The organism is Palleniella intestinalis, assembly GCF_013166595.1.
In the GTDB taxonomy this organism is placed as follows: Bacteria; Bacteroidota; Bacteroidia; order Bacteroidales; family Bacteroidaceae; genus Prevotella; species Prevotella intestinalis.
Window position 1 is genome coordinate 1 of the sequence record NZ_JABKKG010000003.1, and the last position, 57,671, is coordinate 57,671.

The following is a 57,671-nucleotide window of genomic DNA, read 5'->3' on the forward strand; positions in this document are numbered from 1 at the left end:
GGATTGACGGTTTCTTTCTTGTACCCTGACTTTCATTGCCCCTTCATCAGGAAGGGTGAAAGTCGCTTCTCTTGTACTACTTGTCTGTATTGCAAATCTTTCAAAGAACCGCTTTCTCAGCTGCCTCGCAGGGAGGCGTTTTTCAAAAGCGAGTGCAAAGGTATAGCTTTTTCACCAATCTCGCAAGAATTCCGAGGGATTTTTTACAGGAAAAGGCATTTTTTGCGCCTTTCGTTGATTTAAATTAACGAATACGGAGGGGCACACATTATAATATATTATAGAGGAAGGGTATATTGATACAGCATGATACAACGGGAGGAAGCATGAAAAGGCATGAGGTGGAGGGGAAAAATGGAGGGGGAAATGGAGGGGAAACATAAAGAAACGGAAGATTCTTTGCCGAAACAGACAATAATGCAATTGAGTTCTACATATCTTTATCACTCAGCCTAACAGTTATAGGGATATGCCTGATAATCAGCAATATATTGAGCTTAACCTCAACACTCGAATACATTCTCTTTGGAGTAAAAAGAAAAAAATAATCTTTTCCTTAACGAAAGGTAACAGTTTAGGCAATAAAAGGTTATGGTTTAAATAATAATAGGTAACCTTTTATATGGCAAAAGGTTACCTATTGCAAAACACTGATAAACAGCAGTTTGGACATCACATTACAAGTAGATGGCTATATTGAGTTCTCGATTTGGTTAAGCATCTTGATTGTTGCGTTTATGGCAGCCTGTGTCTGGTCGGCATCGAGGGCGCGGGTGCGGAAGATGCGGTTCTCATCCTGCCACGTGATGACTGTCTGCACAAGGGCATCGGTACGGCCGCCGGGAGGAATGGTGACGGCATAGTTGAGAAGGTCGGGCAATGAGTGGCCGAGTTTGTCGCGATAGATGCGGCGCAGTGCCTTCACGAAAGCGTCATACTGGCCGTCGCCGGTGGCTTCGCCCGTGAATTCCTGACCATTGATGCTCACCTTTAGCGACGCCAAAGGCTTTATGCCATAAGCCAAACTGACCATATAGCCGAGTAGCTTCACCTTATCCTCTTCCTCGTGGGCAGTGTGTTTCAGCACATCGGAGACGATGAACGGCAGATCTTCTTGAGTGACAACCGCCTTACGGTCACCAAGTTCCGTTATACGTTTCGTTATCTGCCGTATCTGTTCCGGCTCAAGTTCAAGTCCAAGTTCCTGAAGGTTCATCTCGATGTTCGCCTTGCCGGAGGCTTTTCCAAGAGCATATTCGCGCTTTCTTCCGAAGCGTTCCGGTGTCAGGTCATTGCAATAAAGGCGGTCCTTATTGTCACCATCGGCATGGACTCCAGCCACCTGTGTGAAGACATTCTCTCCCACAATAGGCTGGTTTGGTGCGACAGAGATACCGGAATACGACTCCACAAGGCGCGAAATTTCATTGAGCCTGTCCTCGCAAATGCTTGTCTTCACTCCCAGTTGGTCGCGCATAATCACCTGCACCGAACTGAGTGGTGCGTTTCCGCAACGCTCGCCAAGCCCGTTGACCGTGACATGCAGACCGGCTGCTCCTGTCAGCACTGCTGCCAAACTGTTGGCTACGGCGAGGTCATAATCATTATGCGCATGGAAATCGAAATGTGTTTCGGGATAACGTTCAAGCATTGTGCGGAAGAATTCCATCACCTGCATAGGGTTAAGAACTCCCAATGTGTCTGGCAGCATGAAGCGCCTGATGCCGCAGTCCTTCAGCCCTTCCATCATTTGAAACACATAGTCCGGCGAATCTTTCATACCGTTTGACCAATCTTCAAGGTACAGATTGACCTCCAAACCTTTGGAATGGGCATACTCAACCTCACGACGGATGTCAAGAATATGTTCTGCCGCCGTCTTTCCAAGCTGCTGCATGCAATGCTTCAGCGAGCCTTTTGACAGAAGGTTGATGACCTTTCCGCCACAATCAGCTATCCAATCGACAGACCTTCCGCCGTCGACAAAGCCGAGAACCTCCACCCTGCCAAGGGCATTGGTCATCTGCGCATAACGGCATATCATTGCCACAGCAGTCTTTTCGCCGTCGGAAACTCGTGCCGACGCTACTTCAATGCGGTCGACATTGACATCCCTGAGAAGCATCCGTGCCACCATAAGTTTCTCATGTGGCACGAAAGAGACTCCGCTGGTCTGCTCGCCATCGCGGAGCGTAGAGTCCATTATTTCTATGAAATTCCTATTCACAAACCGATGAACAAATATTAGTTAATCCTGACAGACATCATTTCTTCTCAAAGTTCTCTATCTTGTCCGTGTTCGACAGCAGGAAATCGATGTCGTCATAAGCATTCTCAAGACAATATTTCTTATAGGAATTTATCTCGAAATGCTCGGAATTGCCTGTCGTGAGGTTTGTCACCGTCTGATTAGGCACATCGACCTTGACCTCCGCCTGCGGATTTGCGGCGATTGTGTCAAACAGCTCCTGCTGGAACTCCTTTGTGACAATGACCGGAAGGACGAAGCAGTTGAGGAGATTGTTACGGTGGATGTCGGCAAAAGAAGACGAAATCACCACACGGACGCCATAGCCGGCGATTGCCCATGCCGCATGTTCACGGCTTGAACCGGAGCCCCAGTTCTGTCCGCCGACAATGATCTCGTGGCAGCCCTCATGAGGAGCTTCAGAGAATTCCGGCTTGTTCATCACGAAATCCTCAACTACGTTTCCGTCAGCGTCATAGCGCAAGTCGTGCATGAAAGCGTCACCGAAGAACTTCGGGTCACGCGTTGTGCTTGCGAGGTAGCGCGCAGGGATGATAAGGTCTGTATTGCAATTGTCTATTGCGACAGGGATGCAAGTGCTCTGAATTATGTTGAATTTTTGCTTTGCCATAAATGGTTGTTGTTGTGAGTTGGAGAAATTTCGTGATGCAACATGATGAAAAATGTTGCATCATGTTGCATCACAATCCTCTCAAAAACTTTTATTTACAATTTCCGTGGGTCGGTTATCACGCCAGTGATGGCAGATGCTGCGACAACAAGCGGCGATGCAAGCACTGTGCGTGCACCGGGACCCTGACGGCCGACGAAATTTCGGTTGGAAGTTGAGATTGAAAGTTTGCCTGCAGGCACCTTGTCCGGATTCATGGCAAGGCAGCTTGAGCATGAAGGCAGACGCAGTTCAAAGCCCGCTTCCTCAAGGATTTTATCAATACCCTCATCGATTATCTGCCGGCGAACAAGCCATGAGCCAGGCACAAGCCATGCCACGACATTCTCAGCCTTCTTCTTTCCTTTCACCACAGAGGCAAAAGCGCGGAAATCCTCTATACGACCGTTGGTGCAAGCGCCGAGGAAACAATAGTCGACAGGTGTGCCCTCCAGCTTCTGTCCCGGTTGGAACTGCATGTAGTCGAGCATGCCAAGGAACTGTTCGCGCTCCTCTTCGGCTATCATTTCAAGCGAAGGAATGCACTCGTCTATGGCGATTCCCGCACCAGGATTTGTGCCGTAAGTTATGCGCGGAGCGATGTCCTCCGCCTTATATGTAACCTCTTTGTCGAACACTGCGTCATCGTCCGAGTACAACTCTTTCCATTTGCTTACGGCACTCTCCCACTCTTCGCCCTTCGGAGCGTACTCGCGCCCTTTCAGATAAGCAAATGTTGTCTCGTCAGGAGCTATGAGTCCGGCGCGCGAACCCATTTCTATGGAGAGGTTGGACAAGGTCAGGCGACCTTCCATGGACATGTTGCGGATTGTCGAACCGGCATATTCCACGGCATAACCTGTCGCTCCGGAGGTTGTCATCTGTGCCATGATGTACAGTGCCACATCCTTTGCCGTTGTGCCTTCCGGCAGTTCTCCCTCCACATTGATGCGCATTGTTTTAGGCTTTGACTGCAGGATGCACTGTGAGGCAAGCACTTGCGCCACCTCACTTGTGCCGATGCCCATGGCAATAGCTCCCACTGCGCCGTGGGTGGAAGTGTGGGAGTCACCGCAGACGATTGTCATTCCCGGAAGTGAGAGAGCCTTCTCCGGACCGACAACGTGGATGATGCCATTATCCTTTGTGCCCATTGCGAAGTGTCTGATGCCGAACTCCGCACAGTTTGCGGCAAGTGCCTCCACCTGTTTCCTGCCCACCGGGTCGTCGATGCGCTCCTGTTGGTCGGAAGGAGTGTTATGGTCAGGCATTGCCACGACATGGTCGGGACGAAAAACCTTTATGCCTTTGTCGCGCAGAGTGTCAAAAGCCTGTGGCGATGTCACCTCATGAGCGTAGAGGCGGTCTATATAAAGCTGTGTAGGGCCGTCTTCCACGTTCTGTACGACGTGTGCGTCCCAAATCTTGTCAAATAATGTTTTTCCCATATAATGATATATTTATTTCATGAGAGCATATCCCTTGTATGTCTTTTATGAAGCTGATTTTATCCTTAGGCGATATGACCACCGAACCATTGCGAAACTTCAGCTCAAGCCTGTCCAATGAGGCAGCAGGGGAAGACAGCATGGTATGCGTTAATGTTATAGACAGAATGTAATCGATATGGAATCTTTCCGAAAAGAGAAATCCACATTGGACAACCAAATCCTTTCCGTCAATTATATATCTTATGCCAAACAACATTGTCATTATACAGACTAATATGGCAATGACTATGCAAAAGAGAACAACTGAGAAACCGGAATACAGCATCGATGCCATAGGAATCAAAGTGAGTCCTGATATGATAATGACAAGCCATGCATCGACCTTGGATTTATAGACCTTCTTCATTTCGCTTGATTTTCTTGTCCTGCAGGCAGAGTGGCACGCATACTGCCTGTTTGTTTTGGTTAATGTTGTCGGTTCTGTCAATATTGATAATACTGACAATATTTTTACTTGAACTTATTCACACAATCGATGTAAGCCTCAACGGAAGCCTTCACGACATCAGTGTCCGCACCGAATCCGTAGTAGACATGGCCGTCGTATTCCACCTGCATGTGTACCTTGCCGACATCATCAGAGCCTTTCGAGATTGCCTGTATGGTGAACTCCTTCAGCACCATCTCCTTCATGATAATCTTCTTCATCGCCCTAATCGCGGCATCGACAGGGCCGTTGCCCGTAGAACAAGCCTCAAACTTCTGTCCGCTGATGTCAAGTCCGATGGAAGCAACACACTTTGATTTTGCATCCATTCCCGTCGTAACCTGAAGGAAATCAAGCCTTACAGCATGGGCATTGGCACGGTCAGCACCTGCAAGGACAAGGATGTCATCATCGTTCACCTCCTTCTTCTTGTCGGCAAGTTTCAGGAATTCGGCATAGACCTTGTCCAATCGCTCGCCGTCAAGCTCCACACCGTTGACCTGAAGACGGTGCTTCAAGGCGGCACGGCCGGAACGCGCGGTAAGGACAATGGCATTGTCATCGATGCCCACATCCTTCGGGTCCATAATCTCATACGTGGAGACATTCTTCAAAACACCGTCCTGATGTATGCCCGAAGAATGGGCGAAAGCGTTTCTTCCCACCACCGCCTTGTTAGGCTGCACCGGCATGTTCATCAGAGAGGAGACCATGCGCGATGTCGGATAAATCTTTGTCGTGTTGATGTTGGTCTCTATGCCAAGCTCCGGATGAGTCTTGAACGTCATGGCAACCTCCTCAAGCGATGTGTTGCCGGCCCGCTCACCTATGCCGTTGATTGTCACCTCCACTTGTCGCGCGCCTCCAAGCACACCTGCAACAGTGTTTGCGGTGGCCATTCCGAGGTCGTTATGGCAATGGGTGGAAAGGATTGCCTTGCCTGCAGAGAAAGCATCAACGTGCTCATAGAGATACTTTATCTTCTCCTGATATTCTCCTGGCAGTCGGAATCCCGTCGTATCAGGGATGTTGCAGACTGTCGCGCCTGCCTTTGTCACAGCGTCGATGACACGCGCAAGATACTCATTGTCAGTGCGTCCCGCGTCCTCCGCATAGAATTCCACATCCTCCACATACCTCTTCGCATACTTCACGGCAGCGACAGCCCTCTCGATGATTTCCTCCGGAGTGCTGTTAAACTTATATTTAATATGTGAAGGCGATGTGCCGATACCGGTATGTATGCGCTTGCGCTTGGCATACTGCAAAGCCTCGGCAGCGACATCGATGTCCTTCTGCACAGCACGTGTCAGCGCACATATCGTAGGCCATGTGACAGCCTTACTGATTTCTATAACACTGTTGAAATCACCCGGACTGGAAACCGGGAATCCCGCCTCAATGACATCAACTCCCAATGTCTCAAGCTGCCTTGCCACTTGGATTTTCTCAACGGTGTTGAGTTGGCAGCCCGGCACCTGCTCGCCGTCACGCAAAGTAGTATCAAATATGTAAAGTCTATCGCTCATTTATCTTTCAAAGTTTCAATTTTACACCTTTTTACCTAATTCTGTTGCAAATTTACAATTATTTTCTCACATACACAAGCGATTTGTAATTTTTATTATTAAGACAACGAATTTTAGTAATAACGGCAAAAGAACTTGACAAATTAATACGCATCTGAGGATAAGTAAGGTGTTTCAAAACTCTCCAACCGCCCTTAACTGTCATAAGCCATAAGGAAATTTACCGACATAAAAGCATTTAACACGGTAAATGACATAATGGAAGGTAACATTTTGCAAGCAGGCAATCCGCTTTGGCAACATTTTGACCAACCTCGCATTTACAGCCACGACACTACAACCTATCCAAAATACAAGCCCAAACGTTCATTTAACAATGTTTTCTTGCATAATTCAAGGAAAGTATGTATCTTTGTGGCGGATTTTGCAATGGAATCAGGTGAAAGTCCTGAACAGTCCCGCTGCTGTAATCTCTGTTATTGCCGCTTTCCATAAACCACTGGCAACCACTCTTTGTGCAGATGCCGGGAAGGGGAATGCGGAGGAGAAAGTCAGAAGACATGCCATTTCCATCAGGGGCTGCAGCCCGCTCGTGGGTTAGGGGCTATGGCCGAAACCAATGTTCAACAATACGAGGAAAGGGATGAAACCACTAAAACCGCTGGCATCACTGCTGGCAGGCATAACGGTCTGCGGCAATGCTGCAGCGCAACAGGATACAGGAATTGCAAAGGAAGACACGTTGGGCACTGTCAATGTCGTGTCAACATACCGTGGGCGCGATGTGCGCAGCACAGCTCCGGAATATTCCATTGCAACTGCCGATTTCAGCAAACTCGGCGTGACAGACATCAGCAGTGCGCTGAACAAAATGCCCGGAGTCACCCTCCGTGACTATGGTGGTGCAGGAGGAATGAAGACTGTAAGCGTCAGGGGATTCGGAGCGCAGCATACAGCGGTCGTCTATGACGGCATATCGCTGAGCGACTGCCAAAGCGGGGAGATTGATGTCTCACGCTATTCCATTGACAATGTCTCGGGACTGTCGCTGACAGTGGGAGACAATGAGGACATTTTCCAGCCTGTGAGGAACGTTGCGTCACCTGCCGTGCTGAACATCAGGACGCACCGCATGCCGTCGGAAGACCTCAACACTCACCTGACAGCGCAACTGCGCACCGGTTCGTGGGGCTATGTGAGCCCTTTCCTGCGCATAGAGAAGAATCTGACAAGGAAATTCGGGATAAGTGCTGCCGGAGAATACATATATACGGACAACGATTATCCATACACTCTTGTTAACGGCATAGAGACAACGCATGGCAGAAGGCAGAACAGCCGCATGAAATCCGGACATGGAGAGCTAAACCTCGCTTACCGTCCTGACAGCAGGAACCAACTGACAATGAAGCTGTACTACTATGACAACAGCCGTCAGTTGCCGGGAGTCGTCCACTATTATGTGAACGACAACAAGGAAACTCTGCGTGAGCAGAACGCCATAGCACAGATGGGTTGGAGGACCTCCTTCACAGAGAAACTGCGTCTGGCTTATGCAGCAAGGTTCAGTTATGCGATGAGCGACTACAAAGACCCCGGGTATCTTGACAACATCATGGACCATAAGTACCGGCAGCGTGAGGCGTACACATCGGTCTGCCTGCTCTACACTCCTACCGAGAGATGGGCATTCGACTACTCTGCCGACTATTCCTTCAACAATTTCACGGGCAGTGATGTTGAGACCTACCGCGACCCGTTGCGCCACACCATCCTGCAGAGTGCCACCGGGAAATATTCCTACGGCAGATTTTCTGCCATGGCAAGGCTGATTTACTCCTTATATTATAATGGAGCGTCAGAGGGGGCAAGCGCTCCGGACATCAAACATCTGTCGCCGTCCGTGTCACTCAACCTGCAACTCCTCCCCGAAGAGGAACTTTTCCTGCGTGCTTCGTATAAGGACATATTCCGTGCTCCTTCGTTCAACGAGCTTTATTACAAGCATTATGGCAGCACAACCTTGCAACCGGAAAGGACGAACCAGTTCAATCTCGGCATAACATGGCGGCACAAATACGGCAGAGGAAGTGAGTTCAGCGTCACCGCCGACGGCTATTTCAACCATGTCAAGGACAAAATCGTGGCAATACCGTTCAACATGTTCATCTGGACAAACATCAATATGGGGCGTGTGCGGACACTCGGACTTGACCTTACGGCAAACATCACGCAGCGACTGGGAAGGCTTCACACACTTACCTTTGCGGGAAACTACACAGCACAGTCTATCAGAGACCGCACCGACAAGGAGTCGCCATACTACAATCTGCAGATAGCCTACACTCCAGAACATATGGGCAGTGTCTCCATTGCATGGGAAAATCCTTGGACAAACCTGTCCTTTAACGGAACAATGGTCACCGAACGCTGGGCGACAAACAATCACCTGCCGACAACAATGCTTGACGCATACAGCGATTGGGGCATCACCGCATGGCGTGACATACGCCTGCCAAAAGGTTCCCTGCAACTGCAACTGGACGTGAAGAACATCTTCGGCAAGCAGTACGAGATAGTGCGGAACTATCCCATGCCGCAACGCAGCTGGCAGTTCACTGTGAAATATACGTTGTAAACATAATTAATAAAAACAAATAAACAAACATGAAGAAATTTTTCTATCTTTTGACAGCTGTCTTCGCACTGACAGCCTGCAACACAGGCTCGGACTATGATTACGAGCCTGGTCCTTACTACCTCACTGAAGGAGTATTTATTGTCCAAGAAGGCAATTTTGGCAACGTTAATGGTTCTATCGGCTATCTCACCTACAACTACGCCGACATAAACCAATGGACAATGAACCAGGACATTTACTATTCTGCTAATGGCACCGGTCTCAAAGGCACCATCAACGATGCAGCCATCTGCGGGAACAGAATCTACATCGTAGGAACAGACGAAAAGACAATCTTTGTCGCAGACAAGACTTCAATGGTGGAAGTCGACAGAATAAGGCTTGAACATGACGGAGAAACATTCAAGCCACGGCATATCGTTGTAAGCAACAACGAACTGTTCGTCTCAACTTTCGAAAAGAAAATCTTTGTCATCAATTCCACCAACAACACCATCACCAAGACCTATGACTGCGGAAGCTATTCTGAAGGTTTGGCAATAGCCGATGGCTACCTCTATGTTGCAAACTCTAATTATGCACAGGGCAACTCTTCTATCTCAAAGATAAACCTTGCTACCGGCACTCATGAGGAAATCAAGACCCCAGAGATGAAAAATGTTGTGGACGTGCAGACTACTATGGGACGAATCTTCTATCTTGACTCTGGAACTTATGATGACAAGGAACCACATACACAGAAAGATTACGGCATCTATGAGCTGAAAGGAAAGAATTCCATTTTGGTTCTTGCTGCAACAGAGATGTGTATCAGTGGAAATGTTATTTTGGGCATAAACAACCCACATTCATACCCTTCCACAGGGACAGCGGAATTTTTCGCATATAACATCTCAAGCGGAAGAAAGAACATGCTAACAGACGGCAGAGACATCAGCCATTTGGAGCCAAACAAAATCTCCCTTGACCCTGTTTCCGGATTGGTGTACATCACTTGCCTCTCTAAAAATGCAGGAATACCGCAGTATCAAGACTATGGATTCTGTGCTGTATATGGACTTAACGCGGATGCTTTTGCAAACACCTTGACAGGAAACCATCTCAAAACATTCCAGTGCGGTGTCGGTCCTACTTATGTTATTCCAAACATCAAATATGTCCAGAACTAAACATCTTATCGCAATCATAGCAGCGGTGCTTGCCTGCCTCACTTCTTGTGGGGGAGGAGGCACCGCTGACTCTCTTGAAGGAGCAGAGGTCATCAGCATGAAATATGCCCGTCTGCTCACTCTTCATGAGGGGGAAGGCTTCGTCCTTGCGGAAATAAAGAACCCATGGGACACGACAAAGATTCTCCACCGCTACCTTCTCGTGCCTAAAGGCCGCGAAAAGGAACTGCCGGAGCATCTGCCTACCGGAGACATCGTTGGCATTCCGCTGACACACAGCGTATTCTCAGGCTCCGTACATGTCAGCCTTATCGACAAACTTGGCGCATATAAGAGTGTCTGCGGCGTCTGCGACCTAAACTTCATGAACTTGGCAAAGATTCATGCTGACGCGGAGAAAGGCTGCATCAAGGACTGTGGTTCGAGCTTGTCACCAAACATTGAGAAAATAATCGACACCGCACCGGACGCCATCCTCCTCTCCCCTTATGAGGACAGCGGCTCTTACGGCAAGCTGGGCAAACTCGGCATTCCTCTTATCGAATGCGCCGACTACATGGAAAACCACCCTCTCGGCAGCGCGGAGTGGATGCGATTCTATGGAATGCTCTTTGGCAAGCAGGCGGAGGCGGACAGCTTGTTTGCAGAAATAGAGAAAGACTACAACCAACTGAAAAGTCTTGTGAAAGGAAAGAAACGCCCTACCGTGGTCACTGAGAAGAAATACGGCTCTGCATGGTATGTGGCTGGAGGAAACAGCACCGTAGGCCGGATGCTTGCAGATGCAGGTGCGGACTACATTTTCAAAGGAGAAGAGGCGTCTGGAGCACTTCCTTATTCACCCGAAGTCGTTTTTGACAAGGCACAGCAGGCACAAATATGGCTCATAAAGTACAACCAGGCGGAAACCTTGTCCTACCCTCTGCTGGCTAAAGAATGGACTAACTATGCAAGGATGAGTGCGTTCAAGAACAAGAACATCTACACTTGCGAACTCGGAAAGACCATGTACTACGAGGAAACGCCATTCCAGCCAAACCTTCTGCTTAGAGACTACATCAAAATTTTCCACCCTGAGGTGCTCAAAGATTACTCAATGAGATATTACAAATGCTTAGAATAACCCTTTGCATCGCATTGCTTGCTGCCCTTTCCTTGGCAAGCCTGCTCTTCGGCTCTGTCGAAATTCCTGCCGGACAAGTGATCGATGTGCTCACCGGAGGACAGGCAGAAAAAGACAGCTGGACATACATCATACTCGAATCACGCATCCCCCAGACCATAACAGCACTGCTTTGCGGAGCGTCATTGGCAACCTCCGGACTGCTCCTGCAGACAACTTTCAGGAATCCTCTTGCCGGTCCGTCAATCCTCGGCATATCGAGCGGAGCGTCATTGGGCGTCGCTATTGTCACCCTCCTTGGCGGCGGTGTCCTCTCCGTAGTGACAGCGGCATTCGGAGGAGCTATGGTCATAATCGCATTACTCATTGCGATAGCTGCCGTTGTCAGAAGCAACATGACACTACTCATTGTGGGAATAATGGTAAGCTACCTCACCTCTTCTGTTGTCTCACTATGCAATTTCTTCGCAAGTGCCGACAATGTCCAGGCCTTCGTGTTTTGGGGCATGGGCAGTTTCAGTGATGTCAGTCTGCAACAACTGCCCACCTTCGCACTGTGTTGCGGCATCGGAATCCTGATTTCCATAACACTCGTGAAGCAACTCAATGCTATTCTTATCGGTGAGGACTATGCGCAAAGCCTCGGAATCAATGTCCGCAGGACACGCTGGGTGACATTCCTCGCCACAGGCATCCTTACTGCTGCAAGCACTGCATTCTGCGGCCCGATAGCATTCGTAGGACTTGCCGTGCCGCACATCGCACGATTCATCACCGGAACATCCAACCATAAGGCACTGCTCCCAGCCACCATGCTCTGCGGAGCAGCCATAAGCGTGGCGTGCAACATGGTCTGCGTACTGCCCGAAAACCTCATCATACCGGTCAATGCCATTACTCCTATCTTCGGAGCACCGGTAATTATCTATACATTATTTATAAAAAAAGCAAAAAGGTAACGCTATTCGGGAAAAAAGCATTAACTTTGCATTCGGATTGTATTATCTTCGCAACAGATTGTAAATTAAAACTAAAGCATAAATATGGCACAGGAAGATGTTTTCAAAAAAATAGTAAGCCACTGTAAAGAATATGGCTTTGTATTCCCATCATCAGAGATTTATGACGGACTCGGCGCTGTCTACGACTACGGTCAGAACGGTGTGGAGCTGAAAAACAATATCAAGCAGTACTGGTGGCAGTACATGGTGCTCCTGCATGAGAACATTGTGGGCATCGACTCCGCTATCTTCATGCACCCTACAATATGGAAGGCGTCAGGACACGTTGACGCTTTCAACGATCCTCTCATAGACAACAAGGACTCAAAGAAGCGCTATCGCGCCGATGTCCTTATCGAAGACCAGATTGCAAAGTATGAGGAGAAGGTGGAGAAAGAGGTAGAGAAAGCCCGCAAGCGCTTCAAGGAGAATTTCGACGAGGAGCAGTACCGCGCCACATCACCAAAGGTTGCCGAGCTTCTCGCAAAGCGTGACGCACTGCACGAGCGCTACCAGACAGTCATGAATGCCGAAGGAGGCATTGACCTCGAAGGCATGAAGCAGATAATCATCGATGAGGAGATTGCATGCCCTATCTCCGGCACACGCAACTGGACAGACGTTCGCCAGTTCAACCTCATGTTCAAGACAGAAATGGGTGCCGCTGCGGAAGGTGCATCAACCATCTATCTCCGTCCGGAGACAGCACAGGGCATCTTCGTGAACTACCTCAACGTGCAGAAGACAGGGCGCATGAAGCTGCCATTCGGTATCGCACAGATAGGCAAGGCGTTCCGTAACGAGATTGTCGCACGCCAGTTTGTCTTCCGTATGCGCGAGTTCGAGCAGATGGAGATGCAGTTCTTCGTTAAGCCGGGCACAGAACTTGACTGGTTCAAGGAGTGGAAAGAGCGCCGCATGGCATGGCATCAGGCTCTAGGATTCGGCGCAGAGAACTACCGTTTCCACGACCATGACAAGCTCGCCCACTACGCCAACGCAGCGACAGACGTAGAGTTCCACATGCCATTCGGCTTCAAGGAGGTTGAGGGCATCCACTCACGCACAAACTTCGACCTCTCACAGCATGCGAAATTCTCAGGCAAGAAGATTGAATACTTCGACCCGGAGACAAACGAGAGATTCACTCCGTATGTCATCGAGACATCTATCGGTGTTGACCGTATGTTCCTTTCAGTGATGTGCCACTCTTATGAGGAGGAGAAACTCGAGAACGGTGAGACACGTACAGTACTCCACCTCCCGGCAGCTCTCGCACCTGTGAAGCTCGCTGTGTTCCCTCTCACAAAGAAGGACGGCCTTCCTGACAAGGCGCGCGAGATTATCAACGACCTCAAGTTCCACTTCAACTGCCAGTACGAGGAGAAGGACCAGATTGGCAAGCGCTACCGCCGTCAGGACGCTATCGGCACTCCTTACTGCGTGACCGTTGACCACCAGACCCTTGAGGACAACACTGTGACACTCCGCCACCGTGACTCCATGGAGCAGGAGCGTGTCAACATTGCAGACCTCCGCAGCATCATCGAGGACAAGGTAAGCATCTCAAGCCTTCTCAAAAACCTGAAATAAGCAAACGCTTAATGAAAAAAACATTATATTTCATGCTGTTCATCGCAGTCTCACTGCTGTCATCATGCAGTGAGACTGACGATGAGAACACAGAGTTCGCTGACTGGCAGAACCGCAACGAAGCATATTTCATGGACAAATATGCCGACATTCTGGCAAAGAAAGCTGCCGGAGTGACCAATGTCGACACAGTGCGCTGCTACTCAAAAATACCCGGAACAAAAGTCCCGACTGACTTTATCGCCGTGGAAAAGCTCACAAACGGCACTGGAACAGGAAGTCCTATCCAGACAGACTCTGTAAGAATCCACTACCGTGGCTACCTCATGCCATCCGACTCCTACCAGACAACGATGGACGACGGCACAATCCTCGGCTACCAGTTTGACTCCTCATGGGCCGGAGACTATGACCTTGCACTCATGAATCCATACAAAGGAGTCACAGGATCGTTCATTGACGGGTTCACAACAGCACTGCTCAACATGCGCGACGGTGACCGTTGGAGGGTGTACATCCCACAACAACTGGGTTACGGCTCAGGAACATCGGGAAGCATCCCTGCATTCAGCACCCTTGTGTTTGACATCACTCTCGTGAAACATTGGCCCAAAAAGTTGAAATAAAGCATACAGCAAATGCCATTATTAGAAGATATTTCTTGTAATGGCATTTTTGTTTTTACCAATGCCATACGAAACTACCATCAAAGCACCAAATTACGAAACACCATATATAATAATATGTAAGCATGTTAAAGAACACTGCGAATTGCAATACAGCCTTTTGCCATATCGAAATTCACGGTGCAAAGATAATAAATTTGACATCGAAATCCAAACATCATTGGAGTATAAACAGGGATATGTAATGGAAAACAGAGTCACACGCCACCCCTTTTGTTTTCCAACACATTCAGAATCGTTTTTGACGAATATTCAAAACAAAAAGCAAAAAAGAAACAATAACTTTAATGTGAGTTCGACGAATTTGCAACCATCCGGCAAAATGAAGAAAAACGCTATCAAAACACCGTGAAACGGTGGCTCTTTGTTAACTCGGTATGCTGCCCCAAGCAGCATGCCGGGTAATATAGGCACTCCGACAGCACCGTAAGACGGTGCCTCACAGTATCTAAACAGGCAAAATAGCGGCTCTTCAGGGTGAGGCACCGTTTTACGGTGCAGAATCACTTGTGAGTGACAACCGCGCATGTAGGCTACGCCTCCATACGCGGTTACCGAAGAGCCACCGTTTCACGGTGCTTTGATGACATCTTCTTGTTTCAACAGGTAGCTGCAAATTCGTCGAACTCACGTTAACTTTATAGTCTTCTTTTTCAATTAATAACTTTTAGTTTACCAGTAAATCTACCTATAATACGGTATGTCTCACCAGCAGTATTATCATCATTTTTAAGATTGTATGAAATTGTATATTCCCCAACCTTTGAATCTCCTTTCAGAAATTGCAATGATCCATCTAATGGTATAAATTCATCATGTGAAGGAGGTATGCTTAAGCCAGCGATGCCATAAGACTCAAATTCGGAGTTTTCCAAATAAAAATCTCTAAGTTCTCCACTCCAATAGAAAGAGTTATATATATTGCCCAAATCAACTTGATTCAAGACAACAATCTTATATTCCTTGCCAATGACAGGAAAATTCTCATCAGTATGGCATCCTATCAGGATCAGCCAAAAATTCTCAGAATCCTTTTCTTCACTATCCCGTAGAAACATTTGAAAGTAGCATACGCCCTCTTTAACTATAAAATTGTTATCAAGCCCTAATGGAAGAAACCAGTATTTATTAGAAACACCTTCACCAATTGTTGTGTATTGTAATAAACCTTTATTATTTATAACCGCTTCTCCATAGACAGCTTTATGATTTAGAATTTCTTTTTTTTCACAACTTGATAATGCTGTCATGAAAAGCATTGTTAATAATAAAATACTTAAGCTATGTTTCATTCAACAATCTCCTTCATTAGTAAAAAACACATGTTGCCCAAACTTTCCATATTTATGGATTAATCAATTTACTGCAAAGATAATGCTTTATTTTGATTTTCCAACAGATTCCGGAACTTTTTTTTGACGAATCTTAAAGATAAAAGCAACAGGTTATATTTTCACATATTATACTTCGCAAAACAAAAGGTAACCTTTCACAATGCGAAAGGTTACCTTTTACCATATAAAGTGTTACGCTTTACACTGTAAAAGGTAACACTTTGCCACGCCCATCGTTATTCACTGTTTTCCAGGCGATTACGTAAGGGGATTTCGTTCAAACACCTCTTCAAACTGTCGGATTATCTGTTGGAATACAGGAGAGCCAATATAGCCCGTATTCTTCTTAAGCATGGAAGAGATGTTCTCAAGCGAATTTGTATAGCACGACATCTCGTTGTTCATCTGAGTATGGTGCTGCGCCTGGTTGTGAATCTCACGCTCACGCTCCCTTATAAGGCTGTCGCACACATTCTTGACAAGAGGTTCCACAACCTTGTCCAAAAGGTGGTGGCCGTGGATGTACAGATAAACTGTGCCGGGAGTGACACCGAGCCGCTTCAAGTCCTCCCTCACGCGTGGCACTTCCTTAGCCAAGTCCGGATAGGAGTTGCGCAAAATGTTAACACGCTGCTGGCATCTTGCACGCAATCTGCCGACAAGATAAGAGGCATTGCCCATTTTCAGTGTCCCGGTCGCTATGACATTGTTCATGTCCGTTATTGTCATCACATCGAAACGGCTCTTCCTGTACAAGGTCACAGACCAGGAGAACAAGGGCCATATCGCCTCGGAGTATTCGCGCAGGAAAGCCTCGAAATCAAAAATCCTATGGTCGTTGAGCGTTGCCATGACGCAGACATTATGCAATCCGCCGGCATAGCACAGAAGATTCTCTATGGCGTATGCCATGGTGTGGAACACATAAGGCGTGCCGAGCATCATCTGCGAGCTCTCCGTCATACCCTGCATCAAGTAGTCATAATCGGCATCGACACAGGCAATCATGTCCTTCCCCGTGTTCTGCAGTATGCTTTGGAGAGCCGTCCTCTTGCCTCTGCCAAGGACATCCTTGCCGTTGCGCGCCTTTGTAGGCAACATGATTTCAAAGTAACGCTTGCCGTTCTCAAACCGGCTGAGGACGGTACGCCAGAAAAGTATGTCGTCATAGCTCTCGACATAGGCAACAATCCTATGCCTGGCATCCTTGGACCGCAACGCATTGGTGGCGGTCATGTATTTGGATGATATGTGTTGGGTTATTCTCACAAGTCTCGTGTAAAGATTCTCCTAAACAAGCAACATTGCAACAGACTGTCTCACGCATTGCCGGAAGCACTGCCACAGACGGTGATGTCGCTCACTTCTGTCACTTTGTCAAGCCACCCGTTCATGATTATTGCAGGCGAATGGGTGCTCATGATTATCTGAGCATTGGGATTCAGGCGGCGTATTGTCTCTATCAGCACCTGCTGCCATTCGACATGCAGCGAGACTTCCGGCTCGTCCATGCAAAGGATTGTATGGTCGCCGTCCTCCAGGAGCACTGTCATGAGTATGATGAGCATCTGCTTTTCCCCACTGCTGAGCAGGCAGAGATCCAGAGCCTCCCCCCATTGTATCAGCTCTACCCTGTCCGCACTGCGGTTGATTGTCTTCCCTGTCGCTGCGAAAAGTTCATCGACAATGTCACAGAAAAGAGCCCAACGGCTGTTATGCGGATAATGGACTATGCGTTCCTGCAATTCATTAAGATTAATGTCGAACTCACTGCGCACGTCAGGCGTAGAGATAATGTCGAACTTCAGCAGTGTGGCGTCCTCAGGATATGTCTTCAGGATGACACCACCTGCCGAATCCTTTGTAAGAGTCTTCACCCCACTGATGACATGCCGCAGGATTGTGCTCTTGCCTATGCCGTTGGCACCACTAAGGACATTGACCTCGGGGTCAAGAGTCCACAGGATATGCTTGCGTCCTCCCCAAAGTCGGGGAATCTCCACTTGGCAAATGTATTCAACGTATTTTTCCATAGATTTCAGATTTTTTATGTGGCAAATATACAACTTTTTCCTGAATCTTTTGTAATTTTGCACAGAAATTAAACTTTATTGCATATTTTATTGTGACAAAAGACACTCGCACACACATAATTGCCCATTTGTCCATGTTCATGGCATGTGCTTTCTGGGGGCTTATGGCTCCGTTGGGCAAAGACGCCATGACCCACGGCATCGACGGCATTGACATGGTCTCTTTCCGTGTCGCAGGAGGTGCACTGCTGTTCTGGCTGACATCGCTTTTTGTCAAGCATGAGCATGTTCCGGTGAAGGACAAGCTGATGTTCGCAGGCGCAGGCCTCTTCGGCATCGTCACCAATCAGTGCTTGTACACACTCGGACTGTCCATCACGTCGCCTATCAACGCAAGTATCGTGACGACCTCGATGCCGATTTTCGCCATGATTCTTTCCGCTCTGATACTCAAAGAGCCGATAACCGGCAAGAAGGCATTGGGCGTGCTTATGGGATGTTCCGGCGCACTGATACTTATCCTCACCTCGGCAAGCGCGGTAAGCGACAAGGTCGGTGACATACGTGGAGACCTTCTCGCACTCGGAGCACAGTTCTCCTTCGCGCTTTACCTCTCGCTTTTCAATCCATTGATAAAGCGATACAGTGTTTTCACTACAAACAAGTGGATGTTTCTCTATGCCACACTGTTCATCCTGCCGTTCTCTTTCCCTCATGTCGCTGCGATAGATTGGGCGAATGTGCCGACAAAAACATGGCTGGAGACCGGGTATGTTGTGCTCTTCGGAACATATTTGGGATATATCTGCACCATGATAGGACAGCGGACGCTGCGCCCTACGGTGGTTTCTGTGTATAATTACGTGCAGCCTATAGTCTCGGTAGTTTTTTCATTGATACTCGGACTTGCCGTGATGCAATGGTCTCACGTGCTTGCCATAACGCTCGTGTTCTCAGGTGTATGGCTTGTGACGAAATCAAGGGCACGCGCCGACAATGACAAGAAAAAGCAGTAATGACTGCAACAACCTGATAATACAGACACTTATGGGAAGCGGAGGAAACGGCAGAGACAAGAATTTCTCCTCTACAGGCTTTCCCGATTGATAATCTCACGAATGCCAATGCCTTACCTGACACAATATTTTCCGATAACAGACCCCACGATGATATTCCTCACCGTGATGCTTATAATCCTCCTTGCGCCGATTATCATGGGAAAGTTGCGCGTGCCGCACATCATCGGTATGGTGCTTGCAGGTGTCGCTATCGGCAAATATGGCCTGAACATCATCGTGCGGGGCGAGTCGTTCGAGATATTCGGCAATATCGGACTATATTATATAATGTTCCTTGCAGGTCTCGAAATGGACACGGAAGGACTGAAGAAGAATGCGCGCCGTGTGCTCATCTTCGGCTTACTGTCCTTCATAATCCCGTTTGTGCTGACCTATTTCACCTCGGTGGCGTATCTTGATTACAGCCCGATGTCCGCACTCCTGTTAGGATGCATAATGTCATCGTGCACCCTGATAGCTTACCCTATCGTAGGACGATACGGCATACAGAGACGCAAGGTCGTGACACTCTCCGTAGGTGCTTCCATGCTCTCACTTCTGCTGTCGCTCATTGTCCTTGCTGCGTTGACAAGCGCATACCAAGGTAACGCCGGTGACCCTCTGTTTTGGATTCTCTTCCTTGCTAAATTCGTAGCATACTGTGCTGCAGCTTATTATGCAATCCGTTGGATTACTGTCTATTTTCTGCGCCGTTACTCAGACGCTGTGATGCAGTTCATATTTGTGATTGCTGTACTTAGCTCTTCTGCTGTAATGGCAAGTCTCGTAGGGTTGGAGGGGATTTTCGGAGCGTTCTATTCCGGGTTGGTGCTTAACCGCTTCATTCCGAATGTCTCTCCTCTCATGAACCGCATCGAGTTTATCGGCAATGCCCTATTCATTCCGTATTTCCTCATCGGCGTGGGAATGCTGATTGATGTCAGTGTGATGTTTGAAGGCGGCAACATTCTGTTGGTAATTTTCATTATGGTTGTCTTCGGCACCCTCGGAAAAGCCATTGCGGCTTATGCATCCTGCCTTGCATTCCGCATGCCATGGTCGGCCGGCAACATGATGTTCGGACTGACTTCTGCCCATGCAGCCGGAGCAATAGCTATGGTTATGGTGGGAATGAAGATGGAGGTTGGCACGGGAGAATATCTCATGGACAACACATCCCTGAACGGTGTGGTGATGATGATTCTTTTTACTTGTGTCATAAGCACCATTGTAACAGAGCAGGCATCAAAGCAGATTGTCATACAGGACAAGCGACACCGCATAGTGGAACGACAGGAGGGTGATGACGAGAAGATTCTGATTCCTGTGAAATATCCTGAGACATGCGACACACTCCTAAGCCTTGCCATGCTCATGCGCAATAGGAAACTCAACCGTGGCATCATCGCCCTTAACGTTGTCTATGACGATGACCGTGCCGCATATAACCAAAAGCAGGGACAGGAACTGCTGGCGCATATCACAAAGACAGCTGCTGCCGCAGATGTGAGAGTGCAGACGCAAGTGAGGCTTGCGACAAACATAGCCAACGGCATCAAGCATGCTTTCCGTGAGTTTGACGCTTCAGAGATTATCATGGGACTGCATATCCACCAAGAAATCACAACACGTTTCTGGGGTGAGTTCGCACAAAGCCTTTTCAACGGACTGAACCGACAGATTATAATCACCAGATGCGTACAACCGCTGTCGACATTGCACCGCCTGCAGGTAGCTGTGCCGTCACGTGCAGAGTTCGAGCCCGGCTTCCACCGCTGGGTGGAGCGTCTTGCAAGAATGGCCGGAAACCTTAACTGCAGGATTGTGTTCCATGGACGACATGACACATTGCAGCATATAACGGAATATATCAACACTTACCACACCAGTGTGAGAGCACAGTACTCCGAAATGGAGCATTGGAACCATCTGCCGACTCTTGCCTCACAAATCACCGATGAGGACATGTTCGTCATCATAACAGCACGACAAGGAACAATTTCCTATAAGAATGCGATGGACAGGCTGCCGGATGAGCTGTCCTCTCATTTCAAGGGACACAACACAATGATTATATTCCCTGATCAATATGGCAAATCTGACCTTATGACATTTACAAATGCACAGCATACAGAGCAGAGCTCGGCTTATGACATGCTACGCAAACTGCTGACAAGAAAATAGTCCTCGGACTTACCTATAACAAAAAACGGACACATTATGATAACAATCTCAAACATAAAAAAGAGCTTTGGCTCTCTCGAAGTGCTCAAAGGCATCAGCCTCACCATAAACAAAGGTGAAGTGGTAAGCATAGTCGGACCATCGGGAGCGGGAAAGACAACACTGCTGCAGATTATCGGAACGCTCGACAAGCCTGGCAATGGCTCGATAACCATTGACGGACAGGAGATAACAAACCTGTCAAGCGGCAAACTGGCAGACTTCCGCAACAAGCATATTGGCTTCGTTTTCCAGTTCCACCAGTTGCTGCCGGAGTTCTCGGCTATGGAGAATGTTATGATTCCGGCTCTTATTTCCGGAGCATCACGACGCCAGGCAAAGGAGAAGGCGCTGTCGCTGCTTGACATGTTGGGGCTGTCTGACCGTGTGAACCATAAGCCGGCGGAACTGTCAGGAGGCGAGAAACAGCGTGTGGCTGTGGCTCGCGCACTTGTCAATGACCCGTCTGTTGTGCTTGCTGACGAACCTTCCGGCTCTCTGGACTCCAAAAACAAGTCCGAACTTCATCAGCTGTTCTTTGAACTGCGTGACCGTCTCGGACAGACTTTCGTCATCGTCACTCACGATGAATCGCTCGCCGAACTGACCGACCGCACTATACACATGCGCGACGGAATGATAGTCGACGATACGAGAAAAGGAGAGGAACAGACCGTAGAGCCGTAATACACACATTCTTTCATTAGTAAAAAACTCACACTTAAAACTAAAAATACATACGCACATGGCACTTTATCTTGGCAAAATGAACCGAATGACAGTAAGCCGCAAGGTTGATTTCGGACTATATCTTGACGGCGGACCAACCGGCGATATACTGCTCCCTACACGTTACGTGCCGAAAGGCACAAAGGTGGGTGACGAACTGGAGGTCTTTATCTATCTTGACCAAGACGAACGCCCTATCGCCACAACGCAGAAACCACGTGCCATGGTGGGGGATTTCGCATTCCTCAACGTGGCATGGACCAACGAACATGGCGCATTCCTCGACTGGGGACTGATGAAAGATGTGTTCTGCCCTTTCCGTGAACAGAAAAAGAGAATGGAAAAGGACAAGTCTTATATCGTGCATATCCATGTTGACGAGGACTCTTACCGCATCATGGCATCGGCAAAGATTGAGAAATTCCTGTCAAAGGATTTCCCGGAATATAAGCAGAATGACGAAGTGAAAATCCTTGTGTGGCAGAAGACAGACCTTGGCTTCAAAGTTATTGTGGACAACAAATTCCAGGGACTTGTCTATGACAACCAAATCTTCCGCGAACTGCATACGGGTGACCGCCTGAAAGGCTTTGTTGCGACAGTACGCCCTGACGGAAAACTTGACATTATGCTGCAAAAGCAGGGACGGGAGCAGACACTTGATTTCTCGGAACGCCTTCATGAGTACCTCTTCTATCACGACGGCTACTGCCCTTTCACAGACAAATCTCCGGCAGAGGACATCTACAATGAGTTTCATGTAAGTAAAAAGGTGTTCAAACGCGCTGTCGGTGACCTCTACAAACAGCACATCATCTCACTCGCACCAGACGGTATAGAACTAAAAGGAGGGCATAGACCATAGCGTATAACGCCAAAACCTGAACCACATTGATATGGACGCCCTCTATACTTGCGCCCGGCAGACGCGCAATAAAGCCCAGTGTCTCATTCTGAGTTGTGACAATAGCCGACAATACCGCAGCGACAATCCTTGCCATTAACGTCAAACCGCCGCCGACAGCCATATTCACAATGATAACCGCCGTAAGCATAAACGCCCCGCAGATTATCACTGTCGCACATGGTATGACAATAAAATTAGTAAGAAGGAAGTATATTGACACCCTGCTGAAATAGTAAGCGGACAACGGAACTGTGCCTAATTGTGCGGAAACACTGACACATGCCGTAAACCACAAACTCCTCAACGACCTGTATCGCACACGCTTCCACAACGGCAGATCGAGCAAGTCAACAGGTTTTATTTTCATCAAACTCACAGGAATCAACTTGCCCGCCAATGGCTGGCAAACAATTATCCCGAAAACTGCCATAAACGACATCTGAAAGCCTACATCCCAAAGGCTTTCAGGGTTCGCCATAATCATAACTACCAATGTCAGACCAAAGACATTTAAATGCTTCTGGTCTCTGCCCATAAGCCAAACCATTTCCCATATCGTCAGCATTGAAGCTGCCCTGACTACTGATATGGGCATCCCGACAAAAACAACATAGCCCCAAAGCACTCCCAACACGCATAGTTTGTTCCATATATTCCTGCGCGGAAAGAAATATATCAGCAGCATATATATTATTGACAAATGCATGCCGGACAACGCTAATATATGCGATGCGCCGGACATGCTGTATTCTTCCCTTAGCTCCGGCGTAAGCCCACTCTTGTTTCCCAACGCCATCGCTGTAAGCACAGCATACGCATCACCGCTTATTCCTGCCTCGTTTATCTTTTCCAAAAGTTCCTGACGCCATACCAACGCCTTTAGCTTTATCCTGTCCCAAAAGCCTAAAGCTGACAAACAATCCTCTGAAAACTCCCACTTTCCTATACCTACAAAACCTCTGCCGACAATGCCACGCATAGTCTGCCAACGTATATAGTCGAAATTGCCGTTCATTCTATGCCAATCCTGCAACGGAGTTACGTCCACATCGGCAAGAACCGACCGCCCTATATGCAATCCCTCATATCGCTTTGTTATCGTGTCACGCAACAAAGAGACACGCAACTTCCTACTCTCCAAATTCCATCGTGCCCCACACGCATTCCCCACTTCCACAGTTCCTGCCACAATTCCATCAAATTGCACAACCTTTCCCCTCCTTATCGGCTCACTTGCCACAACCAACTCTATCTCACAACGGATGTCTTCCTCCACAACCCAAGCATTTTTTGCATGAAAACTGTAACGCAAACCGCCAAGCATCACAATCGCAAGCAATATCAACACACTGCTTGCCATCTCATGACGCTTATTGACAACCAACGCCAAACCTACCAAACAGCACAGCAAAACCAGCCACTCCCGCACTCCAAGCGCAGAAAGACAACTCTCCGCAAGAACCACGCCAAATAATAACAGCAACGCATACCTGAACATCGGTATCGCATGTATGAAATGCCTCGGATTAATCTTTCGCGCCATCTTCCATTGTATTTTGACCTAACATTGACTAACAATTCTAAAATGCAAATATACCTAAAATCTAACACTCCACCAAGAAATTCTTGACTAAAAACAAGAATATATCAAAAAACAATTGAATTCTCACATAAAAACTTGCACATATTCAAAAAACTATGTACCTTTGCACTCGCAATTCAGAAATGACTTGCCTGACACCGTCACAGTAACGACGGGCGCTTAGCTCAGTTGGTTCAGAGCGTCTGCCTTACAAGCAGAGGGTCGGGGGTTCGAATCCCTCAGCGCCCACTAGGGGTGTTCCTCGTAATTTCAATAAAACTTATCATAAGTTTTTGCGGAATTGCGAGGATTTTTTTTATATATACATTTATCAATATATAAGACTGCATTCTGTATTTTTTGTTCAATAATGGAATATTTTGGAGCATAAAACGACTGCCATTCCCAAATTCACCATTTATTTTCCCGAATTGCCTTGGGATATAGGAAATAAAGTTATAATTTTGCATACAACAAAAATAATAAACAGAAAAACATTATTAACCAACTTAAAAACTCAAATGTCATGACAAAGAAATTCATTTGCTCAGTTTGCGGATACATCCACGAAGGTACAGAGGCTCCGGAGCAGTGCCCATTGTGCAAAGCACCTGCATCAAAGTTCACAGAAGTGAACGAGAGCACCGAGGCTGATTTCGCTACAGTTCACAAAATCGGCGAGGCAAAGACATCCGGTGCTGACGAGGAGATGATCAAGGACCTCAACGCACACTTTAACGGTGAGTGCACAGAGGTTGGCATGTACCTTGCAATGTCACGCCAGGCTGACCGCGAGGGCTACCCTGAGATTGCTGAGGCTTTCAAGCGCTACGCATTCGAAGAGGCTGAGCACGCTGCCAAGTTCGCAGAGCTCCTCGGCGACGTTGTGTGGGACACAAAGACAAACCTTGAGAAGCGCATGCTCGCAGAGGCCGGCGCTTGNCTTGACGCTATCCACGACACAGTACACGAAATGGCAAAGGACGAGGCGCGCCACGGCTCAGGCTTCCGCGGTCTCTTCAACCGTTATTTCAAGTAAGGCATAACAATCTCGGCGCACAAACAACGCTGAGAGACAATAATCAAGGGCGGCATCCTTCACAGAGGATACCGCCCTTCTTAATTATACCCACATTTCAGATTTATGCCTCATCGGCAACAGAACAACAGTGGAGACATAAAAAAGATGACCTGCACTTCCCGAAGGAATTACAGGTCAGGTGAAAGGAGGAGTGGTGCCAACGGGATTCGAACCAGTGACACACGGATTTTCAGTCCGATGCTCTACCAACTGAGCTATGGCACCTTGTCTTTCAGTGCTAGGATTGTTATTTCCTAATTGCGAGTGCAAAGGTACTGCTTTTTTTTGAACTGTGCAAGCTTTTTCGTGTTTTTTTTCAAAAAAGTGTATTTTTTCCTATTTTTATTGCATATTTCCAAAATAAGTTGTAATTTTGCAGACGCAATTCGGGATGTAGCGCAGTTGGTAGCGTACTGCGTTCGGGACGCAGGGGTCGCCAGTTCGAGTCTGGTCATCCCGACAAGCAAGAAGCCGGCATCGTTTTTCTGATGCCGGCTCTTTTTTATCCGCATCCTGCCCGGTATCACTGCTGAGAGAACTAATGCATTCAACTTGCATTATACTCACACATATATTGTCATAACAAAATACCTGATGAGCATGAAGCATCTTTTTGTTTTACCAAGAATCTCTTTACTTTCGTTTGCCATGCTGCCAATACCATTCGACAATGATTTGTGGCGGCAGCCGTCTGTGTGTCCATAATTCTCCCCTTGTTGGTTCTGTCCATGGCTGCCATTATCAACTCACGCAAGACAGGAACAAGGTTCATCGCAAACCTCTTTGGTTACAGACAGAATGGTGTTGACATTCTGATTGGATGCACCGGCATGTTCAACAGCTTGTTCTTCGGTTGGGAAAAACTCGCAATCTTTTGGGCGATTATGACAATATTCGCTATTCTTGAAATTGTCATATCCAAGCCGAAACTCTCATAACGTCTCACCAACTTTTCATTCTACCATACGCAATTACCGCCGACAACTCTTGCAAAAAGAGCTATCGGCGGTAATCGTTTGTATGCCTGAAAGGGATTTATTTGTTCTGTTCGTTGAAACGTTTCTGCTGCTCTGCGACAAGTTCCTTGTCGTCAAAGTAGTCGATGCGCATGGCATGGCGCACCTCGGCAAGGGTCTTTGCACCAACTTTGCGTGCCTCCTCCGTTCCGCGACGCAGCACTTCGTAGACCTCAGCGATGTTGCTTTCCAATTCCTTGCGGCGTGTGCGGATGGGTTCAAGACGGTCATTGAGGACATTGTAGAGGAACTTCTTGCATGTGCCGTCACCAAGACCGCCACGTGTGTAGTGGGCCTTCATCTCGTCAAGGTTCTTGTAGTCCGGGAGGAAACGCTCGAAATCCTCGTCTTTGCAGAACGCGTCAAGGTATGTAAATACAGTGTTTCCCTCGATGTGTCCCGGGTCTTCGATGTTCAGGTGCTGTGGGTCGGTGAACATGGAGTTGACCTTTTTCTTCAGTTCCTTTGCTGTGTCGGAGAGGTAGATGCAGTTGCCGAGTGACTTTGACATCTTTGCCTTGCCGTCCGTTCCCGGCAGACGCATGCACGCCTTGTTCTCAGGGAGCAGCACCTGGCATTCGTTAAGCACCTCGCCATAGATATGGTTGAAACGGCGCACAATCTCGTTTGTCAACTCAATCATCGGCTTCTGGTCCTCGCCAACAGGGATTGTTGTGCCGTGGAAGAGCGTGATGTCCGCAGCCTGTGAGATAGGATAGCAGAAGAATCCGGTAGGAATGGATCCGCCTTCAAAGTTTCGCATCTCGATTTCTGTCTTCACTGTAGGGTTTCGCTGCACACGTGCCACAGAGACAAGGTTCATGTAGTAGAAAGCCAACTCTGTCAGTTCAGGCACGGCAGACTGCACAAAGATATTGCACTTTGACGGGTCAAGACCTGCGGAGAGATAGTCAAGAGCCACCTCTATGACGTTCTGGCGTATCTTCTCCGGATTGTCGGCATTGTCGGTAAGTGCCTGTGCGTCGGCAATCATGATGAAAATCTTGTCGTATTCTCCGGAGTTCTGGAGCTCCACACGACGGCGGAGAGAGCCTACATAATGGCCGATATGAAGTTTTCCGGTAGGACGGTCACCGGTAAGTATCACTTTTTCCATTGCTTTGTTTATTATAATATATGTATAAAAAATGGTTATTCCAGTGCAAAGGTAACACTTTTTGCCGGAATAACCAAATATTTCAGGATTTCCATACAAAGGAAATCAGAGTGTCTGCTCTATATTCCAAACGAATGCACGCAGACCAAGGAGAGGATTATCCACATCAAGTTTGTGCAGACGCGCCAATAGAGGCTCCACACGGTCGTCATCACAGATAGTGATAATAGCCTCGTTCATTGCCGGCCATGCATGGGAGCCGAGATGAGGTTCGCCGGTCTTTGTGCCGCAGCCTCCCACGGTAGGGAAGAGCGTATAGCCACGGCAGAGTGATGATTTGAGAGCCTCAGCCACTCCTTCGTGGTGAGCCTGGTCGTATGTTATAAAGATACTTTTCATAATGTTGTTGCGTATTGTGGTGGGGCAGTGACGCCCCACCGTTGTTGTTCTACAGACTATTTTGCCTTATTAAGCTGTTCTTCCGCCTTATGCTCTGCCCAGTAAGCGTCAAGCTCACGCTCCTCACGCATCTGACGGCGCTTGTTCTTTATGCCGACACCGCCGAAGATACAGAACATTGCTGGCACATAAATCAGCGTAAGCACAGTGGAGACACAGAGACCGCCGATGATGCTGACACCCATCGGACGCCACATCTCAGCACCGACACCCTGTCCCACAGCCATAGGCACCATACCGAGGATAGTGGTGAGCGTGGTCATAAGGATTGGGCGCAGACGGCTTCGTGCCGCAATCGTAGCGGAACGGATAAGTCCGTTACCACGTTCACGCATGAGGTTGGTGTAGTCGATGAGCACAATACCGTTCTTCACCACAATACCGATAAGCATGATGCCACCGAGCATAGACATGACACTGAGCGTTGTCTGTGTTATCACAAGTGCAAGAATGATGCCCGAGAGGGCGAAAGGCACTGAGAGCATGATGATGAACGGATAGGTCATTGATTCGAACTGTGCCGCCATGACGATGAACACAAGGATGATGATGAGGATGCCAAGTGTGCCAAGATCGCGGTTTGAGTCCTGTTGGTCCTCGTAAGAGCCGGCAACCTGGACAGTAACACCTGCAGGAAGGTCCATCTTCTTATAGATTGACTGACCGAGTTCTACACCTTCCGACAAGGCATGGCCGTCGGCAAGCACCGCACTGACTGTGACATAGCGCTGGCGGTCCTTACGCTCGATGGTCGGAGGGATGGCGCTTTCCTCCACGGTTGCCACATCGCAGATACGGATGTTCTGGCCATAGCCGTTAGGAATAACCATGTTTTCCAAATCATTGACAGAGATACGGGCAGAAGGCTCGTAGCGCACCTTGATGTCATATTCCTCACCGTCCTCACGGAAATAAGAGAGTCGTGAACCGCTGATGATGTTGCGCACGGCACTGGCTGCCGTCTGCATGCCGATATTCTGCTGTGCCAGTTTCTCACGGTCGAAGTTAACCACCACTTCAGGCTGATAGTCGGAACGTGAGATGAACACCTGAGTCACAATGTTTTCCTTGCGGAGCTTGTCGGCAAGAGTGTGCGCAATGTCACTTGTCGCATTCATATCATAGCCATAAATCTCGAAAGTGGCAGTAGCCTGTCCACCCATGGATGAGCCCTTGCTGCCACCAAGGTTCACCTGGTACTTTGCCAGCTCAGGAATAGCCTTCAAGTCTGCACGCATCTCATCACAGATTGCTGCCAAACCCTTCTCACGCTCATTGGACGGAACCATCATTATGTTGAATTCTATGATATGGGAACCGTTGTCGGACAATGATGCCCATGTGTTGTCGTCTCCTGCCTGACCTACCGTGAAGTTACATGACTGCAAGTCATCGCCATAGCGCTGCTGCCATTTCTTCACAAGATTTTTCGCAAGATCCTCGGAAATCTCCACACGTGTACCGACAGGCAGCTGCAGAGTGATGCCTACACGACCGGAGTCGTTGGCAGGGAAGAACTCCGACTGTATGCCGAAGATTCCGGCAAGGGCTATCGTTCCGGCAAACAGGGCGAAACATCCTGCGATGACAGTCTTGCGGTGACGCACTGACCAGTTGATGCGTTTCTCATACCAAGCATCAAGTCCGTCAAGACTCTTGCTGACAGGCGAATAGAGTTTCTTGAACAACGGACTTTGCTTTTTCTTCAGCTTAAGCATCAAGGAACAGAGCATCGGCGTGAACGAGAGTGCCGAAAGAGTGGATATTGTCATGATGATACACATCATCCAACCCAACTGCTTGAAGAGCACACCTGCCATACCGGTCACCATGGTAAGAGGGAAGAACACGGCAATCATGGTCAATGTGGAAGCCACAACAGAGATTGCCACCTCCTGAGTGGCATGGATGGCAGCCTGTTTTGGCGAAGAGCCGCGCTCGATGTGTGTCGTAACGTTCTCCAATACCACAATGGCGTCGTCCACAACATTACCGATGGCAATGGAAAGACATGAAAGTGAGATCATGTTCAATGAGCCGCCGGTGGCATACAGGTAGATGAACGATGCAATGAGCGACATCGGGATGGTGATGACAATAATCATCGTGGCACGCCAGCGTCCAAGGAACACGAACACAACCAATGCCACAAAGAGCATGGCATAAGCGATTGTCTCCTCAAGAGAGCCTATGGTGTTGAGGATGTTGTCCGAAGTATTGACGATGACTCCCAGCTTCACATCGGAAGGAAGGTTTTTCTGCAGCTCCGGCAGTTTCTTCATCACAGCGTCGGCAATGGCAACGGAGTTCGCGCCTGACTGCTTCTGTACGACAATCATGGCACCCTGTGTGCCGTTGGTGAACGTGCGCTGTGCACGCTCCTCCACATTATCGACTATTCGCGCGACATCCTTCAGATAGACATTCGCACCGTTTTTGGTGCCGACAATGACATTCTCCATCTGTTTAGGGTCACTGAACTCACCCTCCACACGGACGGTGAACGTCTGTGTGCCTATGTCGACAGTACCCGTTGTGATATTGTGGTTCTCGGCATTGACAGCCTGACTCACCTGCAATGGCGACAGACCGTAGGCCTCCATCTTGCGAGGATCCATGTAAATGTTTATCTCTCGCTTGGGAGCACCTGAGATACTCACCGTACCAACACCGTCGATACGCGCCAAAGGATTGGCGACGACATCATCGAGTATCTTGTACAATGCCTTCTGTGACTCATTAGCCTCCACCGAAAGGAGGAGGATAGGAATCATGTCCGTGGAGAACTTGAACAGGACAGGCGACTGCGCTTCGTCAGGAAGGGAGTTGCTGATCATGTCAAGTTTGTCTCGCACATCATTCGTCAAGTCGTCAATGTCATAGCCATACTCAAACTGCAGGGTGATGACAGACACGCCTTCACGTGAATTACTTGTGATATGCTTCAGGTGCTCGACAGAGTTCAGAGTGTTCTCCAGCGGGCGTGTCACGTTGTTCTCTATATCATTGGCTGACGCACCGTTATAGTACGTCATGACCATGATTGTGTTGGTATCGATGTCCGGATAAAGATCGATAGGGAGCTTTATCAGGGAGAAGATACCGAAAATGATGACGGCGCAGAAACACAGGCTCGTCATAATCGGTCGTTTGACCGCGCCTTCGTATAGTGTCATGTTGGTTTTGTTGTTTTTTATTTGGTTGCATCATTATGCGTCATGCCGCATAATGATGCAACATTATATAACATGAAGAGCCGCCCTCCACTTATTTCACGACTTTCACTTTCTTTCCGTTGGCAAGGCGTGACTGTCCTGCGACGACAACCTGCTGACCGTCCTGCACACCGGAGAAGATTTCGTAAGTCTTGCCTATATGCTTTCCAAGCTCCACCTTATTATATGTGACAGTCTGCTTTGCTGCATCATAGACATAAACATAGCGGTCGCCTGCGCCAATCTGCTTGACAAGAGCCTCATCAGGTATGAGCACATGCTCCTGACTGCCGAAGTTCACTGTCGCACGGGCAAACATTCCCGGACGGACTTTCTGATTCTTGTTGCTGATTGTGATTTCCACAGGGAAAGTGTGTGTCGCCTCATCAATGCTTGGGTGGATGATTGACACATGTCCAACGAATTTCTCGCCCGGATAAGCGTCAAGTTCGATGTCGATAGCCTGACCTTTCTTGATGTCCTTATAGTGAATCTCTGAGATGTTTGTAACGATTTTCACCACACTTGTCTCTTCGATTGTAAGGATAGGAGTGCCGTTGTACATGTCACCATTGTCATAGTTGCGTGCCGTAACGACACCGCTGATAGGGGCATAGAGCTGTGTGTTGCGAGACATCTGTGCATACTGGGTCTGCAGGACGTCAAGCTGCATCTTGGCATTGTCGTACTCTGTCTTGCTTGCTCCACCGACATTGTAAAGTTGTTCGGTGCGGCTGAACTCCAGTTTCTGGTTGTCTATCTGTAGTTTCAGCTGTCGCAGGCTTGACGCATCAAGCTGCACAACCACCTGTCCTTTCTTCACTCTGTCGCCGACATCCACGAGAACCTTCTCTATGCGGTAAGCGACATTAGGCGAGATGTTGTTCTTCACATCACTCTCCACTACAGCCGTATAAGTCTCTGTCTGTGGCAAGACATCACTGTGGACAGTCGCCAGCTTCACCTCAGGCAACTCTTCGGCAACTGTTTCAGCCTCTTTGTTCTTGTTTCCGCAACTTGCCATTGCAAGCATTGCTGCGGCTATCATAAAATATTTATTCATCCTATATAATGTTTCTGGTTTTGTTTTCTTGCAATTGTTGATGTTTTATTCACGCCCAAGCGTATAGTCAAGGTCAGCCTTGTTGGACAGATAGTCGTAAATGCTCTGATTGTATGTCAGTTCCGCCTGCACAAGAGCCGTCTCGCTTTGGTTCAGTTCAAGGATTGTCCCACGGCCCACATCATAGCGTTTGCCGGCAATGTTCACAGCCTTGTCTGCCTGTTTCACCGCCTCACGGTCAGACTCCAGTTTGGCAATGGTCTTGAGCATGTTCTGCCTGTAGCTCTGTGCTGCCATTGAAAGCTGGCGTTCCGTATCACGGCGCGTGTCGGCGAGCTGCTCAAGCTGCACACGGTTGGACTGCAATTTTGTCCAATTGCTTGCCTTGAAGATAGGAATGCTTGCCGAAAGCACAAATGTGGAACTTGGAGAATACTTGTATCCGAACACATTCCAATCAGTGTTGGAGTAGGAAGAGTACTGCCCTGACAACGACGCTGCCACCGTAGGCATGAAGTTCGTGCGGAGAATCTTGCGTGAACGCTCAAGAAGCCCCTTGTTCAAGTCCAACTGCCTCAATGCGGAGTTGTTCTGTATCTCCTCTATTCCGCCTTCGGCATTGGCAAGGGTAAGCGAGGATTCATAAGCACGGAGCGAATCTTGGATGTCCACGTTGATATCAGTGTTGATGCCCATCAGCACCTTCAGCTGCAGAACTGCAAGGTTCATGCCTGTCTCGGCACTGACAACACTTGAATGCATTGCACGCATCTGCACCTCGGCAGAGATTTTATCATACTCGCTGACACGTCCTGCCCGGAACTTTTTGTCCACGACATCAAAGTTCTCCTTTGACGTGTTGTAACTGCGTTGCATCACTTCATAGCTGTCTTTGGAAAGAAGAGCGGAGTAATAAGCCTTTGTCACCTGGTTCACAAGGCTGAGACGTGACGCACGCGCCTTCTCCTGAGCAAGCAGGATGTCCTGCTTCGTCAGCTTCATGTTCTGATAGACAGCCGGCGCAAACACAGGAACAGCAAGCGTAGCCGTACCTGTCGCGGTAGTGGTGCCGTCCATTCCCATTTTGAACTCACCCATTTGGGTCTTTATCGCAGCAACGGTAATGCTGTGATTCAGTGCAAGGTCGGCTGTCACCGTAGGCAAAAGAGCCTGCCAAGCCTCCTTGTCGGCAATCTTCTTCAGCTCAATATCCTTGTCCGCAACCCTGATTGTAGGATTCTCGGCAATGGCTATCTCTATCGCCTTTTGAAGGTTAATGCCAAGCGTAGCCTCCTGAGCCATCATGTCAACGGCATACAAGTGGAGGAACATTAATAATAAAAGGTATTTTCTCATAAAATTCATACTGTATCGTTAGAATTACAAAACTAAGCACAAAATTACAGTTTTCTTTTCACTTATTCACAACACAGCTTTATATATTAGTAATAATTAACCAAACGGGGCAGGATGGTTGCCTGTTCAGCGGACATGTCTGCGATAATAAAGTATCGTCTCTCGTGGTGCGCTGACAAAGGGATTATTGCCAACAGGGCAGTCGCATTTCTGTTATCATACAGAATTTCGGTGGCACGGCATAAGTAGCAGGCATTGGAAAACTCACCGTGTTTTTGCCTTACGAGAATCGCTTGAAAACAAATGCTGAAAAGAAAGTGCGGAAATTCGCGAAATTTTCTGCGTTTTTGTAACACGCTATCAATCAACTGTTTATAGAGGTGTGCGAGCAAATGGTGATTCCCCGTGAAGTGAAAGGTAATCTTTTGCATTGTCAAAGCTGACCTTTTGCATGGTCAAGTGTTGTCTTTCGCTACTCAAAAGATGAGCAAAAGCATGGTTTTTCATCACTTTTTGAATGAAAAACCATGCCTCCTGACGCTTTTCATGGACACAAAAGCCACAACAAAGCGTCAGAATCCGCATTTCATAACCTTATCTGCACATTATGATAAATAGAGCATAAGAAAACTCATGCATAAATTCCTTTGGCCGGAGAGTGCTCCAAAGTTACGGCAGACGTGGCATTATGCCTTACTCGTCAAAGTCGAAAAGGTCCTCATCGTCATCCTCCTCAAAGCCGAACACCGGCATTTCGTTGAAGTCATCCAGCTGTCTGCGCTCCTTCTTTGTAGGGCGTCCCGTGCCGCGCTGACGGTCGATGAAGCCGGAGATGCGTGACATCTCCAAGAGTTCGTACTGCTTTGCGGTGGTCACATTCTCATAGACCTCGGGCAGAAGTTTTGCGCCCACACGGTTCTCTATGCAGTTGAGTATGCGGAAAGAGTAGGTGATGGGCGACTTCTTGACATGGATGACCTCACCGCATTTCACCATCCGTGACGGTTTTGCCAAGGCTGCTCCCATGGCAGCGTTGCCGTCAGTGCCCACGCCGCTCACGCTTACACGGCTGTTCTTGCAGGCGTTGGCGGCCACTGTGCGCGTCTTGAATATTCGGGCTGCCCACAGCCATTTGTCCAGGCGGGCAGTGTCCTGATGCTTTAGTTTGTTTTCCATAAGCTAAGGTGGCATGTAAGCCTTATTTCTTGTTGAACTGGTTCATGGTGATGTCAATGCCTGCGAGGACGAAAGACTTGATGCAGGCGACGGCATTGTCCATGAGAGGGTTAAGAATCTCGCGCTCTTCGGCAGGGAATTTCCCAAGAACGTAGTCCACCTGTCCGCCACGGTTGAACTCGTTGCCTATGCCAATGCGCAGCCGGGCGTATTTCTGTCCTATGAGTTGCTGTATATGTCCCAGTCCGTTGTGCCCTCCGTTGGAACCGCTGCCTTTGAGTCTCATCTTGCCAAGCGGCAGCGCCAGTTCGTCAACGATGACGAGCAACCGTTCCGTTGCAATGTTTTCCTTCTCCAGCCAGTAGCGTACGGCATTGCCGGAAAGGTTCATGTATGTCGTGGGTTTGAGCAGGAAGAGCTTCCTCCCCTTTATGGAAGTCTCGGCGACGAAGCCGTAGCGCTTGTCGGCAAACGTCGCACCAAGGTCATCTGCAAGTTTGTCGACAACCATCCAGCCGGCGTTATGCCGTGTCTCGTGGTATTCCGGTCCGGGATTTCCAAGGCCTACGATAAGAAATTTGTCCATTTTGCGTTTGTCGTTTTTATACTGTTACTGTTGCGGAGAAAACAAAACGGCACCGAAGCTGTGCTCCGGTGCCGATAAGAATTCAGTATGAGGTCAGTGTTACTGAGCAGCCTGAGCAGCAGCACGTGCGGCACGTGTCATCTGTACAGAGCATACGTTAACTTCCTTCGGAGTAGCAAACTCGAGGCCCTCGAAATTGAGGTCGCCAACCTTGATTGACTTGCCGAGCTCAAGGTTTGTAACGTCGATGACGAGCTTCTCAGGAATGTTTGTGTAAACAGCTGTGACCTTGATCTGACGAACGAGGAGAGCGAGGCGTCCACCGTTACGCACACCGTTTGCAAGACCCTTGAGTTCTACAGGGATGCCTACTGTTACAGGCTTGTCCTCTGTAATCTCGAGGAAGTCAACATGGAGGAGTGCATCTGTTACAGGGTGGAACTGGAGTTCCTTGATGACAGCCTTGTGGTCAACGCCGTCGATGTTGAGGTTCACAACATACACGTGAGGAGTGTAGATAGCCTTGCGAAGCTCTGCGAATGAAGATGTGAAAGAGAGAGCTACCGGAAGGTTCTTCTCACCGCCACGCTTAACGCCGTAGATGTTGCAAGGGATGAGTCCCTGCTTGCGAATGTCCTTAGAAGCCTTTTTGCCGAGGTCGCTTCTTACCTGACCTGTTACGTTGATTTCTAACATAATTGTGTTACTCTAAATTAAGTAGTTAATGAAATTAAGTTGCTTAATCCGCCATCACACAGTGCTGATGCAGCGCACAGCACGAAAGATTTTGCGAAATGCCCGACAAAATTACTACTTTTTTCTGAATCAGACAAAGGATTATATTAAAAAACATAGAAAAAGTGTGAATTTTCTTGTCTATGTGGAGTATTTTGTCTATTTTTGCAACATAATAGTGTACTCGGTACATAAGGATGCAGGAAATATTCCTCATAATATTATATAGTGATATGATAAACAGAGAACTTATAAGAATCAAGGTGGTCCAGCTGACCTACGCTTATTACCAGAATGGGAACTGCAACATTGAGAATGCGGAGAAGGAATTGCTTTTCAGCCTTGACAAGGCGTATGACTTGTACCATAGCCTTTTGGATTTGATGGTTGCCGTCACCCGTGTTGCACGCCAGCGCGTTGACGTTGCAAAGGCAAGACATGAGCGTGGCGAGGGGGCTAAGCCTTCGGAACGTTTCACCTTGAACAAGTTTGCATTGCAGCTTGAGGAAAACGCTACGCTCAATGAATGGCGCGGACGTCAGAAATTCACTTGGGATGATGATGTGACGGCTGTGCGCAGCGTGCTTGACAGCATAGAGGCAAGCGAGGCTTATGCTGAGTATATGGCAGCAGCGGATGAGCCGGACTATGCCGCTGACCGTGAATTGTGGCGCAAGCTCTACAAGACTTTTGTCGTTGACAACGAAGAGATTGACAAGGTTCTGGAGGAAAGGTCTCTCTATTGGAATGACGACAAGTATATTGTAGACACCTTTGTCATAAAGACAATAAAGCGTTTCACAGAGAAGAGCGATGCCGACCAAGAGCTTTTGCCGGAGTTCAAGGATATGGCTGACCGTGATTTCGCTGTCAAACTGTTCCGCACATCGATACTCAATTCAGAGCAGTACCAGCACTACATGACCCAGACAACCAAGAACTGGGACTTCTCACGACTGGCATATATGGATGTGGTGATTATGCAGATAGCCATCGCTGAAATGCTTTCATTCCCGGCCATACCGGTCTCTGTGTCCATTAACGAGTATGTCAACCTCGCGAAAGTCTACAGTACACCAAAGTCTTGGCGGTATGTGAACGGCATGCTTGACTCCATTGCGCGTTATCTCAACGAGACAGGAAAGATGCTGAAGCCATTGCCTGAGAGATAAAGGAACATACATTAGATATTATATAGCAACCATACAATAACATAAAAAAAACATATCGATTATGAATACAATTCTCGCTGCCCAGGCAGCAGGGGGCAGTTCCCAAATGATTATAATGCTTGTGCTGATGTTCGCCATAATGTATTTCTTTATGATTCGTCCTCAGCAGAAGAAGCAGAAAGAGATACGCAACTTCCAGAACGCTCTTGAAGTGGGTGCGAAAGTCGTTACAGGCGGCGGTGTCCATGGAGAAGTGAAGAAGGTGGATCATGCGGCAGGCATCGTGGAGATAGAAGTCTCAAAAGGTGTTACCATAAAGGTTGAGAAGTCTTATGTCTTCGCTGCCGCACCGGAGCAGAGATAATCACGACTGCATTTGAATCAATAAGTGATGAGGAAGGCCGTGCCGCACATTGTGTGGCAGTGGGGGACACAAGCGGACCTTTAATGCCAAAGCTATCCAATGCCGGAAAAATTGCAACATATAACAAAGATAATCAGAGACTTCCTGTTCAGTGCTGTTAACAGGGAGTTTCTGATTTTTTTGTTCTTCCTTGTCCTCAGCGCCGCTTATTGGATGATGTCTGTCCTTAATGACACCATGGAGCGTGAGATACAGATTCCTGTACAGCTGACAGGTGTGCCAAGTAATGTCGTTGTCCTTGCCGACAGTATTCCTAATGTGCGTATTGTCGTGCGTGACAAGGGCTTTGTGCTCTCCACCTACATGTACCGCGAGCATACTCCGCCGGTAAAGGTTTCGTTCCAGACTTATGCAAAGACTTCTGACAAAATAACGGTCACTGCCTCAGAGCTGCAGAAGCTTGTAAGCCAGCAACTCTCAGGCTCAACGAAGATAGTCTCCGTGAAGCCTGAAAAACTTGAACTGGGATACAATCATGGCAAGTACAAGCGTGTGCCGGTGAAGGTGCTTGGTGTTGTCAGTGCTGATGCCAACTATTATCTTGCGCGAGTACAGTTCCGCCCGGCTTATGTCACGGTCTATGGCTCGTCGCAGATACTTGACAGTCTGACGGCTGTCTATACTGTGCGTCAGGATATACGGAATGTGAGGGACACACTGTCGGATGTCGTGCGTCTTCGTCCCATTCCTGGAACGAAATTCGTGCCGGACAAGGTGCGCATGACACTCTGCCCTGATGTCATGGTTGAGGCGACAACCTCTGTTCCAATCATTCCTACAAACGTCCCTGTGACAAAGACCCTGCGCACATTCCCTTCACAGGTGGATGTCTCCTATGTCATTGGCGCGTCACAGTACAAGAAGATTGGTGTCTCACAGTTCACTGTCGTTGCCGATTACCATTCAACGGCAGGCGGTACGACAGAGAAATGCAACCTGCGCATCGTCCGTTCGCCGCGTGACGCACGCAATGTGCGCCTTGCTGTCTCTGATGTGGATTATCTCATAGAACAATGAAATATGCACTTACCGGCGGTATAGGCAGTGGGAAAAGCTATGTCTGCCGCAAGCTGAAGGAATATGGTGTGGAGGTGTTCGACTGTGATGCTTCCGCAAAGTGCCTTATGCGCTCCTGCCGTAAGCTGCAAGAACAGCTGTCTGAGGCAGTGGGAAAGGATGTATTTCCCGGCGGACAGCTTGACAAAGCTGCTTTGGCGCAGTTCCTTCTTGCCTCGGAAGAGAACACAAAGGTGATTAACAGCATTGTCCACCCTGCTGTTGCTGAGGATTTCCGGTCTTCGGGCATGCAGTGGATGGAGTCAGCCATACTCTTTGAGGCTGACTTCCGGTATAATGTCGATAAGGTCATCTGTGTCTCAGCACCTTTGGAGACAAGGGTGGAAAGGGTCATGAAGCGTGACGGCATCTCACGGGAGAAGGCTCTCGAATGGATAAATCGCCAGATGTCGCAGGAGGAGAAGGAGCGCCTTTCCGATTATGTCATAGTCAATGACGGCACTGCTGACCTTGACAGGCAACTGGAAGAACTTTTGGAAAAGACAAAACATGAATAGGGCAGAGGTACTCTCTCCGTGTCCGTCCGGCATTTGCGCAGCATGTACATCTTTGTGCATGCCGCATTCGACAAGTATAATAAAAACGCATAAACAAATACAAATAACCAACACAGAAGATAATGAAAGAAACAATCCTCGCCATTTCTGGCAAACCAGGTCTTTACCGCCTTGTCAGCCGCGGTAACGGTACACTTATAGTAGAAACTCTTGACGAGACAAAGAAGCGCATCCCTGCATTTGCAAGGGACCGCGTCACAAGCCTTGCTGACATAGCAATGTACACAGATGATGAGGACATCGCCCTCTGGAAAGTGCTGAAGTCACTTGGTGAGAAAGAGGAGTCAAAACCTTCATCCCTTGACTACAAGAAGGCAAGTTCTGCAGAGCTCCGCGAGTATTTCGCAGAAATTCTTCCTACATTCGACCGCGACCGCGTCCATGACAGTGACATCAAGAAACTCATACAGTGGTACAACATCCTTGTCAAGGCAGGAATCACAGATTTCGAGGTGGCTCTCGCTCCTACGGAAGGTGACAACATTGATGACAGAGCTTAATCACTGACAGTTATATCCCTTCCCGTTCGGGAGGGGATTTTTTGTGCTCTTTATTGAAATATATCAAATTGTTTGAATTTTAGCTTTATGAATATTGCAGATATAGTCTTGATATTAGTAGGCATAGTTGTCGTGCTCCGCGGTGCAGACAACCTTACGGAAGGTTCTGTGAGTGTAGCACGTAAGTTCCACATGCCGGAGTTGGTCATCGGACTCACCATCGTCGCCTTCGGCACCTCCATGCCAGAGTTCTGTGTTTCAATGGCTTCCGCGCTGAATGGCACGTCAGACATGGCAGTCGGCAATGTCGTTGGAAGCAACATCTTCAATGTGCTGCTTGTCGTTGGTGTATGTGCCGTGATTCATCCGATGTCTGTCGAAATGTCAACCATCCGCCGTGACCTGCCGTTTGCCTTCTGTGCGACAGTGGCACTAATCTTCTTTCTCGCTGACGGGACAATGACACGAGGCGAGGGATGGCTTATGGTTGCCATGTTTGCCATGTACATGTGGTATATGCTCCGCAGTATACAGCCGCTTGCAGCTACAGTGACAAAGAAGCGGAAAAGCACATCTGCCGGAAACACTGCTGCCACGGTAATGCCGCAAGAGGCAAGAGCATGCAACACATTGATAGGCAAAGTCCGTGCGTTGAATGGCAGATTGCGTGCTTTTGCGCCACTCCTTATCGTCATTGGTCTGGCAGAACTTGTTATTGGAGCAGACATCTTTGTTGGTTCGGCGACACGTTTCGCACAGTCGTTAGGTGTCTCGGAGGCAGTGATAGGCATCACCATACTTGGTGCCGGAACATCCCTCCCGGAGCTGGCAACAAGTGTTGTCGCTGCTTGGAAGGGCAGCACATCGATGGCATTGGGCAATGTCATCGGCTCATGCGTGTTTAACATAATGCTCATACTTGGTCTTACATCCGTCATTGTGCCTCTCAGTCCTTCCGGCATCTCCACAGTCGACCTTGCCACACTGTTCCTAAGTGCACTCGCACTGTACCTCTTCTCTTTCACCAACAAGACCATGGAACGTTGGGAAGGCGCAGTGCTGACAGTGGGCTTCATTGCATATATGACATGGCTGTTAATGAATGTTTAGGGATTTTCCCACCCCTATTAGGAAAATCACCTTTGCTCTTTTGCTCCTTTGGCAGTAACTTTGCAGCATAGAAAGAAGCATTCCGCAGCACGCATGCAGGATAATGCCATGGAAAGGCATAAGAAACAACGATAAAAACATACGGTTATGAAAAAGATTATTCTCTCCTTCGCAATGATGATTTCCGTAATCATGACGGCAAGTGCCATGAGTTACGAACAGGCGCGTGAGAAAGCATTGTTCCTTACGGACAAGATGGCTTACGAACTGGACCTTACGGAGTCGCAGTATGAGGCTGCTTTCGAGGTCAATCTCGACTATCTGATGTCCGTGACGACAGCTGATGACGTCTATTCCGAGTACTGGCGCCGCCGCAATCTTGACCTTTCGTACATACTCCTTGATTGGCAGTACCGTACATTCTGCGGATTGGAATATTTCTACCGCCCTTTATATTGGGGCAGTGGTTGCTGGCATTTCCGTATCTTTGCCCACTATCCTCACCATAACTTCCTCTATTTCAGCCGTCCGCATTTCTACACTACATACCGTGGCGGACATGCTTGGCACAGAAACGGCGGACGCTCATGGTACCATGGCAGGACTTTCTCCGGCTCGCACCATCGCGGAATGCGTGCAGGATTTGACAGCAAGCGCGGACATCACTCGAATGGCTCGCACGGCAGGCCTCATGTCTCTCCCGGCCGTGGCCACTCCAACCGTGATGTGAACCACCGCAAAGGCTCGTCAAACTTTGATTCGCAGCATAACAAAGGACACCGTCGCGATGCCGACAGAGTGCGCGAAAGCAGCACAAGGCGTACGGCAGGCGATGTGAACCGCAGCTCCAACCGCAGTTCAAGCAGCTTCACTCCGTCACGCTCCTTCTCAGGCAGCAGTTCCAACCGTAGTGTGACAAGCGGCAATTCCAACCGTTCCCATGGCAGTGGCTCAGGTTCTCGCTCAGGAGGCAGCTTCAGCGGTGGCTCCCGTGGCAGTGCCAATGGCAGTGCTACACGTAGCTCCGGTGGTTTCGGAGGCAATGGTGGCGGACACAGATAAGAGAACTCTGCTGAGTAATAAATGACTGTTGCAAATTACTTTATATAGGAAAACATCTGTTTTTATGCAAACAGAGCGTAGATATAAAGTAATTTGCAACAGTTTTTTGTTGCCTTTCAAAACTCAAAAAGCAGTGGCAGGATGAAGGTCATGGCAATGCCTATGATAATCTGCAGTGGCAGTCCGACCTTGATGTAGTCACTGAACCTGTATCCTCCGGCGTGCATCACCAATGCGTTCGGCGGTGTTGAAAACGGAGAAGCGAAGCACATGCTCGCTCCGAGGGTCACGGCAAAGAGGAACGGATAAGGGCTTGCACCGATTTCTATGGCAGCAGTCATCGCTATGGGAGCCATCAGTACGGCAGTGGCTGTGTTGCTGATGAACATGGTGAGCAACGATGTCGTGAAATAAATGCCGCACAACAGCACCGTAGGGCCCATGCTTCCCAATGCCTCGACAAGAGAATGAGATATGAGTGCCGATGTTCCCGTCTTCTCCAAGGCGATGGACATCGGCATCATTGCCGCTATGAGGATGATGCTCTCCCAGTTTACTGTGTTGTAGGCGGCATTGAGGTTGCGGAAACATCCCGTCAGCACAGTCAGCAATCCGGCAGTGATGACCGCGGTGGAGGGTGGGATAGGGATGAAGTCAAATACCATTGCAGCGACCATGGCAAGCATGATCACGGCAGCAAGCGGAGCTTTGTAGTCGAGTGTCGCCTGCATAGCCTGCTTTTCAGGGTGTCCGAGAACGACCCAATCGGTCTCCTCATGGTCAAGTTTCTCTATGTTGCTCCACTTTCCCTGCACAAGAAGCACATCACCGGCAAGCAGGCGCTTGTCGGCGAGATTGTCCATTATGTAGTCCGTGTTGCGCTTTATTCCAAGCACATTGATGTTGTATTTCTCGCGGAACCCTGACCCTGCAAGCTTTGTCCCGATAAGTCTTGACCGTGGGACAAGCACAATCTCTGTTATGCCGAGGTCATAGAAGTCCATCCCTTTGCCGTCCATTTTCTTTATGCGCGCCTTCTTTGCAAACTCGTCCATCCTTTCCTTGCTGCCCATAAGGTAGATAATGTCCCCCTTGGCAAGTATCTTTTCCGGAGTGGCAATGCTCTGTGTCACGTTGCGGATAAGTCCGCCGCGCAGGTTACTCTCGTTCCTTATCTCAAGAATCGACAGCCCGTAAATGTTGCGCAGGTTCAGTTCGGCAACGGTTTTTTCCTTGATGTCCGAACTGTCGGTTATGATGTAACGCCTGACACCGTTGCTTAGGTTATACTCCTCCGCAAGTTCGTCAAGTGTTTTCCTGTGTCCGTCGGTCTCGTCCCCTGCATTCTTTTTCTTGTAAAGGAACAGTTTGCTGAGAGGGAACATGACAAATATGCCGATGACTATGCAGATTATACCGACAGGAGTGAAGGAGAAGAACTCCAAAGGCTTGTAGCCATGCTCGATGAGTGACTCCTGAATGACAAGGTTTGGCGGTGTTCCGATGAGCGTGAGCATGCCGCCAAGGCTGCTTGCGAACGCCAGAGGCATCAGCAGTCGTGATGCCTGTATGCCCGATTGTGCCGCCATGCTCACCACGATAGGCATCATCAAAGCCACTGTGCCTGTGTTGCTTATGAACGCTCCGACTACAGCCGTAACAAGCACCACGAGTATGAACAGTGCCGTATCGTTCCCTCCCGCAAGTTTTATGATGCGCTGGCTCACAGCCTTTGCCAGTCCTGTCTGTAGGATAGCCCCTCCGATGACGAACAGTCCGACCATCATCACCACTACCGACGATGTGAATCCGGATGTCGCCTCCTCAGGAGTCAGTATGCCGAGAAGCCTTAGGGAGACGAGTGCGCACAGCGCGACAAGGTCAGGGCGCACTTTCCCGTGTATGAACATTGCTACTGTGATAAGGAGCACAACAAGTGTTTCTGTCATGGATTTTTTGTATATTGTTTTATGGATTTTGTCAGCAAAGTTAAGTAAAAATCCTCTATTGCAGGCTCTTTTTTGCAAAGTTTTTGAATTAATAGCATTTTCTTCTAACTCCATGTATGCCGTAATGCTTCTGCATGCCACAAAATCAGCATGTTGTCCCCTGTCTGCAAAGCCATGGAAATGTGTGTCTGTGAGTGTAGCTTGCAGAGCATTTGGGAAATGAGTGTTTGTGTTCTGTAAATTAATGATAATCACTTTGTTACATATTTTGTTGCGGCCATTATAACGAAAGGTTACCTTTTACTCTGTAAAGTGTTACCTTTCATGGTGCAAAAGGTTATCTATTGCAGTGTGAAAGGTCACCTTTGGGTGCAGCACTGCCCATGCAGCGTACGGTTTTCACACTGATTTGTGTCACTTATTTATAAAAAATAGGTGTCGTATGTTTTGGAATTAGCGAAAAAAACTGTAACTTTGCAACATAAATATGCCCTTTGTCGGCGGCGTGTGCGGAAACAGTCCGGCATGACGCTGCGGAGGAAGGGTGCTTTGCTGACAAAACATATTAACAATGGCTCTAAAACTTGCAGACGAGAAATTGGCAGGATTGGCGGAAAAACTGTCATCGAACTGTGCTTTGTGGAGGCTCTACCATGAGCATAGGGAGGGGCGTCCGCTGCCTTCAAGTAAGGTGCTTGGGGAGATTATTGACCTTACCCGTGCGATTGTTTTCCCTGGATATTTCGGAAAGTCGAATGCCCTTATCCATTCTTTGAAATACCCTATCGGCGCCGGGGTGCAGCAACTTTATGAGTTGCTTGTAGGACAGATTCTCGCCGGTTTGTGTTTCTCGGACGAAGAGTTGGACATTTGCAGCATGCGAAGGAGGGCGGAAGAGATTGCGTTGGAGGTCATAGACAGGCTTCCGGAGTTGCAGACCACCCTTGCCACTGATGTTGAGGCGGCGTACAACGGTGACCCTGCGGCGGAGAACTATGGAGAGATTATCTCCTGCTATCCGTGCATCCGCGCCATGACAAACTACCGTCTGGCTCACGAACTGTTCGTTCGGGGTGTACCGCTTATACCGCGCATACTGACAGAGATGGCGCATTCGGAGACCGGCATAGACATTCATCCCGGCGCGACGATAGGCCACCATTTCACAATTGACCATGGTACGGGTGTCGTTATCGGAGCAACGTGCATCATCGGCAACAATGTGAAGCTCTACCAGGGTGTGACTCTTGGCGCGAAGAGCTTCACGTTGGATGAGGAAGGCAACCCTATCAAGGGCATTCCGCGCCATCCTATTCTGGAAGACGACGTGATAGTGTACAGTAATGCCACAGTCCTGGGACGCATCACAATCGGCAAGGGCACTGTCATCGGTGGAAATATATGGGTGACGGAAAGCACAAACCCAGGAGAGATTATTGTGCAGAAGAAGTGATGCCTGAGGATTTTCATTGGCGGAAAGTGACTACCGGCAATGTCCTTCAACGAGTTTAAGCAAAGGAGAAAACAAAAAAGAATACATCCAAAACAAGATATGGAATTTGAAATGATAGCGAAGACCTTCATGGGTCTTGAGAATGTGCTGGCTAAAGAGTTGACAGAACTTGGTGCCGGCAATGTCCGGATAGGATGCCGTATGGTGTCGTTCACTGGTGACAAGGAGATGATGTACCGTGCAAACTTCCAGTTGCATACGGCAATCAGGATACTGAAGCCTATCAAATGCTTCAAGGCCAATTCGGCTGACGAGGTTTATGAAGGTGTGAAGGCCGTTGACTGGAGCGAGTACATGACAGCGAGTTCCACATTCTCCGTGGACTCTGTGGTCTATTCCGATGACTTCCGCAACTCACGCTTTGTGACTTACAAGGTCAAGGATGCCATTGTCGACCAGTTCCGGGAAAAGGGCGGACGCCGTCCTAACATCTCAGTGGCAAATCCGGATTTGAGACTTAACATACATATTGCAGGGAATGACTGCACACTGTCGCTTGATTCCTCCGGCGAGTCGCTCCACCGTCGCGGCTACCGTCAGGAACAGGTGGAAGCTCCGCTTAATGAAGTGCTTGCGGCAGGTATGATACTTATGACGGGCTGGAAAGGCGAGACGGATTTCATCGACCCTATGTGCGGTTCGGGAACATTGCTTATTGAGGCGGCTCTCATAGCGCAGAATATGGCTCCGGGTGTATTCCGCAAGGAATATGCTTTTGAGAAATGGGCTGATTTCGATAAAGACCTTTTTGACGAAATCTACAATGACGACTCGCAGGAGCGTGAGTTCGTGCATAAAATCAAGGGATACGACTGTGACATAAAGGCTGTGAACACTGCCCGTCTGAATGTCAAGGCGGCAGGACTTACAAAATGTATTGAGGTGGAATGTGCTGATTTCAAGGATTTCCAGCAGCCTGCCGAGCCGGCTATCATTGTCAGCAACCCTCCGTATGGTGAGAGAATCTCCACACAGAACCTTCTCGGCACATACAAGATGATTGGTGAACGTCTGAAGCATCAGTTCCAGGGTAATGACGCATGGATACTCTCCTATAAGGAAGAGTGCTTCGAAGCTATCGGACTGAAGCCTTCACAGAAGATTCCTGTGTATAACGGCTCATTGGAATGTGAGTTCCGCAAGTACTCGCTCTTTGGCGGAAGATTCTCCGATTTCCGTAAGGACGGCGGTGATGTGAAGACGGATGAGGACAGAAAGTTCAACGCCGAGAAGCGTACTGTTAGTGGAAGTCGTGACCGAAACGACCGTATGGACAGCAGCGAGGAGCGCGAGAAGGAGAAGGCTCTCGAACGCAGATACAAGGCGATACGTTCCGGAAATCTCGATTATGACGATGATGAGGATATACGTTCATTCCATTTCCACTCCCTTGACCATAGGATCGGTAAGGCAGATTCACGCGAGCGCCGTGAGCGTGGCGAACGTCGTGAAGGCAGGAGTTTTGGCAGAAACGATGACCGCCGCAGGGAATTCCGTGACGAGCGTCGCAGGGATGGCAAGCGCTTCGACAGCGAGAAGGACGGACGCCGTAAGGATTTCGACCGCAACGGCCGTCGCCGCAGTGACAAGGAGTTCAGTGACAGGAAGCCTATGCGTCCTCGCCGTGAAGGCTCCGGGCGCGGTTTCGCTGACAGAAAGAAAATGTTCGGAAAGGATTGATTTATGAAACGTATTATTCTTGCAATGGCAATGACTGTGGCAACACTGGGCGCCGGTGCGCAGCAGAAGCAGTTCACACTTGAGGATTTGAATTTCGGCGGCAAGAATTACAAGCAGATGTCGCCGAAAAGTCTCCGACTTTGGTGGGACGGCAACACACTTGTCAACAGTGACACTCTGGTGAAACTGAAGGGATATCCGCAAGTGTTCACGCGTGAACATAATATATATGTGCAGACATCTATCGGCAGCGAGCCGCAGCAGATTACCACTGACGGCAGCCGTCAGCTTGTCTACGGTGAGGCAGTCCACAGGAATGAGTTCGGAATAAACAGTGGCATATTCCTTTCTCCTGACAAGTCACGCTTCGCTTTCTATCGCATGAACCAGTCTATGGTCACGGACTATCCGCAGGTGAACACATTTGAGCGTGTGGCTGCTGTCGAGCCTGACGCTTATCCGATGGCAGGAATGAAGAGCCATAAGGTCACTGTCGGTGTCTATGACATGAAGACAGCGAAGACTGTGTGGCTGGAACTCGGGGATGTGACAGACCGTTACTTCACCAACATCTGCTGGTCACCGGACAATAAGAACATTTACCTGTTTGAGGTGAACCGCGACCAGACCGACACATCTCTTGATGTCTACGATGCGGAGACAGGAAAGAAACTGAAGACACTTTATACAGAACACCACGACAAGTATGTCGAGCCGCAGCATCCTGTTGCTTTCCTGCCTTGGGATGCCGGCAAGTTCATCCTTTGGAGTGAACGTGACGGCTACAATCACCTGTATCTGTACAACACGGAAGGCAAACTTCTGAAGCAGCTGACCAAGGGTGACTATGTCGACATGGAGATTATCGGCTTCTGTCCTAAGACAAAATCCGTCATCATCCGCTCCAATGAGCTTCATCCTTTGCAGGCGAATATCTTCTCTGTCGCCATGAATGGCAAGCGCACTCTTCTCGATAATGGCATGGGAGTGCATTACGGCATTCTTTCGGATGACGGCACACAGCTGGTGGATGTGTACTCCACACCGGACATTCCGCGTGCATACGACATCATAAACACTGTGAAGAAAACGCGCAAGGAATATTTCGTTTCGCCTGATCCATGGGAGGGATATGCCGTTCCGACATACAAATGTGGCTCGATAAAGGCTGCCGACGGAATAACAGACCTCTATTACCGTCTTGTGCTGCCACCGGATTTCGATGAGACAAAGAAATATCCTACTGTTGTCTATGTCTATGGCGGTCCTCATGCGCATAATGTCGACGCTTCATGGCATTGGCGTTCACGCTCTTGGGAGACATACATGGCGCAGAAAGGCTATGTGCTCTTCATCCTTGACAACCGCGGTTCGGAGAACCGAGGCAGGGAGTTTGAACAGGCAACGTTCAGGAATCTCGGCCAGGAGGAGATGAAAGACCAGATGAAGGGTGTGGATTTCCTTAAGACACTGCCTTATGTCGACATGGATAGACTTGGTGTCCACGGCTGGAGCTATGGCGGATTCATGACAACATCATTGATGACAACCTATCCTGATGTGTTCAAAGTGGGTGTTGCCGGCGGACCGGTGATAGACTGGAAATGGTATGAGGTGATGTATGGTGAGCGATATATGGACACACCGGAGACAAATCCGGAAGGCTATGCCCGCGCATCATTGCTTGACAAGGCTAAGAACCTGAAGGGCAAGTTGCAGATAATCATCGGCATGAACGACCCGACAGTCGTGCCACAGCATGCCTTGCAGTTCCTTGATGCTTGCGTGAAGGCAGGCACCCAGCCGGACTTCTTCGTCTATCCGGGTGAGGGACACAACATGATGGGACACTCTTCGGTGCATCTGCATGAGCGAATCACACAGTATTTTGAGGATTATCTGAAATAGGATGCTGCTTACAAGTGGGGTCACCATGATAAGCATGTGGCATCTTGCGTGTATGAAAAAAACGAAACTTTTAACGATATGAATATACTTTTATTAGGTTCAGGCGGCAGAGAGCATGCCATTGGTTGGAAGATTGCGCAGAGCGCAAAGTGTGACAAGCTGTTTATCGCACCGGGCAATGCCGGCACAGAAGGTGTCGGTGGGAAGGGTGTGAACGTGGACATGAAGGCAGATGACTTCGAGGCTATCAAGCAGTTTGTTGTGGATAATGACGTGAAAATGGTCGTTGTAGGTCCTGAAGATCCGTTGGTAAAGGGAGTTTACGACGATTTGAAGAACGATTCCCGCACAAAGGACATTCCAGTCATCGGCCCTTCAAAGGCCGGTGCTGTGCTTGAAGGCTCAAAGGATTTCGCAAAAGCGTTCATGAAGCGCCACAACATACCAACTGCTGCCTATGAAACCTTCGACGGCACACAGGTGGAGGAAGGCTGCAAGTTCCTCGAGACGCTCTCAGCTCCATACGTGCTGAAGGCTGACGGACTGTGCGCCGGCAAGGGAGTGCTTATCCTTGACACACTCGAAGAGGCAAAGAGCGAGTTGAAAGAGATGCTCGGAGGCATGTTCGGCAATGCGTCTTCACGTGTTGTGATTGAGGAATTCCTGTCAGGCATAGAGTGCTCTGTCTTTGTACTTACAGACGGAAAGAACTACAAAATCCTGCCTGAAGCAAAGGATTACAAGCGCATCGGTGAGCACGACACAGGCCTTAACACAGGCGGCATGGGCAGTGTGACCCCTGTTCCTTTCGCCACTCCCGAGTGGATGGCAAAGGTTGAGGAGCGCATAATAAAGCCTACTGTCGACGGACTTGCCGCTGATGGTATCGACTACAAGGGCTTTATTTTCTTCGGACTCATCAATGTCAAGGGAGAACCGATGGTCATAGAGTACAACTGCCGCATGGGCGACCCGGAGACAGAGAGCGTCATGCTCCGTCTGAAGTCGGACATCGTTGACCTTTTTGAAGGTGTTGCGGAAGGAAACCTTGACACAAGGGCGATAGAGTTCGACCCACGTTCCGTTGTCTGCGTGATGATGGTGTCAGGCGGCTATCCTCAGGAGTACAAGAAAGGCTTCACAATCACAGGCATCGAGGATGTGGAAGGTTCCATTGTCTTCCATTCCGGCACAGCCATGAAGGACGGAAACGTAGTGACTGCCGGCGGACGTGTCATTGCTGTCTCCTCTTATGGCGCAGACAAGGAAGAGGCTCTTGCCAAGTCTTTCAAGGAAGCCCGGAAGATTCAGTTTGAAGGAAAGTATTTCCGTTCAGACATAGGTGCAGACCTATAAATTCTATTCTATAAATTTTTGAAGCATGCCGACAAGGGGGAAACCATTTGTCGGCATGCCATATTACTACAACATTTATTGATGCGACGATTCCAGAACAATATGGGTTCAAGCCGTATGGCATTGCCTGTTATGATTCTTTACAGTGCATGTCTGTGGGGACTTATGCTCTTTGCAGACCATACGTTGTGGTGTCAGTGCCTGATATTTGTCGTCAACACATATCTCATGATGGAGTTGAACAACCGCAACGCCCTTATGAGAAGGTACAGCCGTATGGTGAGCTGTTCCTATATGGCACTGATGCTCATGTGCCCATGGTTGTTGAGGAATCTTGAGGCGATGGCTGTACAGATGTGTTTCCTGTTCATGGTGACATTATCGTTCAGGACATACCAGGAGCATGACAGTAATGGCATGAAATATTGGGCATACCTTTTCATGGGACTTGCTGCAATGCTTTGGCCTCCATTGGTGTTTGCCTTGCCGGTATTTTGGATAGCAGATGCGTTTTTCCTTATGTCGTTCAGTTTCAGGTCTTGGCTTGCATCCATTCTTGGGATGATTACGCCTTTATGGTGCCTCATGCCTTATGTCGTGATTGAAAACCGGTATGACCTTGTTGTTGCGTATCGCGATGCTTTGGTGCCGGACGACAGCACATTGCTTGCATTCAGTGATGTAAACACATTATTGCCGGAAGCCTTGCCAATGACATTATGGGAACTTTATGCAGAATCGTTTGTTGTTGTAATATCTTTGGTTGGAATGATACATTTCCTGCGCCACAGTTCTGATGACAAGATTCATGTGAGGATGCTTTTCAGCATATTCACACTCATATCTTTGGTGTTCACTTTCGCTTTGGCAGCACTTTACATCCTTCCCATGAATGATGTGCCTGGTGCAGACATATTGTTCGGAATCATTGTCGTGTGCGCCGCTCCTCTGGTAGCGCATTATATCAATTTCACATCAACACGCCTGACAAACATATCAGTGATAGTTTCTATGGTGCTTGTCTTGATATTAACCATCATACCATATTTGCAAGAATGGCTGACATTATAACCCTACTGGAAGGTTACGGATATATAGGAATGTTCATTGCGGCATTCATTGCCGGAAGTGTGTTCCCATGGAGCAGCGAAGCCATAATGGTTGGTCTTCAGGCTGCAGGACTTGACCCTGTCGGTTTGGTGGTGTGGGGCACTGCCGGCAATGTCCTTGGCTCTATGTTCAACTATTGGGTTGGACATCTTGGCAGGATTGATTGGATAGAGAAATACCTGCATGTGAAGAAAGAGTCCTTGGACAAGGCTGAACGCTTCATGCATGGACATGGTGCATGGATAGGTTTTTTCGCATTCCTGCCCATAATAGGCAGTGCAATTACCATTATGCTCGGCCTTATGCGTGCCAACATGTTCATCACAATCATAGCAATAGCGATAGGCAAGTTTCTGCGCTATGCCATCCTCGTATGGGGGGCGCATTTCATTCTATAATCACATAATCTATAATCTCCTATGGCAACATTCTGGACACGCCGCAAAGATAATGTGGCAAAAGATGAGCGTACTGCAACCCCTTGGCAGGTCGTAACTGACGCTGCCACGGTTTCTCCTTCCGACAAGACTTCCACCTCGGAGATAGTTCCGAAACAGAAGCCAGAGAATGCTAAAGTATATAATACCGAGTCTCCAAAATAAAGCCCGATCTGTTTTGGTAGATGCCTGAACATTGCCGAAAATATGCTTTTTCATGATTAATCGCATTTTTTTTGCAATATAAATGCTTGTCAAAACAAAAAAAGTATTAACTTTGCAATACAATTATAATTAATGATTTCTTTGTTGTTTGCGATTCAGGAAATCGCGCAATAAGAAATTTCGTATGAACAAAAAAGTACAGCCTATGGTGTAAACCTAAGTTATAAAGACATATTGGAAATAAGCGTTAGCTTGAATTCTTGTTCTTGAAAATCGCCAATTTTAAAGAGCCACAAGAGTAAAAGTTGATGCTCACGCCCTATGGCGTGGGCTTTTACTCATATATGTGGCGCGGTGTTTGGCGATACCTCAAGAACGTAGATGAAGTTATTAGTCCACGTTTTTTTTGTGCCTTGGTTTTACCTCTGAGGGCACGAAATACATTTTCGGACGCTTTGTTTGTAATAAAGTGTAGACGAACATAATCATGCACATAGGGAAGATTTTACAACAGAAACTTAAGGATGATGGCAAAAGTGTCGTGTGGCTTGCTCGCGAACTTGGCTGTCATCGTACCAATGTGTATAACTTGTTCGACAAGTACAGTATTGACACACTGCAGCTGGAGCGGATTTGCACCATCATGGACTTTAACTTTTTTGAACTTTACAGAGAGGAAACTGAGCGTAAAATAAAAGATAAAAACGACAAAGTGTAGTCTATGTTTCTACATGTAGTCACCTTGACTACACGGATGCAACACTTGTTAAGAAAAATGTATATACCTTTGCAAACGCCATAGTTCTTGGTTCATGGCAAACTTGGTTCTCATGCTGTGGACGACAGATTGTCTGCCACCTGCCATACCCTTGCCAATCACCGAATTATGTGCCATTCTCTGAAGGATGCAAAGTCTCTTGCCTTTGGCAGAATGTATGGAAAGAGAAGAGACACAGATTTAATTTTTCACTTTTATCTTTACTCACATGAAGAAGTTTACTTTATTTTGCTGTGCAGTGCTTTCACTTGCATTCACGTCATGTACAACTGTTGTCAAAACCGCATCAACAGCCGATGCACGTGCATCACTGCTTTCCGCCACAGTCGCAGACCTGGAGGTAGCTCCGGAGCGTGTCACCGTCACTACGACTCCAAGCAAGTCAATCCAGCGTGCCGGTATAGGCAATGTCAAGCATGATGCGGAGCGCAAGGCTCTCAAGCAGGGCGGCAAGGAGTATGATGTGCTTGTCGATGCAGAGTATATCATTGAGAAAACCAATTATTTCTTTTACAAGAAAATCAAGTCTGTGACAGTCAGCGGACGTCCTGCAAAGTACAAGAACTTCCACTCGCTCAATGACTCTGTATGGTGCAATCCTACTTTCCGTGCTACATACACCAATTCTGTCAATAAGGAGCGTGGCGGACTGCGTCTTTTCAAGTAATAACAGTTCTTCAAAAATCAACTCATTATGAAGAAAACATTAGTGTTAGCGGCAACTTTCACTGCGATACTCTCTTCATGCTCCACTGTCATGAAGACGGCGAGCACAGCGGAGACAACATCGTCAATAGAGAATGCTACGGTGGCAGAACTTGACGTTGCGCCGGAACGCATCACTTACAAGACGTCTCCGAGCAAGGCTGTCCAAAGAGGAGGCATGGCAAATGTCAAGCGTGCGGCTGAGGCTGAGGCTCTGACAGCCAACGGGAATGCCGATGTATTGGTAGAACCTCAGTATATAATAGAGAAGAAAAAGTCTCTTTTTGGAAGCAAGGTTACTTCCATAACAGTCACAGGTCGCCCGGCAAAATACCGGAATTTCCGTTCTCTGAACGATTCTGTGTGGAGCAATCCTGCTTTCCGTGGTCTTCAGCCGGTCATTGTCAAGAAGGGAGGAAGCACACTATACAAGTTCAAGACAAAGCAGAAGAGTGCCACATTCTATTCAGATGATATTCGCAGGACTGGCTTCACGACAAAATTGGACTTCGGTGCAGGATATTGTGGTTATGACGATCCATGGCGCAGTGTGGATGCAGCCTATTTCCGCGGAATGCTGACCCTCGGTTGGCAGTTTAATCCTAACCTGTTTATCGGTGTTGGTGCAGGTGCTGATTACAACACAGGTGAGCATGAAATATTTATTCCCGTCTTCGCGGAAGGACGTTATTATCTCTCCCAAAGTCGCAACTCTTGGTTCGTAGGACTGAAAGTAGGTGCAAATATTGATGGTGGTAATGACTTGGAAAACGGCATGTTCATAGCTCCTGCTATAGGCTATAGCTTTGGCAAGTTTGAGGTTGCTCTTGAATACAGTGCCCAGCCTACGTCAACAGATTATTGGGACAATCGCTATCGTGAGCGTTTATCACACGACTTTACATTCTCAAACATAGGCATCAGCCTTGGATTCCGCTTCTGACGGAATCCGTAACATTGCGGTTTTTAGAGAAAGGTCTGCATCTTCTTACATGAGATGCAGACCTTATTATATATGTCAGTGTTTTTGCTTTTTGTTTTCAGCAATATATTCCGAGGCAGTCTTTCCCATAACATTCTTGAAGACCCTGCTGAAATATTTTGGGTCTGCAAAGCCTACAGCATAGGAAACCTCGCTGACTTTTGTGTTGCCTGCATCGAACATTCTTGCTGCATGCTGAATCCTCATTCGCTTAAGGAACTCCACGACGCTCAAGCCTGTCAGTGATTTCAGCTTGCGATAGAAATTGGAATAGCTCATGTGCATCATTTGGGCAATGTCTTCCATGCGCAAGTCTGAATCGGCGATACGCTCCTCAAGAAGGTTTGTCAATGTCTCCATGAACTCCTTGTCACTGTCACATTTCTCCGGATTCTTGAATTGTACAGTAACCTTCCCTGCATTGTCCTTCTCACGTTGTATCTGCAGATTGACCTGGACCCTGTGATATATGTATGCGGTGGCAAGTAGTGCCAGCAACAGTATTGTTATCCAGAAAACACTTGACTCGTAGAAATATGGCTCCACATTGATTGTTATCGTCCGCACATTATCATAGTATATCCCATGGACATCAGAAGCGCGAATCTGCAAAGTATGGCTGCCTGAGGACAGATTGTCAAGATGTATGACATGGTCATGGAACAGATAATGCCATTCTTTCTCATTGTCCATCTTGTATGCAAAACTGATTTCTTTGGCAAATGCATAGTTGAAAGTCGTAAGATTAAGCTGCACACTGCGTTGAGAAGCGTCCAGTGTGATGCTGTCAATGTCCCTCACGGCGCGGATTTCAGTGTCGTCACCATATCTTATCCCTGACACAGCGATGGTTACCATGTCTTCCCTTTCATTCCTTATGCTGTCAGGGTTGAAAGTCAACGTTCCTGTCATTGTCCCGACAACGATACTGCCGTCATTGAGCATCAAAGGTCTGCACTCTGTGAAGTCGATGTTCTTCCCGAAATGAGCCTCACCATAATTGACGAAGGTGGATGTCTTGTCATTATAGCTTATGATGGAGTTGGATGTCACAAGCCATAGGTTGCTGTTCCTGTCAACGAAAGATGATTTTATGTATTTGATGCTTTTGTCACCGACATAAGGGCAGAGGCGGGTGACTGTGTCATCAAGGGATTTCATGTGGTGAAGCCCTTCACCGTATACACCGAAATAGTATTCGCCGTTTATGCGGTCAATGGTGTAGACATCCCTGTTGTCAAGCAGCTTCCGCACCTTTCCTCCTGCAGAAAGAAGCACACCGTCGGTGGTGGCGACAAGCAGAGTGTCACCTCCCAAAACTTTTATGCGGCGCACTTTCTCCTTTCCGAAAAGATGCTTGCGCATTGTCAAGTTGTAGACTCCGTTCTTATGGCTTCCGGCAAGGATGTGCCCGCGCCTGTCGGTCGCGAAGCAGAAGGGTCTTGGGATGTTGTAGTCATAAGGCTTTATTCCATTGCTGCCGGCGATGAATATACCGTCTTTCTTAGAGCCTATAAGAATGTTCCCTTGTGCGTCCTCCGCAAATGCGTAAGGCCTGCATTTTATGTTGAGTGGCTTGCCGTCAAGTTCGCAGAAACCGCCGTCCGGGGTGTCAGTTGATTTGCCACCTTTCCATAACCGCCCACGGCTGTCTATGAACAAAGCCCGAGTCTCCGCTTTCCCACGGTTAAGGCTTTCCTTGAATATCTGTTTGTGTTGGGACATATAAACCATACCCCTATCCATCAATATCCACAGATTGTTCTGGCTGTCCTTGAATATAGCTCGTACCTTGTGCTCTTCAGGAATAGTGATGTCAAGGTCACTCCTCTTGACTTGCAGCGGGTTCATGGTTGTGCTTTTTATCTCAGCGGCAGTGGCAGCACGGAAAGAGAGAGTATTGGTATCAAACAGTTTGTACTTTAACTTATAGTCCTGAATCAATATGCCGCCTTTTATTAACCTTGCCGTATTAATCCTGTTTGTGCCACTGTCTTGCCTGAATGTAACGAAATCATAGCCGTCATAGCGCATAATGCCATCCCATGTCGCAAACCAAAGATAGTCGTCATCGGTTTGCAACACTTCCGTGATTATCTCTTGGAACAACCCTTCCTTAGGACTGAACGTCCGTGTGTTCCAAAAGGTCTGCGCATTTATGCATAGCAAAACAAATGCCAGGTGGATTATTACGCTAATTGTTCGTTTCATACTGCAAAGTTAAGAAAAATCCACCTTTTTGCAGAATATTTAGTCTAAAAAGTCCACTTTTAACAATAAATTTGCAAAAAATCTCTAACCGACATGTGTTAAGTAAGTTGGGAAATGTCTCCACAATAACTATATAACATTACTTATTCCTTAATAAAACTATCAAACAACTAACTTAAAATTTATGCAAAAAAACAAGACTTTGGTCAACAGGGCTATGAAAGCTATGTTGCTTGCTGGTTTTGTTACGACTGTTTACCCTTCTTCGGTATTTGCAGATGTCAGGGCTAACATTTTGGTGCAAACTCAGCAGAATTCAATCAAGGGAACTGTTGTTGACGAACAGGGAGAGCCTATGATTGGTGTCACCGTAAAGGTGAAAGGCTCTCAAGCCGCGACAATCACAGACATCAACGGAGGGTTCTCTGTCAATGCGCCTAACGGAGCGACTTTGGAATTGTCGTATGTAGGCTACACCACACAGACCATAAAGGCAAAGGACGGGCTCCGTGTGCAGATGGCTCCTGACTCACAGGTTATGGATGAGGTGGTGGTCATCGGCTACGGCACTATCAAGAAGCGTGACCTTACCGGCTCGGTGTCTTCCGTAAAGAGCGAGGACATTGCGCGCGTTCCTGTCAGCAACCCTATCGAAGCTATTCAGGGACAGGTGGCAGGTCTGGACATCACACGCACTTCCGGTGACG

At 48.2% G+C, this 57,671-nt stretch carries 49 protein-coding genes, 3 tRNA genes and 1 riboswitch (1 of these 53 running past the window's edge); of the genes, 32 read left to right on the forward strand and 20 right to left on the reverse strand.

Features of this window, described 5'->3' with window-relative positions; translation table 11 throughout:
* Nucleotides 1-691: 691 nt before the first annotated feature.
* From HPS57_RS04670 to HPS57_RS04690, 5 genes are all read right to left on the reverse strand, one after another.
* On the reverse strand, nucleotides 692-2,203 hold the full coding sequence (locus tag HPS57_RS04670) for a hydroxymethylglutaryl-CoA lyase-like TIM-barrel protein (protein WP_172181388.1): 1,512 nt from the start codon (nucleotides 2,201-2,203) through the stop codon (nucleotides 692-694).
* A gap of 61 nt (nucleotides 2,204-2,264) precedes the next feature.
* A complete protein-coding gene (gene leuD / locus HPS57_RS04675; RefSeq protein WP_172180695.1) occupies nucleotides 2,265-2,879 on the reverse strand; it encodes a 3-isopropylmalate dehydratase small subunit in 615 nt (204 codons plus the stop codon).
* Nucleotides 2,880-2,974: 95 nt separating this feature from the next.
* Nucleotides 2,975-4,366 (reverse strand): 3-isopropylmalate dehydratase large subunit, encoded by a 1,392-nt coding sequence (gene leuC / locus HPS57_RS04680; protein ID WP_172180697.1) that lies wholly within the window; start codon nucleotides 4,364-4,366, stop codon nucleotides 2,975-2,977.
* Nucleotides 4,347-4,775, reverse strand: coding sequence for a PH domain-containing protein (locus tag HPS57_RS04685; RefSeq protein WP_172180699.1), 429 nt, complete (start codon nucleotides 4,773-4,775; stop codon nucleotides 4,347-4,349). The genes leuC and HPS57_RS04685 overlap by 20 nt, the downstream gene beginning before the upstream one ends.
* 104 nt (nucleotides 4,776-4,879) lie before the next feature.
* Complete coding sequence (locus tag HPS57_RS04690) at nucleotides 4,880-6,385, reverse strand: 2-isopropylmalate synthase (RefSeq protein WP_172180701.1); 1,506 nt, start codon at nucleotides 6,383-6,385, stop codon at nucleotides 4,880-4,882.
* 385 nt (nucleotides 6,386-6,770) lie between these two features.
* A riboswitch (cobalamin riboswitch) is annotated at nucleotides 6,771-6,967 on the forward strand.
* A 61-nt stretch (nucleotides 6,968-7,028) separates the two neighbouring features.
* Here HPS57_RS04690 and HPS57_RS04695 point away from each other — a divergent pair.
* From HPS57_RS04695 to bamJ, 6 genes are all read left to right on the forward strand, one after another.
* Nucleotides 7,029-9,023 (forward strand): TonB-dependent receptor plug domain-containing protein, encoded by a 1,995-nt coding sequence (locus HPS57_RS04695; RefSeq protein WP_172180703.1) that lies wholly within the window; start codon nucleotides 7,029-7,031, stop codon nucleotides 9,021-9,023.
* 29 nt (nucleotides 9,024-9,052) lie between these two features.
* Nucleotides 9,053-10,195, forward strand: a complete 1,143-nt coding sequence (locus HPS57_RS04700) for a DUF5074 domain-containing protein (protein ID WP_172180705.1) — start codon at nucleotides 9,053-9,055, stop codon at nucleotides 10,193-10,195.
* Nucleotides 10,182-11,318, forward strand: coding sequence for an ABC transporter substrate-binding protein (locus HPS57_RS04705; RefSeq protein WP_172180707.1), 1,137 nt, complete (start codon nucleotides 10,182-10,184; stop codon nucleotides 11,316-11,318). The genes HPS57_RS04700 and HPS57_RS04705 overlap by 14 nt, the downstream gene beginning before the upstream one ends.
* The gene (locus HPS57_RS04710) at nucleotides 11,306-12,277 is read left to right on the forward strand and encodes an iron chelate uptake ABC transporter family permease subunit (protein ID WP_172180709.1); all 972 of its coding nucleotides are present in this window, start codon (nucleotides 11,306-11,308) and stop codon (nucleotides 12,275-12,277) included. The genes HPS57_RS04705 and HPS57_RS04710 overlap by 13 nt, the downstream gene beginning before the upstream one ends.
* 84 nt (nucleotides 12,278-12,361) lie before the next feature.
* Complete coding sequence (locus HPS57_RS04715) at nucleotides 12,362-13,912, forward strand: glycine--tRNA ligase (protein WP_172180711.1); 1,551 nt, start codon at nucleotides 12,362-12,364, stop codon at nucleotides 13,910-13,912.
* An 11-nt stretch (nucleotides 13,913-13,923) separates the two neighbouring features.
* The gene (bamJ, locus tag HPS57_RS04720; protein ID WP_172180713.1) at nucleotides 13,924-14,538 is read left to right on the forward strand and encodes a BamJ family beta-barrel-assembly machinery protein; all 615 of its coding nucleotides are present in this window, start codon (nucleotides 13,924-13,926) and stop codon (nucleotides 14,536-14,538) included.
* Between the two features lie 713 nt (nucleotides 14,539-15,251).
* On the opposite strand, the gene HPS57_RS04725 is transcribed toward bamJ, so the two are convergent.
* The 3 genes from HPS57_RS04725 to HPS57_RS04735 form a co-directional block, all read right to left on the reverse strand.
* Nucleotides 15,252-15,848, reverse strand: coding sequence for a hypothetical protein (locus HPS57_RS04725; RefSeq protein ID WP_172180715.1), 597 nt, complete (start codon nucleotides 15,846-15,848; stop codon nucleotides 15,252-15,254).
* 342 nt (nucleotides 15,849-16,190) lie between these two features.
* Nucleotides 16,191-17,168 carry a DUF4435 domain-containing protein gene (locus tag HPS57_RS04730; RefSeq protein WP_172180717.1) on the reverse strand — a complete coding sequence of 326 codons (978 nt, stop codon included), beginning with the start codon at nucleotides 17,166-17,168 and terminating at the stop codon, nucleotides 16,191-16,193.
* A gap of 83 nt (nucleotides 17,169-17,251) precedes the next feature.
* Complete coding sequence (locus HPS57_RS04735) at nucleotides 17,252-17,965, reverse strand: AAA family ATPase (RefSeq protein WP_172180719.1); 714 nt, start codon at nucleotides 17,963-17,965, stop codon at nucleotides 17,252-17,254.
* Nucleotides 17,966-18,099: 134 nt separating this feature from the next.
* Between HPS57_RS04735 and HPS57_RS04740 the strand changes: the two genes are divergently transcribed.
* The 4 genes from HPS57_RS04740 (at nucleotide 18,100) to HPS57_RS04755 (ending at nucleotide 22,840) form a co-directional block, all read left to right on the forward strand.
* Nucleotides 18,100-18,981: a DMT family transporter gene (locus HPS57_RS04740; RefSeq protein ID WP_172181390.1), complete on the forward strand. Its 882-nt coding sequence runs from the start codon at nucleotides 18,100-18,102 to the stop codon at nucleotides 18,979-18,981.
* Nucleotides 18,982-19,089: 108 nt separating this feature from the next.
* Nucleotides 19,090-21,207 (forward strand): cation:proton antiporter, encoded by a 2,118-nt coding sequence (locus HPS57_RS04745; RefSeq protein ID WP_172180721.1) that lies wholly within the window; start codon nucleotides 19,090-19,092, stop codon nucleotides 21,205-21,207.
* A gap of 36 nt (nucleotides 21,208-21,243) precedes the next feature.
* A complete protein-coding gene (locus HPS57_RS04750) occupies nucleotides 21,244-21,933 on the forward strand; it encodes an ABC transporter ATP-binding protein (protein ID WP_172180723.1) in 690 nt (229 codons plus the stop codon).
* A gap of 58 nt (nucleotides 21,934-21,991) precedes the next feature.
* The gene (locus HPS57_RS04755) at nucleotides 21,992-22,840 is read left to right on the forward strand and encodes a CvfB family protein (protein ID WP_172180725.1); all 849 of its coding nucleotides are present in this window, start codon (nucleotides 21,992-21,994) and stop codon (nucleotides 22,838-22,840) included.
* Here HPS57_RS04755 and HPS57_RS04760 read toward each other — a convergent pair.
* Nucleotides 22,788-24,425, reverse strand: coding sequence for a ComEC/Rec2 family competence protein (locus HPS57_RS04760; RefSeq protein ID WP_172180727.1), 1,638 nt, complete (start codon nucleotides 24,423-24,425; stop codon nucleotides 22,788-22,790). The two genes, HPS57_RS04755 and HPS57_RS04760, sit on opposite strands and share 53 nt — an antisense overlap.
* A gap of 213 nt (nucleotides 24,426-24,638) precedes the next feature.
* Between HPS57_RS04760 and HPS57_RS04765 the strand changes: the two genes are divergently transcribed.
* Together HPS57_RS04765 and HPS57_RS04770 are read left to right on the forward strand one after the other, a co-directional pair.
* Nucleotides 24,639-24,713, forward strand: a tRNA-Val gene (locus HPS57_RS04765).
* A gap of 277 nt (nucleotides 24,714-24,990) precedes the next feature.
* Nucleotides 24,991-25,503, forward strand: coding sequence for an NADH peroxidase (locus tag HPS57_RS04770; protein WP_172180729.1), 513 nt, complete (start codon nucleotides 24,991-24,993; stop codon nucleotides 25,501-25,503).
* Between the two features lie 194 nt (nucleotides 25,504-25,697).
* On the opposite strand, the gene HPS57_RS04775 is transcribed toward HPS57_RS04770, so the two are convergent.
* Nucleotides 25,698-25,770, reverse strand: a tRNA-Phe gene (locus HPS57_RS04775).
* Between the two features lie 162 nt (nucleotides 25,771-25,932).
* Between HPS57_RS04775 and HPS57_RS04780 the strand changes: the two genes are divergently transcribed.
* A tRNA-Pro gene (locus HPS57_RS04780) sits at nucleotides 25,933-26,005 on the forward strand.
* Nucleotides 26,006-26,222: 217 nt separating this feature from the next.
* On the forward strand, nucleotides 26,223-26,483 hold the full coding sequence (locus tag HPS57_RS04785) for a hypothetical protein (RefSeq protein WP_172180730.1): 261 nt from the start codon (nucleotides 26,223-26,225) through the stop codon (nucleotides 26,481-26,483).
* 97 nt (nucleotides 26,484-26,580) lie between these two features.
* Here the strand turns inward: HPS57_RS04785 and trpS are convergent, their stop codons facing one another.
* From trpS to HPS57_RS04825, 8 genes are all read right to left on the reverse strand, one after another.
* On the reverse strand, nucleotides 26,581-27,678 hold the full coding sequence (trpS, locus tag HPS57_RS04790; RefSeq protein WP_172180731.1) for a tryptophan--tRNA ligase: 1,098 nt from the start codon (nucleotides 27,676-27,678) through the stop codon (nucleotides 26,581-26,583).
* A gap of 105 nt (nucleotides 27,679-27,783) precedes the next feature.
* Nucleotides 27,784-28,077 (reverse strand): PG0541 family transporter-associated protein, encoded by a 294-nt coding sequence (locus HPS57_RS04795; protein ID WP_172180732.1) that lies wholly within the window; start codon nucleotides 28,075-28,077, stop codon nucleotides 27,784-27,786.
* 56 nt (nucleotides 28,078-28,133) lie between these two features.
* On the reverse strand, nucleotides 28,134-31,313 hold the full coding sequence (locus HPS57_RS04800; protein ID WP_172180733.1) for an efflux RND transporter permease subunit: 3,180 nt from the start codon (nucleotides 31,311-31,313) through the stop codon (nucleotides 28,134-28,136).
* A gap of 91 nt (nucleotides 31,314-31,404) precedes the next feature.
* Nucleotides 31,405-32,415: an efflux RND transporter periplasmic adaptor subunit gene (locus HPS57_RS04805; protein ID WP_172180734.1), complete on the reverse strand. Its 1,011-nt coding sequence runs from the start codon at nucleotides 32,413-32,415 to the stop codon at nucleotides 31,405-31,407.
* A gap of 45 nt (nucleotides 32,416-32,460) precedes the next feature.
* Nucleotides 32,461-33,780, reverse strand: a complete 1,320-nt coding sequence (locus HPS57_RS04810) for a TolC family protein (RefSeq protein ID WP_172180735.1) — start codon at nucleotides 33,778-33,780, stop codon at nucleotides 32,461-32,463.
* Between the two features lie 684 nt (nucleotides 33,781-34,464).
* Nucleotides 34,465-34,947: an RNA-binding S4 domain-containing protein gene (locus tag HPS57_RS04815; RefSeq protein WP_172180736.1), complete on the reverse strand. Its 483-nt coding sequence runs from the start codon at nucleotides 34,945-34,947 to the stop codon at nucleotides 34,465-34,467.
* A 22-nt stretch (nucleotides 34,948-34,969) separates the two neighbouring features.
* On the reverse strand, nucleotides 34,970-35,533 hold the full coding sequence (pth, locus tag HPS57_RS04820) for an aminoacyl-tRNA hydrolase (RefSeq protein ID WP_172180737.1): 564 nt from the start codon (nucleotides 35,531-35,533) through the stop codon (nucleotides 34,970-34,972).
* A gap of 99 nt (nucleotides 35,534-35,632) precedes the next feature.
* Nucleotides 35,633-36,229, reverse strand: a complete 597-nt coding sequence (locus tag HPS57_RS04825) for a 50S ribosomal protein L25/general stress protein Ctc (protein ID WP_135939192.1) — start codon at nucleotides 36,227-36,229, stop codon at nucleotides 35,633-35,635.
* A gap of 272 nt (nucleotides 36,230-36,501) precedes the next feature.
* Between HPS57_RS04825 and nusB the strand changes: the two genes are divergently transcribed.
* From nusB to HPS57_RS04860, 7 genes are all read left to right on the forward strand, one after another.
* Entirely contained in the window at nucleotides 36,502-37,440 is a 939-nt protein-coding gene (gene nusB, locus HPS57_RS04830) for a transcription antitermination factor NusB (protein ID WP_172180738.1), read from the forward strand.
* Between the two features lie 61 nt (nucleotides 37,441-37,501).
* Complete coding sequence (gene yajC / locus HPS57_RS04835) at nucleotides 37,502-37,804, forward strand: preprotein translocase subunit YajC (protein WP_172180739.1); 303 nt, start codon at nucleotides 37,502-37,504, stop codon at nucleotides 37,802-37,804.
* A gap of 111 nt (nucleotides 37,805-37,915) precedes the next feature.
* The gene (locus tag HPS57_RS04840; protein ID WP_172180741.1) at nucleotides 37,916-38,881 is read left to right on the forward strand and encodes a CdaR family protein; all 966 of its coding nucleotides are present in this window, start codon (nucleotides 37,916-37,918) and stop codon (nucleotides 38,879-38,881) included.
* Nucleotides 38,878-39,438, forward strand: coding sequence for a dephospho-CoA kinase (gene coaE, locus HPS57_RS04845; protein ID WP_172180743.1), 561 nt, complete (start codon nucleotides 38,878-38,880; stop codon nucleotides 39,436-39,438). The genes HPS57_RS04840 and coaE overlap by 4 nt, the downstream gene beginning before the upstream one ends.
* Before the next feature lie 122 nt (nucleotides 39,439-39,560).
* Nucleotides 39,561-39,998, forward strand: coding sequence for a DUF5606 family protein (locus tag HPS57_RS04850; protein ID WP_172180746.1), 438 nt, complete (start codon nucleotides 39,561-39,563; stop codon nucleotides 39,996-39,998).
* An 87-nt stretch (nucleotides 39,999-40,085) separates the two neighbouring features.
* Nucleotides 40,086-41,108 (forward strand): calcium/sodium antiporter, encoded by a 1,023-nt coding sequence (locus tag HPS57_RS04855; protein ID WP_172180749.1) that lies wholly within the window; start codon nucleotides 40,086-40,088, stop codon nucleotides 41,106-41,108.
* Between the two features lie 147 nt (nucleotides 41,109-41,255).
* Nucleotides 41,256-42,170 (forward strand): hypothetical protein, encoded by a 915-nt coding sequence (locus HPS57_RS04860; RefSeq protein WP_172180752.1) that lies wholly within the window; start codon nucleotides 41,256-41,258, stop codon nucleotides 42,168-42,170.
* Between the two features lie 116 nt (nucleotides 42,171-42,286).
* On the opposite strand, the gene HPS57_RS04865 is transcribed toward HPS57_RS04860, so the two are convergent.
* Nucleotides 42,287-44,119, reverse strand: a complete 1,833-nt coding sequence (locus tag HPS57_RS04865; RefSeq protein ID WP_172180754.1) for an SLC13 family permease — start codon at nucleotides 44,117-44,119, stop codon at nucleotides 42,287-42,289.
* 571 nt (nucleotides 44,120-44,690) lie between these two features.
* Here HPS57_RS04865 and HPS57_RS04870 point away from each other — a divergent pair.
* The 10 genes from HPS57_RS04870 to HPS57_RS04915 all read left to right on the forward strand — a co-directional run bounded on the left by HPS57_RS04870 (nucleotide 44,691) and on the right by HPS57_RS04915 (nucleotide 54,714).
* Nucleotides 44,691-45,572: a serine O-acetyltransferase gene (locus tag HPS57_RS04870; RefSeq protein WP_172180756.1), complete on the forward strand. Its 882-nt coding sequence runs from the start codon at nucleotides 44,691-44,693 to the stop codon at nucleotides 45,570-45,572.
* Between the two features lie 99 nt (nucleotides 45,573-45,671).
* Entirely contained in the window at nucleotides 45,672-47,312 is a 1,641-nt protein-coding gene (locus tag HPS57_RS04875) for a THUMP domain-containing class I SAM-dependent RNA methyltransferase (protein ID WP_172180758.1), read from the forward strand.
* A 3-nt stretch (nucleotides 47,313-47,315) separates the two neighbouring features.
* On the forward strand, nucleotides 47,316-49,220 hold the full coding sequence (locus tag HPS57_RS04880; RefSeq protein ID WP_172180761.1) for a S9 family peptidase: 1,905 nt from the start codon (nucleotides 47,316-47,318) through the stop codon (nucleotides 49,218-49,220).
* Between the two features lie 78 nt (nucleotides 49,221-49,298).
* Nucleotides 49,299-50,576, forward strand: coding sequence for a phosphoribosylamine--glycine ligase (purD, locus tag HPS57_RS04885; RefSeq protein ID WP_172180763.1), 1,278 nt, complete (start codon nucleotides 49,299-49,301; stop codon nucleotides 50,574-50,576).
* Nucleotides 50,577-50,657: 81 nt separating this feature from the next.
* Entirely contained in the window at nucleotides 50,658-51,647 is a 990-nt protein-coding gene (locus HPS57_RS04890; protein WP_172180765.1) for a hypothetical protein, read from the forward strand.
* A complete protein-coding gene (locus tag HPS57_RS04895; protein ID WP_172180767.1) occupies nucleotides 51,632-52,084 on the forward strand; it encodes a YqaA family protein in 453 nt (150 codons plus the stop codon). The genes HPS57_RS04890 and HPS57_RS04895 overlap by 16 nt, the downstream gene beginning before the upstream one ends.
* Before the next feature lie 21 nt (nucleotides 52,085-52,105).
* Nucleotides 52,106-52,288, forward strand: a complete 183-nt coding sequence (locus HPS57_RS04900; protein ID WP_172180769.1) for a hypothetical protein — start codon at nucleotides 52,106-52,108, stop codon at nucleotides 52,286-52,288.
* A gap of 487 nt (nucleotides 52,289-52,775) precedes the next feature.
* Nucleotides 52,776-53,006 (forward strand): XRE family transcriptional regulator, encoded by a 231-nt coding sequence (locus HPS57_RS04905; RefSeq protein ID WP_216653379.1) that lies wholly within the window; start codon nucleotides 52,776-52,778, stop codon nucleotides 53,004-53,006.
* 268 nt (nucleotides 53,007-53,274) lie between these two features.
* Nucleotides 53,275-53,733, forward strand: a complete 459-nt coding sequence (locus HPS57_RS04910) for a hypothetical protein (RefSeq protein WP_172180771.1) — start codon at nucleotides 53,275-53,277, stop codon at nucleotides 53,731-53,733.
* Between the two features lie 27 nt (nucleotides 53,734-53,760).
* Nucleotides 53,761-54,714, forward strand: a complete 954-nt coding sequence (locus tag HPS57_RS04915) for a hypothetical protein (RefSeq protein WP_172180773.1) — start codon at nucleotides 53,761-53,763, stop codon at nucleotides 54,712-54,714.
* Between the two features lie 75 nt (nucleotides 54,715-54,789).
* On the opposite strand, the gene HPS57_RS04920 is transcribed toward HPS57_RS04915, so the two are convergent.
* Entirely contained in the window at nucleotides 54,790-56,964 is a 2,175-nt protein-coding gene (locus tag HPS57_RS04920; RefSeq protein WP_172180775.1) for a helix-turn-helix domain-containing protein, read from the reverse strand.
* A gap of 184 nt (nucleotides 56,965-57,148) precedes the next feature.
* Here HPS57_RS04920 and HPS57_RS04925 point away from each other — a divergent pair, with 184 nt between their 5' ends.
* A protein-coding gene (locus HPS57_RS04925; RefSeq protein WP_172180777.1) for a SusC/RagA family TonB-linked outer membrane protein crosses the window boundary here: on the forward strand, nucleotides 57,149-57,671 show its 5' portion. Its footprint extends 2,513 nt past the window's final position; only the first 523 of its 3,036 coding nucleotides appear in the window; its start codon is at nucleotides 57,149-57,151; the stop codon falls past the right edge of the window.

Coding starts and splice junctions, on each gene's coding strand:
- HPS57_RS04870 (WP_172180756.1), top strand. CDS start 44,691: ATGGCTCTAAAACTTGCAGACGAGAAATTGGCAGGATTGGCGGAAAAA.
- HPS57_RS04860 (WP_172180752.1), top strand. CDS start 41,256: ATGAAAAAGATTATTCTCTCCTTCGCAATGATGATTTCCGTAATCATG.
- pth (WP_172180737.1), bottom strand. CDS start 35,533: ATGGACAAATTTCTTATCGTAGGCCTTGGAAATCCCGGACCGGAATAC.
- HPS57_RS04890 (WP_172180765.1), top strand. CDS start 50,658: ATGCGACGATTCCAGAACAATATGGGTTCAAGCCGTATGGCATTGCCT.
- HPS57_RS04690 (WP_172180701.1), bottom strand. CDS start 6,385: ATGAGCGATAGACTTTACATATTTGATACTACTTTGCGTGACGGCGAG.
- HPS57_RS04900 (WP_172180769.1), top strand. CDS start 52,106: ATGGCAACATTCTGGACACGCCGCAAAGATAATGTGGCAAAAGATGAG.
- HPS57_RS04800 (WP_172180733.1), bottom strand. CDS start 31,313: ATGACACTATACGAAGGCGCGGTCAAACGACCGATTATGACGAGCCTG.
- HPS57_RS04895 (WP_172180767.1), top strand. CDS start 51,632: ATGGCTGACATTATAACCCTACTGGAAGGTTACGGATATATAGGAATG.
- HPS57_RS04740 (WP_172181390.1), top strand. CDS start 18,100: ATGTTCATGGCATGTGCTTTCTGGGGGCTTATGGCTCCGTTGGGCAAA.
- coaE (WP_172180743.1), top strand. CDS start 38,878: ATGAAATATGCACTTACCGGCGGTATAGGCAGTGGGAAAAGCTATGTC.
- HPS57_RS04745 (WP_172180721.1), top strand. CDS start 19,090: ATGCCTTACCTGACACAATATTTTCCGATAACAGACCCCACGATGATA.
- trpS (WP_172180731.1), bottom strand. CDS start 27,678: ATGGAAAAAGTGATACTTACCGGTGACCGTCCTACCGGAAAACTTCAT.
- HPS57_RS04850 (WP_172180746.1), top strand. CDS start 39,561: ATGAAAGAAACAATCCTCGCCATTTCTGGCAAACCAGGTCTTTACCGC.
- HPS57_RS04730 (WP_172180717.1), bottom strand. CDS start 17,168: ATGACCGCCACCAATGCGTTGCGGTCCAAGGATGCCAGGCATAGGATT.
- leuD (WP_172180695.1), bottom strand. CDS start 2,879: ATGGCAAAGCAAAAATTCAACATAATTCAGAGCACTTGCATCCCTGTC.
- HPS57_RS04915 (WP_172180773.1), top strand. CDS start 53,761: ATGAAGAAAACATTAGTGTTAGCGGCAACTTTCACTGCGATACTCTCT.
- HPS57_RS04700 (WP_172180705.1), top strand. CDS start 9,053: ATGAAGAAATTTTTCTATCTTTTGACAGCTGTCTTCGCACTGACAGCC.
- HPS57_RS04905 (WP_216653379.1), top strand. CDS start 52,776: ATGCACATAGGGAAGATTTTACAACAGAAACTTAAGGATGATGGCAAA.
- HPS57_RS04695 (WP_172180703.1), top strand. CDS start 7,029: ATGAAACCACTAAAACCGCTGGCATCACTGCTGGCAGGCATAACGGTC.
- bamJ (WP_172180713.1), top strand. CDS start 13,924: ATGAAAAAAACATTATATTTCATGCTGTTCATCGCAGTCTCACTGCTG.
- HPS57_RS04825 (WP_135939192.1), bottom strand. CDS start 36,229: ATGTTAGAAATCAACGTAACAGGTCAGGTAAGAAGCGACCTCGGCAAA.
- HPS57_RS04805 (WP_172180734.1), bottom strand. CDS start 32,415: ATGAATAAATATTTTATGATAGCCGCAGCAATGCTTGCAATGGCAAGT.
- HPS57_RS04710 (WP_172180709.1), top strand. CDS start 11,306: ATGCTTAGAATAACCCTTTGCATCGCATTGCTTGCTGCCCTTTCCTTG.
- HPS57_RS04670 (WP_172181388.1), bottom strand. CDS start 2,203: ATGGACTCTACGCTCCGCGATGGCGAGCAGACCAGCGGAGTCTCTTTC.
- HPS57_RS04875 (WP_172180758.1), top strand. CDS start 45,672: ATGGAATTTGAAATGATAGCGAAGACCTTCATGGGTCTTGAGAATGTG.
- HPS57_RS04750 (WP_172180723.1), top strand. CDS start 21,244: ATGATAACAATCTCAAACATAAAAAAGAGCTTTGGCTCTCTCGAAGTG.
- HPS57_RS04920 (WP_172180775.1), bottom strand. CDS start 56,964: ATGAAACGAACAATTAGCGTAATAATCCACCTGGCATTTGTTTTGCTA.
- HPS57_RS04855 (WP_172180749.1), top strand. CDS start 40,086: ATGAATATTGCAGATATAGTCTTGATATTAGTAGGCATAGTTGTCGTG.
- yajC (WP_172180739.1), top strand. CDS start 37,502: ATGAATACAATTCTCGCTGCCCAGGCAGCAGGGGGCAGTTCCCAAATG.
- HPS57_RS04685 (WP_172180699.1), bottom strand. CDS start 4,775: ATGAAGAAGGTCTATAAATCCAAGGTCGATGCATGGCTTGTCATTATC.
- HPS57_RS04725 (WP_172180715.1), bottom strand. CDS start 15,848: ATGACAGCATTATCAAGTTGTGAAAAAAAAGAAATTCTAAATCATAAA.
- HPS57_RS04880 (WP_172180761.1), top strand. CDS start 47,316: ATGAAACGTATTATTCTTGCAATGGCAATGACTGTGGCAACACTGGGC.
- HPS57_RS04795 (WP_172180732.1), bottom strand. CDS start 28,077: ATGAAAAGTATCTTTATAACATACGACCAGGCTCACCACGAAGGAGTG.
- nusB (WP_172180738.1), top strand. CDS start 36,502: ATGATAAACAGAGAACTTATAAGAATCAAGGTGGTCCAGCTGACCTAC.
- HPS57_RS04810 (WP_172180735.1), bottom strand. CDS start 33,780: ATGAATTTTATGAGAAAATACCTTTTATTATTAATGTTCCTCCACTTG.
- HPS57_RS04735 (WP_172180719.1), bottom strand. CDS start 17,965: ATGGAAAAATACGTTGAATACATTTGCCAAGTGGAGATTCCCCGACTT.
- HPS57_RS04705 (WP_172180707.1), top strand. CDS start 10,182: ATGTCCAGAACTAAACATCTTATCGCAATCATAGCAGCGGTGCTTGCC.
- HPS57_RS04865 (WP_172180754.1), bottom strand. CDS start 44,119: ATGACAGAAACACTTGTTGTGCTCCTTATCACAGTAGCAATGTTCATA.
- purD (WP_172180763.1), top strand. CDS start 49,299: ATGAATATACTTTTATTAGGTTCAGGCGGCAGAGAGCATGCCATTGGT.
- HPS57_RS04910 (WP_172180771.1), top strand. CDS start 53,275: ATGAAGAAGTTTACTTTATTTTGCTGTGCAGTGCTTTCACTTGCATTC.
- leuC (WP_172180697.1), bottom strand. CDS start 4,366: ATGGGAAAAACATTATTTGACAAGATTTGGGACGCACACGTCGTACAG.
- HPS57_RS04760 (WP_172180727.1), bottom strand. CDS start 24,425: ATGGCGCGAAAGATTAATCCGAGGCATTTCATACATGCGATACCGATG.
- HPS57_RS04715 (WP_172180711.1), top strand. CDS start 12,362: ATGGCACAGGAAGATGTTTTCAAAAAAATAGTAAGCCACTGTAAAGAA.
- HPS57_RS04815 (WP_172180736.1), bottom strand. CDS start 34,947: ATGGAAAACAAACTAAAGCATCAGGACACTGCCCGCCTGGACAAATGG.
- HPS57_RS04755 (WP_172180725.1), top strand. CDS start 21,992: ATGGCACTTTATCTTGGCAAAATGAACCGAATGACAGTAAGCCGCAAG.